The organism is Pluralibacter gergoviae ATCC 33028 = NBRC 105706 (assembly GCF_001598855.1).
Taxonomy (GTDB): domain Bacteria; phylum Pseudomonadota; class Gammaproteobacteria; order Enterobacterales; family Enterobacteriaceae; genus Pluralibacter; species Pluralibacter gergoviae.
On the sequence record NZ_BCZS01000004.1, the window covers coordinates 55,526 to 111,303 of the forward strand.

At 61.4% G+C, this 55,778-nt stretch carries 52 protein-coding genes and 3 pseudogenes (1 of these 55 cut by a window edge); 18 read left to right on the plus strand and 37 right to left on the minus strand.

The genetic code is table 11. The features are described 5' to 3' along the window. The 3 genes in view from ENGE1_RS05975 to yobA are tightly spaced (at most 15 nt apart) and all read right to left on the minus strand, a layout consistent with a single transcriptional unit that may run on beyond the window. Nucleotides 1–149: the 5' end (the start) of a YebY family protein gene (locus tag ENGE1_RS05975; RefSeq protein WP_043083367.1), read on the minus strand. Its footprint begins 190 nt before the window's first position; the window shows 149 of its 339 coding nt (coding positions 1–149); its start codon is at nt 147–149; the stop codon falls past the left edge of the window. A gap of 15 nt (nt 150–164) precedes the next feature. Continuing rightward, complete coding sequence (copD, locus tag ENGE1_RS05980) at nt 165–1,034, minus strand: copper homeostasis membrane protein CopD (protein ID WP_048252908.1); 870 nt, start codon at nt 1,032–1,034, stop codon at nt 165–167. Nucleotides 1,035–1,037: 3 nt separating this feature from the next. Next, on the minus strand, nt 1,038–1,412 hold the full coding sequence (gene yobA, locus ENGE1_RS05985; RefSeq protein WP_043083365.1) for a CopC domain-containing protein YobA: 375 nt from the start codon (nt 1,410–1,412) through the stop codon (nt 1,038–1,040). A 138-nt stretch (nt 1,413–1,550) separates the two neighbouring features. On the opposite strand from yobA, the gene ENGE1_RS05990 reads away from it, so the two are divergent. From ENGE1_RS05990 to exoX, 3 genes are all read left to right on the plus strand, one after another. Then, a complete protein-coding gene (locus ENGE1_RS05990) occupies nt 1,551–1,781 on the plus strand; it encodes a DNA polymerase III subunit theta (protein WP_045289165.1) in 231 nt (76 codons plus the stop codon). Nucleotides 1,782–1,865: 84 nt separating this feature from the next. Continuing rightward, nucleotides 1,866–2,555 (plus strand): nitrilase-related carbon-nitrogen hydrolase, encoded by a 690-nt coding sequence (locus ENGE1_RS05995; protein ID WP_048252907.1) that lies wholly within the window; start codon nt 1,866–1,868, stop codon nt 2,553–2,555. A 27-nt stretch (nt 2,556–2,582) separates the two neighbouring features. Then, nucleotides 2,583–3,242 (plus strand): exodeoxyribonuclease X, encoded by a 660-nt coding sequence (gene exoX, locus ENGE1_RS06000; RefSeq protein ID WP_048252906.1) that lies wholly within the window; start codon nt 2,583–2,585, stop codon nt 3,240–3,242. Between the two features lie 6 nt (nt 3,243–3,248). Here the strand turns inward: exoX and ENGE1_RS06005 are convergent, their stop codons facing one another. Further along, complete coding sequence (locus ENGE1_RS06005) at nt 3,249–5,300, minus strand: prolyl oligopeptidase family serine peptidase (protein WP_048273091.1); 2,052 nt, start codon at nt 5,298–5,300, stop codon at nt 3,249–3,251. A 71-nt stretch (nt 5,301–5,371) separates the two neighbouring features. Further along, entirely contained in the window at nt 5,372–6,034 is a 663-nt protein-coding gene (locus tag ENGE1_RS06010; RefSeq protein ID WP_048252976.1) for a tellurite resistance TerB family protein, read from the minus strand. A 175-nt stretch (nt 6,035–6,209) separates the two neighbouring features. On the opposite strand from ENGE1_RS06010, the gene purT reads away from it, so the two are divergent. Then, nucleotides 6,210–7,388 carry a formate-dependent phosphoribosylglycinamide formyltransferase gene (gene purT, locus ENGE1_RS06015; protein ID WP_048252904.1) on the plus strand — a complete coding sequence of 393 codons (1,179 nt, stop codon included), beginning with the start codon at nt 6,210–6,212 and terminating at the stop codon, nt 7,386–7,388. A 45-nt stretch (nt 7,389–7,433) separates the two neighbouring features. Here purT and kdgA read toward each other — a convergent pair whose 3' ends face one another. The 3 genes from kdgA to zwf all read right to left on the minus strand — a co-directional run bounded on the left by kdgA (nt 7,434) and on the right by zwf (nt 11,617). After that, nucleotides 7,434–8,075 carry a bifunctional 4-hydroxy-2-oxoglutarate aldolase/2-dehydro-3-deoxy-phosphogluconate aldolase gene (gene kdgA / locus ENGE1_RS06020; RefSeq protein WP_045289169.1) on the minus strand — a complete coding sequence of 214 codons (642 nt, stop codon included), beginning with the start codon at nt 8,073–8,075 and terminating at the stop codon, nt 7,434–7,436. 28 nt (nt 8,076–8,103) lie between these two features. After that, nucleotides 8,104–9,915 carry a phosphogluconate dehydratase gene (gene edd / locus ENGE1_RS06025; protein WP_048252903.1) on the minus strand — a complete coding sequence of 604 codons (1,812 nt, stop codon included), beginning with the start codon at nt 9,913–9,915 and terminating at the stop codon, nt 8,104–8,106. 226 nt (nt 9,916–10,141) lie between these two features. After that, nucleotides 10,142–11,617 (minus strand): glucose-6-phosphate dehydrogenase, encoded by a 1,476-nt coding sequence (zwf, locus tag ENGE1_RS06030; protein WP_043083350.1) that lies wholly within the window; start codon nt 11,615–11,617, stop codon nt 10,142–10,144. Nucleotides 11,618–11,975: 358 nt separating this feature from the next. On the opposite strand from zwf, the gene ENGE1_RS06035 reads away from it, so the two are divergent. Both ENGE1_RS06035 and pyk read left to right on the plus strand, forming a co-directional pair. Continuing rightward, nucleotides 11,976–12,845 (plus strand): MurR/RpiR family transcriptional regulator, encoded by an 870-nt coding sequence (locus tag ENGE1_RS06035; protein ID WP_045289172.1) that lies wholly within the window; start codon nt 11,976–11,978, stop codon nt 12,843–12,845. Nucleotides 12,846–12,969: 124 nt separating this feature from the next. Further along, nucleotides 12,970–14,412 (plus strand): pyruvate kinase, encoded by a 1,443-nt coding sequence (gene pyk / locus ENGE1_RS06040; protein ID WP_043083347.1) that lies wholly within the window; start codon nt 12,970–12,972, stop codon nt 14,410–14,412. 38 nt (nt 14,413–14,450) lie between these two features. Here the strand turns inward: pyk and lpxM are convergent, their stop codons facing one another. The 3 genes from lpxM to znuA form a co-directional block, all read right to left on the minus strand. Then, on the minus strand, nt 14,451–15,419 hold the full coding sequence (lpxM, locus tag ENGE1_RS06045; protein WP_045289173.1) for a lauroyl-Kdo(2)-lipid IV(A) myristoyltransferase: 969 nt from the start codon (nt 15,417–15,419) through the stop codon (nt 14,451–14,453). A gap of 112 nt (nt 15,420–15,531) precedes the next feature. After that, nucleotides 15,532–16,851, minus strand: coding sequence for a murein DD-endopeptidase MepM (mepM, locus tag ENGE1_RS06050; protein WP_043083343.1), 1,320 nt, complete (start codon nt 16,849–16,851; stop codon nt 15,532–15,534). A 15-nt stretch (nt 16,852–16,866) separates the two neighbouring features. Further along, a complete protein-coding gene (gene znuA / locus ENGE1_RS06055; protein ID WP_048252901.1) occupies nt 16,867–17,811 on the minus strand; it encodes a zinc ABC transporter substrate-binding protein ZnuA in 945 nt (314 codons plus the stop codon). 76 nt (nt 17,812–17,887) lie between these two features. Between znuA and znuC the strand changes: the two genes are divergently transcribed. Together znuC and znuB are read left to right on the plus strand one after the other, a co-directional pair. Continuing rightward, a complete protein-coding gene (gene znuC, locus ENGE1_RS06060) occupies nt 17,888–18,640 on the plus strand; it encodes a zinc ABC transporter ATP-binding protein ZnuC (protein ID WP_043083340.1) in 753 nt (250 codons plus the stop codon). Beyond that, entirely contained in the window at nt 18,640–19,425 is a 786-nt protein-coding gene (gene znuB, locus ENGE1_RS06065) for a zinc ABC transporter permease subunit ZnuB (protein ID WP_043083339.1), read from the plus strand. The genes znuC and znuB overlap by 1 nt, the downstream gene beginning before the upstream one ends. A gap of 39 nt (nt 19,426–19,464) precedes the next feature. Here znuB and ruvB read toward each other — a convergent pair whose 3' ends face one another. From ruvB to aspS, 6 genes are all read right to left on the minus strand, one after another. Further along, nucleotides 19,465–20,475, minus strand: a complete 1,011-nt coding sequence (gene ruvB / locus ENGE1_RS06070; RefSeq protein ID WP_043083338.1) for a Holliday junction branch migration DNA helicase RuvB — start codon at nt 20,473–20,475, stop codon at nt 19,465–19,467. 8 nt (nt 20,476–20,483) lie between these two features. Beyond that, entirely contained in the window at nt 20,484–21,095 is a 612-nt protein-coding gene (ruvA, locus tag ENGE1_RS06075; protein WP_043083337.1) for a Holliday junction branch migration protein RuvA, read from the minus strand. Nucleotides 21,096–21,168: 73 nt separating this feature from the next. After that, nucleotides 21,169–21,690, minus strand: a complete 522-nt coding sequence (gene ruvC / locus ENGE1_RS06080; protein WP_043083336.1) for a crossover junction endodeoxyribonuclease RuvC — start codon at nt 21,688–21,690, stop codon at nt 21,169–21,171. Nucleotides 21,691–21,724: 34 nt separating this feature from the next. Further along, a complete protein-coding gene (locus tag ENGE1_RS06085) occupies nt 21,725–22,465 on the minus strand; it encodes a YebC/PmpR family DNA-binding transcriptional regulator (protein ID WP_043083335.1) in 741 nt (246 codons plus the stop codon). Between the two features lie 26 nt (nt 22,466–22,491). Then, on the minus strand, nt 22,492–22,935 hold the full coding sequence (gene nudB / locus ENGE1_RS06090; protein WP_043083334.1) for a dihydroneopterin triphosphate diphosphatase: 444 nt from the start codon (nt 22,933–22,935) through the stop codon (nt 22,492–22,494). A 5-nt stretch (nt 22,936–22,940) separates the two neighbouring features. Continuing rightward, complete coding sequence (gene aspS, locus ENGE1_RS06095; protein WP_045289177.1) at nt 22,941–24,704, minus strand: aspartate--tRNA ligase; 1,764 nt, start codon at nt 24,702–24,704, stop codon at nt 22,941–22,943. Between the two features lie 244 nt (nt 24,705–24,948). Between aspS and ENGE1_RS06100 the strand changes: the two genes are divergently transcribed. From ENGE1_RS06100 to cmoB, 5 genes are read left to right on the plus strand one after another with little or no spacing between them, the layout of a single operon-like run. After that, the gene (locus tag ENGE1_RS06100; protein WP_048252900.1) at nt 24,949–25,515 is read left to right on the plus strand and encodes a hydrolase; all 567 of its coding nucleotides are present in this window, start codon (nt 24,949–24,951) and stop codon (nt 25,513–25,515) included. Further along, nucleotides 25,512–26,330 (plus strand): DUF72 domain-containing protein, encoded by an 819-nt coding sequence (locus tag ENGE1_RS06105; RefSeq protein WP_043083330.1) that lies wholly within the window; start codon nt 25,512–25,514, stop codon nt 26,328–26,330. Before ENGE1_RS06100 ends, ENGE1_RS06105 begins: the two co-directional genes overlap by 4 nt. 52 nt (nt 26,331–26,382) lie before the next feature. After that, on the plus strand, nt 26,383–26,778 hold the full coding sequence (locus ENGE1_RS06110) for an MAPEG family protein (RefSeq protein ID WP_043083328.1): 396 nt from the start codon (nt 26,383–26,385) through the stop codon (nt 26,776–26,778). Between the two features lie 38 nt (nt 26,779–26,816). Further along, complete coding sequence (gene cmoA / locus ENGE1_RS06115; RefSeq protein WP_045289180.1) at nt 26,817–27,560, plus strand: carboxy-S-adenosyl-L-methionine synthase CmoA; 744 nt, start codon at nt 26,817–26,819, stop codon at nt 27,558–27,560. Then, nucleotides 27,557–28,531, plus strand: a complete 975-nt coding sequence (gene cmoB / locus ENGE1_RS06120; protein WP_048252899.1) for a tRNA 5-methoxyuridine(34)/uridine 5-oxyacetic acid(34) synthase CmoB — start codon at nt 27,557–27,559, stop codon at nt 28,529–28,531. The genes cmoA and cmoB overlap by 4 nt, the downstream gene beginning before the upstream one ends. Nucleotides 28,532–28,776: 245 nt before the next feature. Here the strand turns inward: cmoB and cutC are convergent, their stop codons facing one another. Both cutC and ENGE1_RS06130 read right to left on the minus strand, forming a co-directional pair. Next, nucleotides 28,777–29,520, minus strand: a complete 744-nt coding sequence (cutC, locus tag ENGE1_RS06125; protein WP_048252898.1) for a copper homeostasis protein CutC — start codon at nt 29,518–29,520, stop codon at nt 28,777–28,779. A gap of 67 nt (nt 29,521–29,587) precedes the next feature. Continuing rightward, nucleotides 29,588–30,163: a VOC family protein gene (locus ENGE1_RS06130; protein ID WP_048252897.1), complete on the minus strand. Its 576-nt coding sequence runs from the start codon at nt 30,161–30,163 to the stop codon at nt 29,588–29,590. A gap of 185 nt (nt 30,164–30,348) precedes the next feature. On the opposite strand from ENGE1_RS06130, the gene argS reads away from it, so the two are divergent. Next, complete coding sequence (gene argS / locus ENGE1_RS06135; protein ID WP_043083320.1) at nt 30,349–32,082, plus strand: arginine--tRNA ligase; 1,734 nt, start codon at nt 30,349–30,351, stop codon at nt 32,080–32,082. Nucleotides 32,083–32,139: 57 nt separating this feature from the next. Here argS and ENGE1_RS06140 read toward each other — a convergent pair whose 3' ends face one another. From ENGE1_RS06140 to ENGE1_RS06200, 13 genes and pseudogenes are all read right to left on the minus strand, one after another. Then, entirely contained in the window at nt 32,140–33,171 is a 1,032-nt protein-coding gene (locus ENGE1_RS06140) for a methionine synthase (protein ID WP_048252896.1), read from the minus strand. Nucleotides 33,172–33,201: 30 nt separating this feature from the next. Further along, complete coding sequence (locus ENGE1_RS06145; protein ID WP_043083316.1) at nt 33,202–34,179, minus strand: DUF1852 domain-containing protein; 978 nt, start codon at nt 34,177–34,179, stop codon at nt 33,202–33,204. Between the two features lie 241 nt (nt 34,180–34,420). After that, nucleotides 34,421–35,560: a beta-galactosidase BglB gene (gene bglB, locus ENGE1_RS06150; protein WP_048252895.1), complete on the minus strand. Its 1,140-nt coding sequence runs from the start codon at nt 35,558–35,560 to the stop codon at nt 34,421–34,423. Nucleotides 35,561–35,564: 4 nt separating this feature from the next. Continuing rightward, nucleotides 35,565–37,148 (minus strand): MFS transporter, encoded by a 1,584-nt coding sequence (locus ENGE1_RS06155; RefSeq protein ID WP_048252894.1) that lies wholly within the window; start codon nt 37,146–37,148, stop codon nt 35,565–35,567. Between the two features lie 257 nt (nt 37,149–37,405). Then, the gene (gene flhE, locus ENGE1_RS06160; RefSeq protein ID WP_048252893.1) at nt 37,406–37,801 is read right to left on the minus strand and encodes a flagellar protein FlhE; all 396 of its coding nucleotides are present in this window, start codon (nt 37,799–37,801) and stop codon (nt 37,406–37,408) included. Further along, nucleotides 37,801–39,879, minus strand: a complete 2,079-nt coding sequence (flhA, locus tag ENGE1_RS06165) for a flagellar biosynthesis protein FlhA (RefSeq protein ID WP_048252892.1) — start codon at nt 39,877–39,879, stop codon at nt 37,801–37,803. The genes flhE and flhA overlap by 1 nt, the downstream gene beginning before the upstream one ends. Further along, a complete protein-coding gene (gene flhB / locus ENGE1_RS06170) occupies nt 39,872–41,029 on the minus strand; it encodes a flagellar biosynthesis protein FlhB (RefSeq protein WP_043083306.1) in 1,158 nt (385 codons plus the stop codon). The genes flhA and flhB overlap by 8 nt, the downstream gene beginning before the upstream one ends. A 492-nt stretch (nt 41,030–41,521) precedes the next feature. Beyond that, nucleotides 41,522–42,289, minus strand: a complete 768-nt coding sequence (locus ENGE1_RS06175; protein ID WP_048252891.1) for a 3-hydroxybutyrate dehydrogenase — start codon at nt 42,287–42,289, stop codon at nt 41,522–41,524. Between the two features lie 11 nt (nt 42,290–42,300). Continuing rightward, nucleotides 42,301–43,695 carry a GntP family permease gene (locus ENGE1_RS06180; RefSeq protein WP_197737244.1) on the minus strand — a complete coding sequence of 465 codons (1,395 nt, stop codon included), beginning with the start codon at nt 43,693–43,695 and terminating at the stop codon, nt 42,301–42,303. Between the two features lie 57 nt (nt 43,696–43,752). Beyond that, a pseudogene (locus ENGE1_RS06185) lies at nt 43,753–44,662 on the minus strand (3-hydroxyacyl-CoA dehydrogenase family protein). Further along, entirely contained in the window at nt 44,659–45,852 is a 1,194-nt protein-coding gene (locus ENGE1_RS06190; RefSeq protein ID WP_045289203.1) for an acetyl-CoA C-acetyltransferase, read from the minus strand. Before ENGE1_RS06190 ends, ENGE1_RS06185 begins: the two are co-directional and overlap by 4 nt. Then, nucleotides 45,845–46,519 carry a CoA transferase subunit B gene (locus tag ENGE1_RS06195; protein ID WP_045289204.1) on the minus strand — a complete coding sequence of 225 codons (675 nt, stop codon included), beginning with the start codon at nt 46,517–46,519 and terminating at the stop codon, nt 45,845–45,847. The genes ENGE1_RS06190 and ENGE1_RS06195 overlap by 8 nt, the downstream gene beginning before the upstream one ends. Nucleotides 46,520–46,530: 11 nt before the next feature. Next, nucleotides 46,531–47,232 carry a CoA transferase subunit A gene (locus tag ENGE1_RS06200; protein ID WP_048277940.1) on the minus strand — a complete coding sequence of 234 codons (702 nt, stop codon included), beginning with the start codon at nt 47,230–47,232 and terminating at the stop codon, nt 46,531–46,533. A 140-nt stretch (nt 47,233–47,372) separates the two neighbouring features. Between ENGE1_RS06200 and ENGE1_RS06205 the strand changes: the two genes are divergently transcribed. The 3 genes from ENGE1_RS06205 to ENGE1_RS06215 all read left to right on the plus strand — a co-directional run bounded on the left by ENGE1_RS06205 (nt 47,373) and on the right by ENGE1_RS06215 (nt 50,583). Then, a complete protein-coding gene (locus ENGE1_RS06205; RefSeq protein WP_048252889.1) occupies nt 47,373–48,266 on the plus strand; it encodes a LysR family transcriptional regulator in 894 nt (297 codons plus the stop codon). A gap of 156 nt (nt 48,267–48,422) precedes the next feature. Continuing rightward, a complete protein-coding gene (locus tag ENGE1_RS06210; protein ID WP_043083291.1) occupies nt 48,423–49,835 on the plus strand; it encodes a deoxyguanosinetriphosphate triphosphohydrolase family protein in 1,413 nt (470 codons plus the stop codon). Next, nucleotides 49,792–50,583, plus strand: a complete 792-nt coding sequence (locus ENGE1_RS06215) for a hypothetical protein (protein ID WP_048252888.1) — start codon at nt 49,792–49,794, stop codon at nt 50,581–50,583. The genes ENGE1_RS06210 and ENGE1_RS06215 overlap by 44 nt, the downstream gene beginning before the upstream one ends. A 63-nt stretch (nt 50,584–50,646) precedes the next feature. Here the strand turns inward: ENGE1_RS06215 and cheZ are convergent, their stop codons facing one another. The 5 genes and pseudogenes from cheZ to ENGE1_RS06240 all read right to left on the minus strand — a co-directional run. Then, entirely contained in the window at nt 50,647–51,291 is a 645-nt protein-coding gene (gene cheZ / locus ENGE1_RS06220; protein ID WP_043083290.1) for a protein phosphatase CheZ, read from the minus strand. Nucleotides 51,292–51,301: 10 nt separating this feature from the next. Beyond that, the gene (gene cheY, locus ENGE1_RS06225; RefSeq protein ID WP_043083289.1) at nt 51,302–51,691 is read right to left on the minus strand and encodes a chemotaxis response regulator CheY; all 390 of its coding nucleotides are present in this window, start codon (nt 51,689–51,691) and stop codon (nt 51,302–51,304) included. Nucleotides 51,692–51,705: 14 nt separating this feature from the next. Then, a complete protein-coding gene (locus ENGE1_RS06230) occupies nt 51,706–52,755 on the minus strand; it encodes a protein-glutamate methylesterase/protein-glutamine glutaminase (RefSeq protein ID WP_043083288.1) in 1,050 nt (349 codons plus the stop codon). After that, on the minus strand, nt 52,752–53,618 hold the full coding sequence (gene cheR / locus ENGE1_RS06235; RefSeq protein ID WP_043083287.1) for a protein-glutamate O-methyltransferase CheR: 867 nt from the start codon (nt 53,616–53,618) through the stop codon (nt 52,752–52,754). The genes ENGE1_RS06230 and cheR overlap by 4 nt, the downstream gene beginning before the upstream one ends. Nucleotides 53,619–53,726: 108 nt before the next feature. Next, nucleotides 53,727–55,239, minus strand: a pseudogene (locus ENGE1_RS06240) (methyl-accepting chemotaxis protein); the annotation flags it as partial. A gap of 183 nt (nt 55,240–55,422) precedes the next feature. Between ENGE1_RS06240 and ENGE1_RS06245 the strand changes: the two are divergent. Continuing rightward, a pseudogene (locus ENGE1_RS06245) lies at nt 55,423–55,759 on the plus strand (type II toxin-antitoxin system RelE/ParE family toxin). Nucleotides 55,760–55,778: the final 19 nt, after the last annotated feature.

Sequence of the window (55,778 nt, forward strand, 5' to 3'; positions counted from 1 at the left end):
CCGGGGCGGCAGGTCAACATCACCTCTTCGCGGTTGAAGGCCCATTTATCCTTGCCAATTTCAAACCGGCTGACGGTGATGATCTGCGGTGCCGCCAGCGCCGCGCCGGACGAGGCCAGCAGCAGCAGTGTCAAAACGATTTTTTTCATGTATTAACCAGTTAGTCAGAACGGCTCCCAGGTGGCGAACAGACTTACCGCTGCCAGCACCAGAGCGCCTAAAACAATTTCCGCCTGGGTGGTACGGACCAACAGCCGCTCAGCGCGCCGCCCGTTCGTCGCCAACCCCGGCACCAGAAGATACCTGTTTGCCAGCGCAATAACCACCATCAGCGCCACCAGAGCACTTTTCAGCAACAGCGCCCTCCCCCAGTCCGAATCCGACAGCAGCCGCCCCTGGATCAGCAGCGTATTAACCGCACCGCTGGCGATGACCCCGGCCACGGCGAGGTGGCCGTAGCGGGAGAAGCGCATCATGGCCGCCAGCGCCGCCTGCCGCCAGCGGCCGTGCGCCAGGCGCAGGCAGTAAAGAAACGGCAGCAGCCCGCCCAGCCAGGCGGCGCCGCACAGCAGGTGAAGCGTATGATTAATTCGCTGAAGCACGCCCGCCGTGCCGCCGTGCATCGCGGCGTGGCCAACGCTCGCCTGCAGCATAAACTGCCCGATGCACAGCACGAGCAGCAGCGCCGCCGCGCGGCGCGGGCGCAGAAGCACCGCCGCCAGCGTCAGCCAGGCAAGGACAATTTGCCACAGCCAGACGCTGCCGAAGCGGGTATCCGCCACCGCCTGCCAGATCGGCGGGCTGAGGACATCCGCCCAGCCGCTGCCCATCAGGCCGCCCTGGACAATCAATATCAGCGTTGCGCTGAGAGCATTGAGCCACAGCGCGCAGGCAAGGGTTGAACCGTAGCGGCGGCGCAGCAGCCGACGCAGGGGGTACGGCGCCCACCAGGCCGCATAAAGGGCGTAGCCAAAGGCGGCCATCAGCGCGGCAAAGTGCAGCAGCCTCAGAGCGATATACAGCGCGTCCAGCATCCGCTACTTCACGCGAAAGCGGTACTGGCCCTGGGTTTTGTGCCCGTCAACTGATACAACGTGCCATGACACGGTATAAGTGCCGGGCTCAAGCGCCTGCCTGACCGGCACCACCAGGCGAGCGGCGTCGTCGGGGCTGCGCGCGGCGGGTCCGGTAGCCGCAGGCGCATCGCCGGGTCCGGTCAGGGTTACGCCGCTAAACTTCTCCTCCACGCCCTCGGAGAAGGTCAGGGTCAGTTCGCCAGGGGAGACGGCGACTTCCGTATCCGCAGCAGGCTGCTGGGCCTTGAGGTGCGCATGGGCCCACGCCCCGGCGGCGCCGGTGAGGGAGATGAAGAGTATGCCTGCGCGCAGGGCGCGGGAAGCAGATGACGTCATGCAATCTATTCCTTGTCGTTATTTAACTGGAGTAGAGAATAACGCTGTATAATGGCTGCGTCGAGATTCGTTGCCGCCGGTCTTGCCATTCGCCGCGGCGATGGGTAACGTCTGACGCACAAGCATGAGGAGTAGAGAATGGAAATTAATCTGGCCCGCCTTCCCCAGCAGGAGATGGACAAGATCAATGTCGATCTCGCCGCGGCGGGCGTGGCGTTCAAAGAGCGTTACAACATGCCGATAGTTGCGGAAGTGGTTGAGCGCGAGCAGCCTGCGCACCTGCGGGACTGGTTTCGCGAACGTCTTATCGCCCACCGCCTGGCGTCCGTTAATCTGTCGCGCCTGCCCTATGAGCCGAAACAGAAATAAATCTTACTGACCGATACACTTCCTTACGCGCGGCCTGCTACTATCCAAGAATAGTCCGAAGTTACTAAGTGAAAGGAAGCCACTATGTCAGAATGGACCATTGCTGCGGCGCAGTACGACGACCGCAGCCACGATATTGCGCAAAATATCGCCATCCACCTGCGTTTTATTGCCGCTGCAGCCCGCCAGCGCTGCAGCCTGCTGCTATTCCCCGAACTCTCTTTAACGGGCGCGGCAAATGTTATACTCCCGCTCCGCGCCGATTCCGCTCTGCTTCAGCCGCTGTCGCAGGCGGCCGCCCGCTATCAGATGACCGTTATTGCCGGCGTGCCGCTGGCCGCAGACGGCGTTTCGCGCGCCGGCGTGGCCGTTTTCTCCCCCGATGCCGCCGCGCCGGTAACCTTTTATCAGGGCTGCGGTACCTGCCTCAGCCCGCACCCGCGCGGCACCATGCACTTCCCGGCCGCTGCCGAAGGGAGCGAACTCGACCCGCAGGCCTCCCTGCTGGCGACTGGCACCTGCACCTGCGGCTGCCAGCAGCAGCAGTCGGTCCAGCGCCTGCAGCGCCTGGCGCATAAGTATGCGATCACCGTCCTCAAGGCGAACTACGCCGGGGGCAGCGCGCTGTGGGACGACAACGGCCAGCTGATCGTCAGGGCCGATGCCGGAGAGCTGCTGCTGGTCGGCCGCCGCCGCGCGGCGTGCTGGGAAGGCGATATTATTCCGCTGCGCGAATGCCTGTCGCCCATTGACGAAATCGCCTGCGGCGCCTAACCTGCCCTTTTCTGCCGGGAGGGCGCTATGCTGCGCGTAATAGATACCGAAACCTGCGGTCTTCAGGGAGGCGTGGTGGAAATCGCCTCCGTGGATATCGTCGACGGCGAGATCGTCAATCCAATGAGTCACCTGGTGCGCCCCGACAGGCCTATCTCGCCTCAGGCGATGGCGATCCACCGCATTACCGAAGAGATGGTGGCCGACAAGCCGTGGATTGAAGAGATCGTGCCCCACTATCAGGGCAGCCGCTGGTATGTGGCGCACAATGCCAGCTTCGACAGGCGCGTCCTGCCGGAAATGCACGGCGAGTGGATCTGCACCATGAAGCTGGCCCGCCGCCTGTGGCCGGGCATTAAGTACAGCAACATGGCGCTGTATAAATCGCGCAAGCTCAGCGTGGCGACGCCGCCGGGGCTGCACCACCACCGGGCGCTGTACGACTGCTACATCACCGCCGCCCTGCTGCTGGATATCATCAAAACGACAGGCTGGACGCCGGAGCAGATGCTGGACGTAACCGGCCGTCCGGGGCTGATTACCACCTTCAGCTTCGGCAAATATCGCGGCAAGCCGGTCGCCGAGGTGGCGCAGAACGATCCCGGCTACCTGCGCTGGCTCAATAACAACCTCACTAATATGAGCCCCGAGCTGCGCCTCACCCTGAAGCACTGGCTCGGGGAGTAAACCGCGCTAGCGGACCGGCAGCGCGCCGCTGGCAAGCGCTATCAGGAAGCTATACTCCAGCGCCACACCCTCGTAGCTCTTAAAACGCCCCGACTTGCCGCCGTGCCCGGCGTCCATGTCGGTGCTGAGCAGCAGCAGGTTATCGTCGGTCTTCAGCTCGCGCAGCTTCGCCACCCACTTGGCCGGCTCCCAGTACTGTACCTGCGAGTCGTGCAGCCCGGTGGTGACCAGCAGGTGCGGGTAGGCCCGGGCAGCCACGTTGTCATACGGGCTGTAGCTTTTCATGTAGCGGTAATACTCCGGGTCCTGCGGATTGCCCCACTCTTCAAACTCGCCGGTGGTCAGCGGAATGGATTCGTCAAGCATGGTCGTCAGGACGTCTACAAACGGTACCTGCGCCACCGCGCCGTGAAACAGTTCGGGGCGCTGGTTGACGGCGACGCCCATCAGCATCCCGCCGGCGCTGCCGCCCATACCGTAGCATCGCGCCCGACTGCCGTAGCCCTGGTCCAGCAGCGCGTCGCAGACGTCGAGATAGTCGTGAAAGGTGTTCATCTTTTTGAGGAACTTGCCGTCCTCATACCACTGCTGGCCCAGCTCGCTGCCGCCGCGGACGTGGGCGATGGCGTAGACGAAGCCGCGATCGAGCAGACTCAGGCGGCTGCTGCTGAAGCTGGCGTCCATGCTGGAGCCGTAGGAGCCGTAGCCGTAAACCAGCAGCGGATTGTCGCCGCGCCGGAAGCCGTCGCGCCGGTAAACCAGAGACACCGGCACCTCCGCGCCGTCGCGGGCGGTCACCCACAGGCGCTCGCTCTGGTAGCGCGCCGGATCGAAGCCCTTCACCTCCTGCTGCTTCAGCGTCAGGCGCTCGCCGGTATCCATATCCAGTTCGTAAAGCGTCGTTGGCGTGGTCATTGACGAGTAGCCGTAGCGCAGCCGGGAGGTTTCCGGCTCCGGGTTCCAGGCAATCCAGCTGACGTAGGCCGGGTCGTCAAAGGTGATATCGGCGGATGCGCCGGTATGGCGATTGATCTGGCGCAGCAGCGTCTGGCCGCGCTGGCGCTCTTCCACCACCACCCAGTCGGTAAACAGCGTAAAATCCTCCAGCAACACCGCTTCGCGGGCGGGGATCAGGGTCTCCCACTGCGACTCCGCCGCCGACGCGCTGCGGTAGAGGCCGAAGTTTTTGCCTTCGCGGTTGGAGCGCAGATAGAAATGGTCCTGGAAATGGTCGAGGCTGTACTCGTGATCCTTTCTGCGCGGCAGGAAGGTGCGGGGCCGCGCGTCGGACGCGTCCGCGTCCAGCAGCAGCATTTCGCTGGCGGTGGCGCTGTCGACGTGGATCACAATGTAGCGCCGGGAGCTGGTCTTGCTCAGGCTGACGTAGAAAGTATCGTCCGCCTCCTCGTAGATAAGCTCATCCTCCGCCGGCGGCGTACCGACGCGGTGGCGCCACACCTGATAAGGGAGCAGCGTCTCGTCGTGCTTACGCACGTAGTAGAGCGCCGACGAATCGTTGACCCAGGCGCTGCCCGGCGAGACGTTCTCCAGCGCCTCGGGATACCAGCTGCCGTCGGTCAGATTTTTCAGCCGCAGCGTATACTGGCGGCGGGAAAGGACGTCCTCGGAAATCGCCATGATGGCGTTATCCGGAGAGATATTCAGCCCGCCGAGCGTGTAAAACGGATGCTCCGCCGCCCGCGCGTTGCCGTCGATCAGCAGCTCCCACGGATCCGCTTCGCCGCTCTGCGCCGGCTGGCGCTGATGCAGAGCGTACTCACAGCCCGGCTCGTAAACCTGACGGTAGCGGTAGCCGTTTTGCGTATACGGCGCGGAGGCGTCGCGCTGGGGAATGCGGTCGACAAGCTCCTGCAGCACCTGCTGGCGAAGCGCCTCCTGCGGGGCCATCACCGACTCAGCGTAGTCGTTCTCCTGGCGCAGGTAGTCCAGCACCTCCGGCCGCGCGCGGTCATCGTCGCGCAGCCAGTAGTAGTTATCAATGCGGGTATCGCCGTGGAGCGTCATGCTGTGGGGACGACGTTGAGCTTTTGGTGGCATAGCCTGGGCCTTCTGAAAAATAGAAGACCCTAGGGTGGCAAATGCGCAGGATCTTGCAACAAAAATCTGCGTCAGGTAGCCTGCAGCGCCTGTTTTTGCGCCGCCAGGTCACGCTCAATATCCTCGCGCACCTCCGGCGGGATCTTCAGCGCATCGCCCAGCGCGCTGAGGTAGCTGCGCTCCATAAAATGGTCGATATCAATGGCCGCGCAGCTCAGGAAATAGAGCTCCAGCGCCTCTTCCTCGCTGCTGACGTCCCGCGCCAGCAGCTCAGGTTCGAGCGGTTGGGCAATGGCCTTGTCTATCAGCGCCCGCCCCTGCGCCTCAATGCCCGCCTCGCGCAGCTGGCCGTCGATAGCCGCCCGCTCCTTGTCGTCAATATGACCGTCGCTTTTGGCGGCGAAGACGAGGGCGAGGATCAGCCGCTCGGTCCGGCGGTCCACCTCGAGCTCCCCGTCAGCCGGCCGGGGTGCCTCCTGCGGCGCGCCCTGCATTTTGCCCTTGTACTTATTCCACAGTACGGTTCCCGCCACCGCGCCGCCGCCGACCAGCAGCGCGCCGGTGCCGTATTTCGCCAGCAGTTTGCGCGAAGACTTGCTGGAGACCAGCAGGCCCGCCAGCCCGCCGAGGGCACCGGGTATCAGAAGATTGCTGAGCCCCTGCTGAGCGCCGGGCCGTGCGTCGCGGGTTCCCTGCCCCAGCAGAGACTGAAGTTGATTAAGCCAGTTCGACATCATTTTCCTCTCATTAATTAATCGCGCAGATCGCTCTAGCCTATGCGACCCGGCGTCAGGAAGTGTGTGCCAGACCTAAAGATGCGCAAATTCCGGCCCCGGCAGGGACATCGTCCGCAAGACAGACGCAAACGTTTTCGTATATACTGCGGCCAATTTTTTTAAGGAGTCTGATATGACCGTTCTGGGTACTGCGCTGCGTCCGGCAGCAACGAAGGTGATGCTGCTGGGCGCCGGCGAGCTGGGAAAAGAGGTGGCCATTGAGTGCCAGCGTCTGGGAATTGAAGTTATCGCCGTCGACCGCTATGCGGATGCGCCCGCGATGCACGTCGCCCACCGCGCCCACGTTATCAATATGCTCGACGGCCGGGCGCTGAAGGCGCTGGTTAATGAAGAGAAGCCGGACTACATCGTGCCGGAGATCGAGGCCATCGCCACCGACATGCTGGTCGCTCTTGAGCAGGACGGACAGCGGGTCGTGCCCTGCGCGCGGGCCACGCAGTTGACCATGAACCGGGAGGGCATTCGCCGCCTCGCCGCCGAGGAGCTTGCTCTGCCGACCTCCCGCTACCGCTTTGCCAACAGCGAGGAGAGCTTCCGGGCGGCGGTTGACGAGATTGGCCTGCCCTGCATCGTGAAACCGGTCATGAGCTCCTCCGGCAAAGGCCAGAGCTTTATCCGCAGCCGGGAGCAGCTGGATGCCGCCTGGCAATACGCCCAGCAGGGCGGCCGCGCCGGCGCCGGTCGGGTGATTGTTGAGGGCGTGGTCGACTTCGATTTTGAGATAACCCTGCTGACCGTCAGCGCCGCCGACGGCGTCCACTTCTGCGCCCCCATCGGCCACCGCCAGGAGGACGGCGACTACCGGGAGTCCTGGCAGCCGCAGCAGATGAGCGCCGCGGCCCGGCAGCGCGCGGAGCAGATTGCCCGCGAAGTAGTGCTGGCGCTCGGCGGCCACGGCCTGTTCGGCGTCGAGCTGTTTGTCTGCGGCGATGAGGTCATCTTCAGCGAAGTGTCGCCCCGCCCGCACGACACCGGCATGGTGACCCTGATTTCTCAGGATCTCTCCGAGTTCGCCCTGCACGTGCGCGCCTTTCTCGGCCTGCCGGTCGGCGGCATTCGCCAGTACGGCCCCTCGGCGTCGGCGGTCATTCTGCCGCAGCTTCACAGCACTGACGTGGTATTTGGCAACGTAGACGCCGCGCTCGGGGCAGGTATCCAATTGCGCCTGTTTGGCAAGCCGGAAATCGCGGGCAGCCGTCGGCTGGGGGTGGCGTTAGCCACGGCGGAAGATGTTGAGACGGCCGTAGATCGGGCCAAAGCGGCGGCCGCAGCCGTGGAGGTCAGGGGATAAAAGAGGAGATGCGCAGCGCCGGGCGGCGCTGCGCGTGGCGAAAAGTTACTTCGCGCCTTCCACCGCTTCGCGAGCGATTTTGGTAATGCGGTCGTAGTCGCCTGCTTCCAGCGCGTCCGCCGGCACCAGCCAGGAGCCGCCGATGCACAGCACGCTCTTCAGCGCCAGATAGTCGCGGTAGTTAGCCGGGGAGATACCGCCGGTCGGGCAGAAGCGGATGTGGGCGAACGGACCGGCAATCGCCTGCAGCGCCTTCACGCCGCCGTTGGCTTCAGCCGGGAAGAATTTGAACTCTTTCAGGCCGTAGTCCATACCCAGCATCAGTTCAGACACGGTGCTGATGCCCGGGATCAGCGGGATAGTGCCTTCGGTCGCGGCTTTCAGCAGCGGCTCGGTCAGGCCGGGGCTGATGGCGAACTGCGCGCCCGCTTCGGTCACTTCTTTGAGCTGCTGAACGTTAGTCACGGTACCCGCGCCGACGATAGCTTCCGGCACTTCTTTCGCGATAGCGCGGATGGCATCCATCGCACACTCGGTGCGCAGCGTCACTTCCAGTACGCGCACGCCGCCGGCGACCAGCGCTTTCGCCATCGGCACGGCATGTTCCAGTTTCTTAACCACAATCACCGGGACGACCGGGCCAGTGGTCAGGATAGCTTCTGCGGTTGTTTTCCAGTTGTTTTTCATCAAAGTGTTCTCTCGCCAAAACGGTACATTAAAATTTGATGCAGGTTGCGCCCTGCTCTGCGCCGGAGAAATTCTCGCGCAGCGCGCCAAACAGTTCGCGACCCGTCCCGACGCGGGATGCGCGCAGATCGGGAATGTGCGGCTTGCGCGCCGCCAGAACGGCGTCGTCAACCAGCAGCGTCAGCTCGCCGGTCTGGCCGTTAACGCGAATGATGTCGCCATCGTGCACTTTCGCCAGCAGTCCGCCGTCGAAGGCTTCCGGGGTCACGTGGATCGCGGAAGGCACTTTACCGGACGCGCCGGAGAGGCGGCCATCGGTGACCAGCGCAATTTTGAAACGGCGGTCCAATAATACACCTAACGGCGGCATAAGTTTATGTAATTCTGGCATGCCGTTGGCTTTTGGTCCCTGATGGCGGACGACAATCACGCAATCTTTATCCAGCAGCCCGGCTTCAAAGGCAGGCACCACGTCGTGCTGACTCTCAAAGACCACCGCCGGCGCTTCAATAATCTGATTTTCTACCGGCACGGCGGAGGTTTTCATCACCGCGCGGCCCAGGTTGCCGCTCAGCACCTTGGTGCCGCCGTGGTGGGAGAACGGTTTATCGAAGGAGGCAATCACCGCCTCATCCAGCGACGCCGTCGCGCCTTCGCGCCAGTCCAGTTCGCCATTATTAAGCCACGGCTCCATGGTGTAGCGGGAGAGCCCGTGGCCCGCAACGGTTTCTACGTCCTCATGCAGCAGACCGCCCTTCAGCAGCTCGCGCATCAGCACCGGCACGCCGCCTGCGGCGTTAAAGTGGTTAATGTCCGCCGGGCCGTTCGGATAGAGGCGCGCCATCAGCGGCACCACGTCGGAGATGTCGGAGAAGTCGTCCCAGTTGATAATAATGCCCGCCGCGCGCGCCATCGCCACCAGGTGCATGGTGTGGTTGGTCGAACCGCCGGTCGCCAGCAGGGCAACGATGCCGTTAACCACCACTTTTTCATCGAACATTTTGCCCAGCGGCATCCACTCATTGCCGTTGCCGGTCATGCGGGTGACCTGACGGGCCGCGGCTTCCGTCATCGCCTGGCGCAGCGGCGCATCCGGGTGAATGAACGAGGAGCCCGGCAGCTGCATGCCCATAAACTCGATAACCATCTGGTTGGTATTGGCGGTGCCGTAGAAGGTGCAGGTACCCGGCGCGTGATAGGAGGCGGCTTCCGACTCCAGCAGCGCCATGCGGTCGAGTTTCCCTTCGGCGTAAAGCTGGCGAATGCGCACCTTCTCTTTGTTCGGCAGGCCGCTGGCCATCGGGCCGGACGGAATAAAGATCGACGGCAGATGGCCGAAGGAGAGCGCCGCCATGGCAAGTCCGGGGACGATTTTGTCGCACACGCCGAGGAAAAGCGCGCCGTCGAACATATTGTGGGAAAGTCCTACCGCTGCGGACATCGCGATCACTTCACGGCTGAGCAGCGAAAGCTCCATGCCGTCCTGGCCCTGGGTTACGCCGTCGCACATGGCCGGCACGCCGCCTGCAACCTGGCCGACCGCATTAACGCTGTGCAGGGCTTTACGGATGATATCCGGATAGTGCTCGTAGGGCTGGTGGGCGGAAAGCATATCGTTATAGGAGGTGATAATCGCAATGTTGTTACGCAACATGCTTTTCAGCGAGGCCTTGTCGTCCGGCTGACATGCAGCAAAGCCGTGGGCCAGGTTACCGCAGGCCAGCGTCGAGCGCTGCACGGTGTTGGACTTCGCCTGATTAATACGCGCCAGGTAGGCATTACGCGTTTCTCGTGAACGCTCGATAATGCGGTTTGTTACGCGTAACAATGTCGGATTCATAGCATCTCCTTAATTCATACTGCCCAGGGGGATGGTAACCACAGCGTGGGTATGGATTGCTCAAGCGCGTGTGATATGGGGCCTGGGGGCAAATTCAACTACAAACAGTGTAGTTAAAAAAGCCCCAAAGGTGAATCCATTGGGGCATTTAAAGTACAAATAACAGAAGAGAAAGTGCGTCAGATCATGTTACCGGTAAAATCGCGTAATGACCGTTTTTGCGCCGCTATTCGAACTCGTTCCAGGAACGGCCGTCGCGGGTGATCATCGCCACCGAGGCGACCGGTCCCCAGCTGCCCGCCTGGTACGGCTTCGGCGCATCCTGATCGGCTGCCCAGGCTTCAGTAATGGAGTCAACCCACTTCCACGCCTCTTCTACCTCATCGCGGCGCACAAACAGCGCCTGAATACCGCGCATGGTCTCCAGCAGCAGGCGCTCATAGGCGTCGGCCAGATGCGTCTGGTTGAAGGTTTCAGACCAGCTCAGATCCAGCTTAGTCGTTTGCAGGTTATGTTTGTGGTCCAGGCCCGGCACTTTATTGAGGATCTGGATATCCACGCCTTCGTCAGGCTGCAGACGGATAGTCAGCTTGTTCTGCGGCAGCTCCTGCCAGGAGTCTTTAAACAGGTTCAGCTTCGGCGTTTTGAAGTAGACCACCACTTCCGAACATTTAGCCGGCAGACGCTTGCCGGTGCGCAGATAGAACGGCACGCCCGCCCAGCGCCAGTTGTCGATGTCGACGCGAATGGCAACAAACGTTTCCGTATTGCTGCTCTTATTCGCGCCCTCTTCCTCCAGGTAGCCCGGCACTTTTTTGCCCTGGGCAAAGCCTGCGGTGTACTGGCCACGCACGGTTTTCTCGCGCACGTTGCTGCGGTCAATGCGGCGCAGAGACTTGAGCACTTTTACCTTGGCATCGCGAATGCTGTCAGCGTTCAGCTCCGACGGCGGCGACATGGCGATCATGCAGAGGATCTGCAGCAGGTGGCTCTGGATCATATCCCGCATCTGGCCGGCTTGGTCAAAATAGCCCCAGCGGCCTTCGATACCCACCTCTTCCGCCACGGTTATCTCAACGTGATCGATGGTACGGGCATCCCAGTTGTTGACGAACAGGGAGTTAGCAAAGCGCAGCGCCAGCAGGTTGAGCACCGTCTCTTTACCGAGATAGTGGTCAATGCGGTAGACCTGACTTTCGTCAAAGAATTCGCCTACCTGATCGTTGATTTCGCGGGAGGTCGCCAGCGAGGTGCCGAGCGGTTTTTCCATCACCACGCGGGCCGGCGCGGCGTTAAGCTTCGCGGCGCCCAGACCTTTACAGATAGCGGCGAAGGTTCCCGGCGGCATGGCGAAATAGTTGATCGTGGCGCGGGCCTTCTGATCGAGCATTTTGCCGAGGCGGGAAAAGCCTTTGGTATCATTGACGTCAAGATTGCAGAAGTCGAGGCGCTTGCTGAGGGCGTCCCACAGGCCTTCATCAATCTTCTCTTTCATGAAGGTTTCCAGCGCTTCGCGCACCACTTTTTGGTAGGCCGCTTTATCCCAGTCGGCGCGTCCGACGCCGATTATCCGGGTCTCCGGATGGATCTGTCCTGCTTTTTCCAGCTGATACAGGGAAGGCAGCAATTTGCGACGCGCCAGGTCGCCCTTCGCGCCGAAAATGACCAGATCGCATGCCTGGGCCGTTTGCGTTACCGCCATGTCATTCTCCTTAGTTAGCCTGGCCGGTAGAGATACCGGCCACTCTTCGTAACTTTATTACAACGCACTGTACTGTGTTTACGCAGCCGCCGAAACCCTGATTGTCTGCTGACCGCAGTTAAAGGCATTTCTGGAAAAAAAAATCGCTTCAGCTGCGGACAACTGCCTAATTTTACACATTTATTACGATCCATGCACCGAATGTAAAAGTCGACACCGATCATGTAATGAAAAAAAACAACATAACCCGCGCGCTTTCTTTCGCTATTCACACGGCGGGAAGGGTATATTCTCTCCAGAATGTACGTTGATTTCATCCATTAATGAAATCACTTTCAACTTTGGGCGCCTGCTATCAATGAACATGCTGGAAAGAATCCAGTCCCGTCTGGACACCCTGAGCAAATCCGAACGCAAAGTTGCCGAGATAATCCTCGCGGCCCCGGCGCAGGCCATTCACTCCAGCATCGCCGCACTGGCCCAGCAGGCGGCGGTCAGCGAGCCGACGGTTAACCGCTTCTGCCGCAGCATGGAGACGCGCGGCTTCCCCGATTTTAAGCTACATCTGGCGCAGAGCCTCGCCAACGGTACGCCCTACGTCAACCGCAACGTTGATGAAGATGATAGCGTAGACGCCTACACCGGCAAGATTTTCGAATCGGCGATGGCAAGTCTTGACCAGGTGCGGCACGCTCTCGATATGGCGGCGGTGAACCGCGCCGTTGACCTGCTGACCCAGGCGAAGCGCGTCGCTTTTTTCGGGCTGGGCTCCTCTGCCGCCGTCGCCCACGACGCGATGAACAAGTTCTTCCGCTTCAACGTCCCGGTGGTCTACTCCGATGACATCGTCGTGCAGCGCATGAGCTGCATGAACTGCAGCGAAAATGACGTGGTCGTTATTATCTCCCACACCGGGCGCACCAAGAGCCTGGTGGAGCTGGCGCAGCTGGCGCGGGAAAATGACGCGATGGTCATCGCCCTCACCTCTGCCGATACGCCGCTGGCGCGGGAAGCCTCGCTGGCTATCACGCTCGACGTACCGGAAGATACCGACATTTATATGCCGATGGTTTCCCGCCTTGCTCAGCTTACGGTCATCGACGTGCTGGCAACCGGCTTTACCCTGCGCCGCGGGGCAAAATTCAGGGATAACTTGAAGCGGGTCAAGGAAGCGCTGAAGGAATCGCGCTTTGATAAAGCGTTGCTCACTGGCAACGATCATCAGTAAATTTTTTATAACAATATTGTAACCCATTAGTACATTCGGTTAAGTTCCTGAATGGATTTATTCGGGTGGACCTGGCAAATTTTTGTTCACACGACACCAAAATGTTTCATCAACGGAGTATTACATGTCCAGAAGGCTTCGCAGAACCAAAATCGTCACCACGTTAGGCCCGGCAACCGACCGCGATAACAACCTTGAAAAGGTGATTGCCGCAGGCGCCAACGTGGTGCGCATGAACTTCTCACACGGTACGGCGGAAGACCATAAGCTCCGCGCCGATAACGTCCGTGAAATCGCGGCCAGACTGGGACGTCACGTAGCGATCCTCGGCGATCTGCAGGGACCGAAAATTCGCGTCTCCACGTTCAAAGAGGGCAAAGTATTCCTCAATGTTGGCGATAAATTCCTGCTGGATGCCAACCTGGAGAAAGGCGAAGGCGACAAGGACAAAGTTGGCATCGACTATAAAGGCCTGCCCGCAGACGTGGTGCCGGGCGATATCCTGCTGCTCGACGATGGACGCGTGCAGCTGAAAGTGCTCGACGTTCAGGGCATGAAGGTGTTCACCGAAGTGACCGTCGGCGGCCCGCTCTCCAACAACAAGGGCATCAACAAGCTCGGCGGTGGCCTCTCTGCCGAAGCGCTGACCGAAAAAGACAAGGCGGACATCAAAACTGCCGCCCTGATCGGCGTGGATTATCTCGCGGTCTCCTTCCCGCGCTGCGGCGAAGATCTGAACTACGCCCGCCGCCTGGCCGAGGAAGCGGGCTGCAATGCCAAAATTGTCGCCAAAGTGGAGCGTGCGGAAGCGGTCTGCAGCCAGGACGCGATGGATGATATTATCCTCGCCTCTGATGTTGTGATGGTGGCCCGCGGCGACCTCGGCGTCGAGATCGGCGATCCGGAACTGGTCGGCATTCAGAAGGCGCTGATCCGCCGCGCCCGCCAGCTCAACCGCGCGGTGATCACCGCCACCCAGATGATGGAGTCGATGATCACCAACCCGATGCCGACCCGCGCAGAAGTCATGGACGTGGCAAACGCCGTGCTGGACGGCACCGATGCGGTGATGCTGTCGGCGGAAACCGCGGCCGGCCAGTATCCGGCGGAAACCGTGGCCGCGATGGCCCGGGTCTGCCTCGGCGCAGAGAAGATCCCGAGCGTTAACGTCTCCAAGCACCGCCTCGACGTGCAGTTTGATAACGTTGAAGAGGCGCTGGCGATGTCGGCGATGTACGCCGCTAACCACCTGAAGGGCATCACGGCGATCATCACCATGACCGAATCCGGCCGCACCGCGCTGATGACGTCGCGCATCAGCTCCGGCCTGCCGATTTTCGCCATGTCCCGCCACGAGAGCACGCTCAATCTGACCGCCCTCTACCGCGGCGTCACGCCGGTGCACGTTGACAGCGCCACCGACGGCGTTGCCGCCGCTAACGACGCGGTAAACCTGCTGCGCGATATGGGCTACCTGATGTCCGGTGACCTGGTTATCGTCACCCAGGGCGACGTGATGGGCACCGTTGGCTCAACCAACACCACGCGTATTTTAACGGTCGAGTAAACCGACTCTGACAAAAAAGCGCCTTCAGGGCGCTTTTTTTACTTCGGATAGAGATCCTTACGCTTATACGGCTGGATTTCACCCGGCCTGCGCGTCTTCAGCAGCTTCAGGATCCAGGTGTACTGCTCCTTATGCGGGTTGACGAAAATCTCCACCTCTTCATTCATGCGCCGCGCGATGGTGGTATCATCCGCCGTCAACAGATCGTCCATCGGCGGACGTATCTCAACCGTCAGGCGGTGAGTTTTGCCGTCATACACCGGAAACAGCGGCACAACCCTGGCCCTGCACACCTTCATTAAGCGGCCGATAGCGGGCAGCGTCGCCTTGTAGGTCGCAAAGAAATCGACAAACTCGCTGTGCTCGCGGCCGTGGTCCTGATCGGGCAGATAGTAGCCCCAGTAGCCCTGGCGCACCGACTGAATAAACGGCTTGATACCGTCATTGCGGGCGTGCATCCGGCCGCCAAAGCGGCGGCGCACGGTGTTCCAGACGTAGTCGAAGACAGGATTGCCCTGATTGTGGAACATCGCCGCCATCTTCTGGCCCTTAGAGGCCATCAGCATCGCCGGAATGTCCACCCCCCAGCCGTGCGGCACGAGGAAAATGACCTTCTCGTTGTTGCGCTGCAGCTCGTCGATAATCTCAATGCCCTGCCAGTCAACGCGCCCGAGGATCTTCTGCGGATCGCGCATCCCCAACTCGGCCATCATCGCCATCGCCTGCGGGGCGGTGGCATACATCTCATCGATGATCGCCTCGCGCTCGGCCTCGCTTTTTTCGGGGAAGCAGTAGAGCAGATTGATCTGCGCGCGGCGACGCGCGCTTCTGGCCCGCCGCCCCACCAGCCGCCCCAGCGCGCCGAGGATCGGATCGCGAAACGCCGGCGGCGTCAGGGCGATACCGGCAAAGGCGTAAACCCCCAGCCACGAGCCCCAGTAGCGAGGGTGGAGAAAGGATTTTTCAAACTGAGGAATAAACTCACTATTATTTTTTTTAGTGTCCATGCAAGTCAGGATCGTACTCAAGAAAATTATCGCATAGTGTAGCGACGCCGCGGGCTTCGCACAAAAGGAAAAGCCGATGCCCGCAGGGGCACCGGCTTTCAGCGGTTACGAATCAGTCAAGACGCAGCTGCGGAGCTACCTCTTTAACCTGGGCCAGGTAGTCGCGGCGATCGGAGCCGGTCAGGCCCTCGGTGCGCGGCAGCTTGGCCGTCAGCGGGTTAACCGCCTGCTGGTTGATCCACACTTCATAGTGCAGGTGCGGCCCGGTGGAGCGGCCGGTGTTTCCGGAGAGCGCAATGCGGTCGCCGCGCTTCACTTTCTGCCCCGGCTTGACCAGAATTTTACGCAGGTGCATATAGCGCGTGGTGTAGGTCCGCCCGTGGCGGATCGCCACGTAGTAACCCGCCGCGCCGCTGCGCTTGGCCATCACCACTTCGCCATCACCGACGGAGAGCACCGGCGTGCCCTGCGGCATGGCAAAATCGACGCCGCGGTGCGGAGCAATGCGCCCGGTCACCGGGTTGAGGCGACGCGGATTAAAGTTCGAGGAGACGCGGAACTGGCGCGAGGTCGGGAAGCGCAGGAAACCCTTCGCCAGCCCGGTGCCGTTCTTGTCATAGAATTTGCCGTCATCGGCGCGGATAGCGTAGTAGTCTTTACCGTCAGAGCGCAGGCGCACCCCGAGCAGCTGGCTCTGCTCGCGCTTGCCGTCGAGCATTTCGCGCGACATCAGCACCGAGAACTGATCGCCTTTTTTCAGCTTGCGGAAGTCCATCTGCCACTGCATCGCCTTAATGACCGCGCCCACTTCGGCGCTGGTCAGCCCGGCGCTGCGCGCGCTGGCCACGAAGCTGCCGCCCACGGTGCCATTCACAATGCTGTTGACCCAGTCGCCCTGCTGCGTTTCGCTGCTCATCTTAAAGCCGTTAGCCGCGCGGTCGTAGGTGCGGGTTTCGCGACGCGACATCTCCCAGGTCAGACGCTGGAGATCGCCGTCTGCGGTCAGGGTCCAGGAGAGCTGCTGGCCAATCTTGAGGTTGCGCAACTCCTTGTCAGAGGCGGCGAGCTTGCTGATCTCGCCCATGTCGATGCCATACTGGTTGAGGATGCTGCTGAGCGTATCGCCGGTGGAGACCACGTATTCGTGGACGCCGGCCTCGTTTTCAGTTTTATCGTCCAGCTCATCCTGGGGGATGGCTTCGTCTTCCTGTGCGGCCTGATCGATAGGTTCACTGGCCTCCGGAAGCAGGGAGCGGATCTCTTTCTTCTCGAGCTCAATCGTCCTGATTACGGGCGCCGAGTCGGGGTGATAGATGTAGGGTCGCCAGACGGCGACCGCGAGCGTTAGAACAGTCAGCGACCCCAGCATTACGCGGTGGGGGCGCGGCAAATTATTAAATGCCAGGGCGACAGAGCGGGCTATCTGTTGCACGTATTCACTTCCTCGTTAATCTCCCTTCAGGCAGCCTGAATATTGGTTTGCCAGCTGGGTGAGAAACTGCATATAGCTCGTTTTCCCCAGCTGGATAGCGGTGCCAAGCGGATCCAGCGTTCCCATTCGAACGGAGGTGCCGCGCGCAACCGCCTCTACCACTGCCGGCCTGAATTGTGGCTCAGCAAAAACGCAGCGCGCTTTTTGCTCAACCAACTGTGTTCTTATTTCATGTAAACGCTGCGCACCAGGCTGTATTTCAGGGTTTACGGTAAAATGACCCAGGGAGGTCAGCCCGTAGTGCTTTTCAAAGTAGCCATAGGCGTCATGAAAAACAAAATACCCTTCACCTTTCAGCGGTGCCAGCTCGTTACCTACCTGCTTATCGGTCGCGGCTAATTGTGCCTCAAAGTCCCGCAGGTTGGCGTCAAGTTTGGCTCGACTTTGCGGCATAAGTTCCACTAATTTATCGTGGATTGCAACCGCCGAAAGCCGCGCTATCTCTGGGGAAAGCCACAGATGCATGTTGTACTCGCCGTGATGGTGATCGCCATCACTTTTTTCATTTGAAACCTGTCCGTGCCCGTGGTCGTGGTCATCATCATCCGCGCCTTTTTGCAGCAGCGGCTGCACGCCGGGCAGCGCCGAGATTGTGACCTTTTTTGCTTCAGGAAACTTGCTCGCCGTCTTGTCCATAAATGCTTCCATCTCAGGACCGATCCATACGACTAAGTCAGCGTTTTGTAAGCGTTTTGCATCGGATGGACGCAGGGAATAGTCATGCTCTGAGGCGCCGTCTGGCAGCAAAACCTGGGTATCCGTCACGCCATCTGCGATAGCTGAAGCGATAAAGCCTACCGGTTTCAGGGAGGCAACAACCGCCGCCTGGGAATGTGTTACACTTGTCGTCCAAAGGGCAGTGGCAATGCCAGCGCAAAGAAGCGTATATTTATGTAACATAATGCGTCAACCTATCGTTATCAACTTAAGTTGCGTGATATTATAACATTTAATTATTAATGTAACCCCTATTGTTATGAGCAACCTTGTAAAGCTTGAAAACGTCGCGGTCACCTTTGGCCGACGCCGCGTCCTGTCCGATATTTCCCTGACGCTCAGCCCCGGAAAAATCCTTACGCTGCTCGGGCCAAACGGTGCCGGCAAGTCCACGCTGGTGCGGGTCGTGCTTGGGCTGGTAGCACCTGATGAAGGGCGCATCCACCGCGAGCCTAAACTGCGCATCGGCTATGTACCGCAAAAGTTACACCTCGATGCGACGCTGCCGCTGACGGTGAACCGCTTTCTGCGCCTGCGCCCCGGCGTTCGCAAAGAGGAGATCCTGCCGGCGCTCAGGCGCGTACATGCGGGCCACCTCGCGGATGCGCCGATGCAGAAGCTCTCCGGCGGCGAAACCCAGCGCGTGCTGCTGGCCAGAGCCCTGCTCAACAGCCCGCAGCTGCTGGTGCTGGACGAACCGACGCAGGGCGTCGACGTCAACGGCCAGGTGGCGCTGTACGACCTTATCGACCAGCTGCGCCGGGAGCTGAACTGCGCGGTGCTGATGGTCTCTCACGACCTGCACCTGGTGATGGCCAAAACCGACGAGGTGCTGTGCCTCAATCACCACATCTGCTGCTCAGGCACCCCGGACGTGGTCTCTCTGCATCCGGAATTTATCTCCATGTTCGGGCCGCGCGGCGCCGAACAGCTCGGCATATACCGCCATCAGCATAACCACCGCCATGATTTACAGGGGCGGATCGTCCTGCGTCGGGGAAATAACCAATAATGATCGAACTACTGCTTCCCGGCTGGCTGGCCGGGATGATGCTTGCCTGCGCCGCCGGCCCGCTGGGCTCTTTTGTCGTCTGGCGCCGGATGTCCTATTTTGGCGATACCCTCGCCCACGCTTCGCTGCTGGGCGTCGCCTTCGGCCTGCTGCTGAACGTGAATCCTTTCTATGCGGTGATCGCCGTGACTCTGCTGCTGGCGGGCGGACTGGTATTTCTGGAGCGCCGTCCGCACCTGGCGGTAGATACGCTGCTGGGGATCATGGCCCACAGCGCGCTGTCTCTGGGGCTGGTGGTGGTCAGCCTGATGTCCAACGTCCGGGTGGATCTGATGGCCTATCTGTTTGGCGATCTGCTGGCGGTAACGCCGGAGGATTTGGTTGCTATCGGACTGGGAACGCTGGTGGTGATTGCCATTCTGCTTTGGCAGTGGCGCAACCTGCTGTCGATGACCATCAGCCCGGATCTGGCCTTTGTCGACGGGGTGAAGCTGCAGCGGGTCAAGCTGCTGCTGATGCTGGTGACGGCGCTCACTATCGGCGTGGCGATGAAGTTTGTCGGCGCGCTGATTATCACCTCGTTACTGATAATTCCGGCGGCCACCGCGCGGCGCTTCGCCCGCACGCCGGAGCAGATGGCGGCTATTGCCGTGGGGATCGGTATGCTGGCGGTCACCGGCGGCCTGACCTTCTCGGCGTTTTACGATACGCCCGCCGGGCCGTCGGTGGTGCTCTGCGCGGCGGTGCTGTTTGTGTTCAGCATGTGTAAGAAACCTGCCGCCTGACGGGCGACAGCGCCGGGCGGCGGCGGTGCCCTGCCCGGCCTACGGCATCTCCGGCGGCTTAATGCCGAAATGGTCCCACGCCCGCACCGTCGCCATGCGCCCGCGCGGCGTGCGCTGCAGGAAGCCCTGCTGGATCAGAAAGGGTTCCAGCACGTCCTCAATCGTTTCCCGCTCTTCGCCGATGGCCGCCGCCAGGTTATCCAACCCCACCGGGCCGCCGAAGAACTTGTCGATCACCGCCAGCAGCAGCTTGCGGTCCATGTAGTCAAAGCCTTCGGCGTCAACGTTAAGCATATCCAGCGCCTGGGCGGCGATCTCGTGCGAGATAGTGCCGTCGTGGCGCACTTCGGCAAAGTCGCGCACCCGGCGCAGCAGGCGGTTGGCGATGCGCGGCGTGCCGCGCGAGCGCTTAGCCACTTCCAGGGCGCCCTCTTCGCTCATCTCCAGCCCCATGTGGCGGGCGCTGCGTGCGACGATATGCTGCAGGTCCGGCACCTGATAAAACTCCAGCCGCTGGACGATGCCAAAGCGGTCGCGCAGCGGCGAGGTCAGCGAACCGGCGCGCGTGGTGGCGCCAATCAGGGTAAACGGCGGCAGATCGATTTTAATTGAGCGCGCCGCCGGCCCTTCGCCGATCATGATATCCAGCTGGTAGTCTTCCATTGCCGGATAGAGCACCTCTTCCACCACCGGCGACAGGCGGTGAATTTCGTCGATGAACAGCACGTCGTGCGGCTCAAGGTTGGTCAGCATCGCCGCCAGATCGCCCGCTTTTTCCAGCACCGGGCCGGAAGTGGTGCGCAGGTTAACGCCCATCTCATTGGCAACGATGTTGGCAAGCGTCGTTTTGCCCAGCCCCGGCGGGCCGAAGATCAGCAGGTGGTCAAGAGCGTCGCCGCGCAGCTTCGCCGCCTGGATGAAGATCTCCATCTGCGAGCGCACCTGCGGCTGGCCGATGTACTCTTCGAGCATTTTCGGGCGGATAGCGCGGTCAACCACGTCCTCCGGCGTGACGCTGGCGGCAGAGACCAGGCGGTCGGCTTCAATCATCCCTTACCTCACATGGCGGCGCGCAGGGCGTCGCGGATTAACGTTTCGCTGCTGGCGTTCGGGGCGGCGATTTTGCTCACCATTCGGCTCGCTTCCTGAGGTTTATAGCCCAGCGCCACCAGCGCGGCAACCGCTTCCTGCTCGGCGTCGTCGGTGGCCTGGCTGGCAGGCGAGGTCAGCACCAGATCGGCGGCCGGGGTAAACAGGTCGCCGTGCAGGCCCTTGAAGCGGTCTTTCATTTCCACCACCAGCCGCTCGGCGGTTTTCTTGCCGATGCCCGGCAGCTTCACCAGCGCGGCGGCATCTTCCCGCTCGACGGAATTGACGAACTGCTGCGCCGACATGCCCGACAGGATGGCCAGCGCCAGCTTTGGCCCGACGCCGTTGGTTTTAATCAGCTCTTTGAACAGCGTCCGCTCCTGCTTATTGTTGAAGCCGAACAGCAGCTGGGCGTCTTCGCGCACCACGAAGTGGGTGAAGACCACCGCCTCCTGTCCCAGCTCCGGCAGTTCGTAGAAGCAGGTCATCGGCATATGCACTTCATAGCCCACGCCGCCCGCCTCCAGCAGTACCAGCGGGGGCTGCTTTTCTAAAATGATGCCTCTGAGTCTGCCGATCACACAATGCTCCTGGATAAAAAGAGAATACCAGCGGGTATCATAAAAAAAGGCTGGATGAATATCCAGCCTTACGTTAACGCAGCCTGCCGCGCGCCAGATTAAGCCTTGATTCGCTCATCTGCATCGCATTCTGGCTGACGTGGCAGTGGGTAATGGCGATAGCCAGCGCATCGGCGGCATCCGCCTGCGGATTGGCCGGGAGCTTAAGCAGGGTGCGCACCATGTGCTGCACCTGGCTCTTCTCCGCGCTGCCGATGCCCACTACCGTCTGCTTCACCTGGCGGGCCGCGTACTCAAACACCGGCAGGTCCTGGTTAACCGCCGCGACAATCGCCACGCCGCGCGCCTGCCCCAGCTTCAGCGCCGAGTCCGCATTTTTCGCCATAAAGACCTGCTCAATGGCGAAGAAATCGGGCTGGAACTGGGTGATGATTTCCGACACGCCGGCGTAAATCAGCTTCAGGCGCGAGGGCAGATCGTCGACTTTGGTGCGAATGCAGCCGCTGCCGAGGTAGCTGAGCTGCCGCCCGACCTGGCGGATCACGCCGTAGCCGGTGATGCGCGACCCCGGGTCAATACCGAGAATAATCGCCATCACGCACCTCCGGGCAGCGAAGTATCGCGCCGCATTACAGGGTTGCCGCCACCTCGTCAGAGATCTCACCGTTATGGTAGACCTCCTGCACGTCGTCGCAGTCTTCCAGCATGTCGATCAGGCGCAGCAGCTTCGGCGCGGTTTCCGCATCCATGTCCGCTTTGGTCGACGGGATCATGGAGACTTCTGCGCTGTCCGGCTTAAGGCCAGCGGCTTCCAGCGCGTCGCGCACGGCGCCCAGCTCTTCCCAGGCGGTAAAGACGTCTACCGCGCCGTCGTCGTAGCCGACCACGTCTTCAGCGCCCGCTTCCAGGGCCGCTTCCATGATGGTGTCTTCGTCGCCCTGTTCGAAAGAGATAACCCCTTTCTTGCTGAACAGATAGGCCACGGAGCCGTCGGTGCCGAGGTTGCCGCCGGTTTTGGTGAAGGCGTGGCGAACTTCGGCGACGGTGCGGTTGCGGTTGTCGGACAGGCACTCAACCATGATGGCGGTACCGCCCGGGCCATAGCCTTCATAGATGATGGTTTCCATGTTGGAATCTTCATCACCGCCCACGCCGCGCGCGATGGCGCGATTCAGGGTATCGCGGGTCATGTTGTTGGACAGCGCTTTATCCACCGCCGCGCGCAGGCGCGGGTTGGAAGCCGGATCACCGCCGCCCAGACGCGCAGCGGTAACCAGCTCGCGAATGATTTTGGTGAAGATTTTACCGCGTTTGGCATCCTGAGCTGCTTTGCGGTGCTTGGTGTTGGCCCATTTACTGTGACCTGCCATAAATTACTCTCCGAAAAGAGCGGCCCTCAGGCCGCTTTAATTACAAACTCTTCAATCGCCTGCCGGTTGCTCCAGGACTTGGTAAGCGCGGCCGCCTCGGCGGCCTCCACCCAGCGCCAGGCCAGGTGCTCGCTTAACGTAACCTCGCGCTCGTGGGGCAGCGCAAGACAGAACCATGATTCCGTATTGCGCACCACGCCCGGCGCATAGCGATGACGTAAATGTGAAAAAATTTCAAACTCCACCGTGCGCTGACAGTCGATCAGGGTCAGTTGTCCGTCGGCGACATCAATGGCGACCTCTTCCTTTACTTCGCGCGCGGCGGCCTGCGGCGCGGTTTCGCCCTCTTCCACGCTGCCGGTAACCGACTGCCAGAATTCAGGGTCATCGCGCCGCTGCAGCATCAGCACCCGCCCCGAATCCTGCGCAAAAATCACCACCAGAATCGATACGGGACGCTTGTATGCCATCTCGCTTAGTCCTTCTTCGTCACCTGAATGCCCAGCTCGCCGAGCGCGGTCGGATTGGCGAAGCTCGGGGCTTCGGTCATCAGACAGGCGGCGGCGGTGGTTTTCGGGAAGGCGATAACGTCGCGAATGTTGTCGGTGCCGGTCAGCAGCATGGTCAGGCGATCCAGACCGAACGCCAGGCCCGCGTGCGGCGGCGTACCGTACTTCAGGGCGTCCAGCAGGAAGCCAAACTTCTCGCGCTGCTCCTGCTCATTGATGCCGAGAATGCCGAACACGGTCTGCTGCATTTCGCCGTTGTGGATACGCACGGAACCGCCGCCCACTTCATAGCCGTTGATGACCATATCGTACGCGTTGGCCACGGCGTCTTCCGCCCCGGCCTTCAGCTCGGCGGCCGTCATGTCTTTCGGCGAGGTGAACGGGTGGTGCATCGCGGTCAGGCCGCCTTCCCCGTCGTCCTCGAACATCGGGAAGTCGATAACCCACAGCGGCGCCCACTGGCTTTCGTCGGTAAGGCTGAGGTCTTTACCCAGGCGCAGGCGCAGCGCGCCCATGGCATCGGCAACGATTTTCTTGTTGTCGGCGCCGAAGAACACCATATCGCCGTCCTGCGCGCCGGTGCGCTCAAGGATCGCTTCAACGATCTCTGCGGTCAGGAACTTGGCGACCGGGCTGGTGATACCTTCCAGACCCTTCGCACGCTCGGTGACTTTAATATAGGCCAGGCCTTTGGCGCCGTAGATCTTCACAAACTCGCCGTACTGGTCGATAAGCTTGCGGGTAAGCGACGCCCCGCCCGGCACGCGCAGCGCGGCAACGCGGCCTTTCGGATCGTTAGCCGGACCGGCGAAGACGGCGAACTCGACGCTTTTCAGCAGATCGGCCACGTCCACCAGCTCCATCGGGTTGCGCAGGTCGGGCTTATCGGAGCCGTAGCGGCGCTCGGCTTCGGCGAAGGTCATCACCGGGAAGTCGCCCAGGTCAACGCCCTTGATCTCCAGCCACAGCTGGCGCACCAGCGCTTCCATCACTTCGCGCACCTGCGGTGCGGTCATGAAGGAGGTTTCAACATCGATCTGGGTGAATTCAGGCTGGCGGTCGGCGCGCAGATCTTCGTCGCGGAAGCATTTGACTATCTGATAGTAGCGGTCGAAGCCGGACATCATCAGCAGCTGCTTGAACAGCTGCGGAGACTGCGGCAGCGCGTAAAATTTGCCCTTGTGCACGCGGGACGGCACCAGGTAGTCGCGCGCGCCCTCCGGCGTCGCCTTGGTCAGCATCGGGGTTTCGATATCGAGGAAACCGTGGTCGTCCATAAAGCGGCGCACGAAGCTGGTGATTTTGGCGCGGGTCTTCAGGCGGGTGGCCATTTCCGGACGGCGCAGGTCGAGGTAGCGGTACTTGAGGCGCGCTTCCTCGGTGTTGACGTGATTGGAGTCAAGCGGCAGCGATTCTGCGCGGTTGATGATGACAAGGTCAGAGGCCAGCACTTCGACAGCGCCGGTCGCCATATCGCTGTTGACGTTTTTCTCGTCGCGGGCGCGCACGGTGCCGGTCACCTGAATGCAGAACTCGTTACGCAGTTCAGAGGCAAGCTTCAGCGCGTCCGCGCGATCCGGATCGAAAAATACCTGAACAATGCCTTCGCGGTCGCGCATGTCGATGAAGATAAGGCTGCCGAGATCGCGACGGCGATTGACCCAACCACAAAGAGTCACCTGCTGCCCGACGTGGGTCTGACGCAGCTGCCCGCAATATTCTGTACGCATGAGAGTTCCCTTAACTTAGCCGCAGGCACTACTGTCGCAGCTTTAGCTGAATGTCACAACTGGATGAAAAAAGGCGGCTATTATACTGGAAATTCTGCCGTTCGATAAGAGTAACGCGCACCGGACGCGCGTTTGCTGTACGCTTAGTGCGCGCACTCACAAAAATTAACAAAATCTGGCGCGCGAACGACGGCCGTCTCAACGTATGGTTACTCTCCTGACCGACTGATTTAATGGGAAAACAATGACAGAACTGAATGCAAAAACCACGGCTCTGGTGATCATCGACCTGCAGGAGGGAATTTTACCCTTCGCCGGCGGCCCGCACTCCGCCGCTGACGTCGTCGACCGCGCCGCAAAGCTTGCCGACAGATGCCGCCAGCAGGGCGCGCCGGTTATCCTGGTCCGCGTCGGCTGGTCCGCCGACTTTGCCGAAGCCCTGAAGCAGCCGGTGGACGCCCAGGCCGCGGCGCAGGCGCTGCCCGACAACTGGTGGCGCTATCCGCAGGCGCTCGGCAAGCAGGCGAGCGATATCGAAGTGACCAAACGCCAGTGGGGCGCCTTTTACGGCACCGACCTGGAGCTGCAGCTGCGCCGCCGCGGTATCGACACCATTATCCTGTGCGGCATCTCGACCAACATCGGCGTTGAGTCCACCGCCCGCAACGCCTGGGAGCTGGGCTTTAGGCTGGTGATTGCCCAAGACGCCTGTTCAGCCGCCAGCGCTGAGCAGCATCAGGGCAGCATGACCCACATCTTCCCGCGCATCGCCCGGGTGCGCAGCACGGACCAGATCCTGCAGGCGCTATGATCTACGTTGGCCTGCCCCAGTGGTCGCACCCGAAGTGGGTGCGGCTCGGCATCACCGGGCTCGACGCGTACGCCCGCCACTTTAACTGCGTGGAGGGCAATACCACCCTCTACGCGCTGCCGAAGCCGGAGATCGTCGCCCGCTGGCGCGAGCAGACCCACGACGACTTCCGCTTCTGCTTTAAATTCCCGGCGACCATCAGCCACCGGGCGGCGCTGCGCAACTGCGGTGAACTGACGGCGGAGTTCTTTACGCGCCTGGCGCCGCTGGCAGACCGCATCGGCCAGTACTGGCTGCAGCTGCCGGCCACGTTTGCGCCCCGCGATCTCCCGGCGCTGTGGGCCTTTCTTGATGCCCTGCCCGCCGGCTTTACCTACGGCGTTGAAGTCCGCCACCCGCAGTTTTTTGCCAAAGGCGACGATGAGCTGCAGCTTAACCAGGGCCTGCACGCCCGCGGCGTGAATCGGGTTATCCTCGACAGCCGGCCCGTTCACAGCGCCCCGGCGCGCAGCGAGGCGATGATCGAGGCGCAGCGCAAGAAGCCGAAGCTGCCGGTGCACGCGGTGGTGACGGCGAACAATCCGCTGGTGCGCTTTATCGGCAGCGACGACATGGCGCAGAACCGCGCGCTGTTTGACGCCTGGCTGACGAAACTCCCCACCTGGGCCGGGCGGACGACGCCCTATCTGTTTCTGCATACGCCGGATATCGCTCAGGCCCCGGAGCTGGTCGATACGCTGTGGCAGGATCTGCAGCGGGCGCTGCCGGAGGTCGGGCCAGCGCCCGCAATTCCACAGCAAACTTCTCTTTTCTGAGTTTCCTTCCTATCATAGGCAGTGCCATCTGCCAGCTTAACAGGGAGTTTGTATGGTCAGCGCGCTGTATGCCGTTTTGGGTGCGTTAATCTTAATCAAGTTTTCATTCGACGTCGTCCGCCTGCGCACCCAGTACCGGGTCGCCTACGGCGACGGCGGCTTTAGCGAGCTGCAGAGCGCGATCCGCATTCACGGCAACGCCGTGGAGTATGTGCCGCTGGGGCTGGTGCTGCTGCTGTTTATGGAGATGAACGGCGCCGAAACCTGGATGGTACACGTCTGCGGCATTTTGCTGATCCTCGGGCGGCTGATGCACTACTACGGCTATCACCACCGCCTGTACCGCTGGCGGCGCTCGGGCATGAGCGCCACCTGGTGCTCGCTGCTGCTGATGGTGCTGGCTAACCTCTGGTATATGCCGTGGGAGTTGGTTTTCTCCCTGCGTTAGCGCACAATACGCCGTTTTTTATTTTCTGGAATACCGCTATGTCCCATCGCGACACGCTCTTCTCTGCGCCTATCGCCCGCCTCGGCGACTGGACCTTTGACGAAAAAGTGGCCGAAGTTTTCCCCGATATGATCCAGCGCTCGGTGCCGGGCTACTCCAACATCATCTCGATGATTGGCATGCTGGCGGAGCGCTTCGTCCAGCCCGACACCCGGGTTTACGATCTCGGCTGCTCGCTGGGCGCCGCCACGCTCTCCATTCGCCGCAACATCGCCGCCGAAGGCTGTAAAATTATCGGCGTCGATAACTCGCCGGCAATGGTCGAGCGCTGCCGCCGCCACATCGACGCCTATAAGGCGCCGACGCCGGTAGACATTATTGAAGGCGATATCCGCGATATTGAGATTGAGAACGCCTCGCTGGTGGTGCTCAACTTCACGCTGCAGTTTATCGAACCGGAAGAGCGTCAGGCCCTGCTGGCGAAGATCTGCGCCGGGCTGAATCCGGGCGGCGCGCTGGTGCTGTCGGAGAAGTTCAGCTTTGAGGATGAGAGAGTCGGCGAGCTGCTGTTTAACATGCACCACGACTTCAAGCGCGCCAACGGCTACAGCGAACTGGAAATCAGCCAGAAGCGCAGCATGCTGGAAAATGTCATGCTGACCGACTCGGTGGAAACGCATAAAGAGCGCCTGCGCGCCGCCGGGTTCGCCCACAGCGAACTGTGGTTCCAGTGCTTTAACTTTGGTTCGCTGGTGGCGCTGAAGGCCGGAGCGGACCAATGATTGAATTTGCCAACTTCTATCAGCTGATCGCCAAAGAGCCGCTGCTGGCCCGCTGGCTGGAAACCTTGCCCGCCCAGGTGGGCGCCTGGCAGCGCGAAAATCTGCACGGGCAGTTCAAACACTGGGCGCGTTCAGTCGAATACCTGCCGGAAATTCAGCCCTGGAAGCTCGACCTGCTGCACAGCGTCACCGCCGAAAGCGAAGCGCCGCTGGGCGACGGCCAGATGAAGGGCATTGCGCAGCTGATGCGCAACCTGATGCCGTGGCGCAAAGGCCCCTTTTCGCTCTACGGCCTGAATATCGACACCGAGTGGCGCTCCGACTGGAAGTGGGACCGGGTACTGCCGCACCTCTCTGAGCTGACGGGGCGCACCATTCTCGACGTCGGCTGCGGCAGCGGCTACCACATGTGGCGGATGATCGGCGCCGGCGCGCGGCTGGCGGTGGGCATCGATCCGACCCAGCTGTTCCTCTGCCAGTTCGAAGCGGTGCGCAAGCTGCTCGGCGGCGACCAGCGCGCGCACCTGCTGCCGCTGGGCATTGAGCAGATGCCGCCGCTCAACGCCTTTGATACCGTCTTCTCGATGGGCGTGCTCTACCACCGCCGCTCGCCGCTGGAGCATCTGCTGCAGCTCAAAGATCAGCTGGTGAGCGAGGGCGAGCTGGTGCTGGAGACGCTGGTGGTGGACGGCGATGAAAACACGGTGCTGGTGCCTGGCGACCGCTACGCGCAGATGCGCAACGTCTACTTTATTCCCTCCGCCCCGGCGCTGAAGCAGTGGCTGGAGAAGTGCGGGTTTGTTGACGTTAAGATCGTGGATATGAACATCACCTCCACCGACGAGCAGCGCCGCACCGAATGGATGACCACCGAATCCCTCGCCGACTTCCTCGATCCCGACGACGCCAGCAAAACCGTTGAAGGCTACCCCGCCCCGCTGCGCGCGGTGCTGATCGCCAAAAAGCCGTAGCGCCCGCTGCCCGATGCCGGGCGGTGGCGAGCCCTCTTTGCACGTTCACCGCAGAGAGTCTGACAGAGAAGCAAAACGCTATGAGTGAACGGAATATTCCACAGACATCAGCAGAATACAGTCAGGGATTGCCTGAATGACCCACGCCTGAAATATAACTAATAATGAAAAAAAGGCCCCTGTTAATGGCAGGGGCCTGGTACAAATAGCATCACATTGGGCGACATGATGCGCGGTAAAAATCGTTAGCGTCCGTAGCCGGAGATAATCGCCTTCATCTCCGCCACTGCATCGCCGTTAACGGCGTAGCGGGCATATTCGTCGGCATCGGGGTCGGTAGACATCGACAGCCCCGGATTGCGGTAGCGCATCAATGAGGGAAGCCACTGCCCGGCAGAGCTGTGAACCTCCTGCACGCCCGCGGCGAGAAACTGCGCCAGATTACCGGCCCTGACTCCCGCACCTGCCATTATTATTGGAGTATCACTTCGCTGAATAAGTTCCCCGATCAGCGAAAGTCCTTTCTCCGCCGTCGGCTGCTGGCCGGAGGTGAGGATGCGCTTTACGCCAAGTTCGGCAAGATTATCAAACGCCTGGCGCGGATCGGCGCACATATCAAAGGCGCGATGAAAAGTAACCGCCAGCGGGCCGGCCGCCGCCATTATCTGCCGCATCCTCGGCATATCTACCTGACCGTCGGCGTTGAGCACGCCGGTCACCACGCCGGGGAAGCCCAGGCCGGCCACGGTGCGGATATCCTCCAGCAGCGCGGCAAACTCATCGTCGCTATAGCAAAAATCGCCGCCGCGGGGGCGCACGATGGGATGCACCGGGATCGCCACCTCGCGGCGCGCCGATTTCAGCACGCCCAGCGACGGCGTCAGTCCTCCCTCCAGCGGCGCGGCGCACAGTTCAATGCGGTCCGCGCCGCGCGCCTGCGCCTCGCGGGCGCAGGCGGTGCTGTAGCAGCATACTTCCAGTAAAGCCATTCCGTTCTCCTTTCACGTCATCGGCGGCTATTGTGCCACTCCCGCCGCCGGCAGACCCCGCGCCAGGTCACAGCCCGGCGCCGTCCGCTTCGCTGGCGACGATCTGTTCGATGCTCCACGGATGAAATTTAATCGTCACCCGCCCGTCGGTCACCGCCAGGGTCGGATTGGGCAACCGCTCGCGCTCGCCCTGCGGCGCGCTGGTCTTAACAACAATCCCCGGCTGGCTCAGCCCGTCATCCGAAAGCAGCGCCAGCGCGCGGGCGTTGAGGCCCTCAGGCTCGCCGGGCAGCACGATTTCGATATGCTCCCAGCCTTCGTGGGGATAGCGCTTCTCGCCGGGCCACGGCAGTTCCACCACGCTGAACCGCCAGTGGGCGACGCACACCGGCTCCGCCAGCCTGAACAGGCAAATCGGCCGCCCGTTAATGATATTCTCCGACAGCAGTTCGCCGCACTGCTCAAGCCCGGCCCGCCAGCGCTCGGCCGTGGCGTTCTGGTGGCAGCGCAGGGAGATGTGATCTGCCGAAAGCGGCGCGACATCCAGGCCTAAACGCTGCGCAAGGCCGCTGAGATCGTCGCTAAAGCGCGGCAGGTCGGCGGCGATGTCCGCCAGCTGCTCAATATGTTGCCAGTTCGCCATACATTCCTCTCTTTTCGATATCGGGCGTTAATCTACCCTGCTTCGCCGCCGTTACCAACCGCGTATTAACCCGCCGCGCCGGTGCTGACGGCCTGCGGCAAATGCAGTATACTCACCGGCTTAATTTGTCCACACCCCGGCGCTGCCCGCACTGCTTCGCAGCCCCATAAAAGTAAGGTACTTCGGTGAACATTCAGGCGCTTCTCTCAGAAAAAGTCAGTCAGGCCATGATTGCGGCAGGCGCACCTGCCGATTGCGAACCCCAGGTTCGTCAGTCAGCAAAGGTACAGTTTGGCGACTATCAGGCCAACGGCATGATGGCAGTTGCTAAAAAACTGGGCATGGCCCCGCGACAGCTCGCAGAGCAGGTCCTGACCCACCTTGACCTCAGCGGCATTGCCGGCAAGGTTGAGATCGCCGGCCCCGGCTTTATCAATATCTTCCTCGATCCGGCGTTTCTGGCCCAGGGCGTTTCCGACGCGCTGGCCTCCGAGCGTCTGGGCGTGACCCGCCCTGAAGCGCAGACCGTGGTCATCGACTACTCCGCGCCGAACGTGGCGAAAGAGATGCACGTCGGCCACCTGCGCTCCACCATCATCGGCGACGCCTCGGTGCGCACCCACGAATTCCTCGGCCACAAAGTGATCCGCGCCAACCACGTCGGCGACTGGGGCACCCAGTTCGGGATGCTGATCGCCTTCCTCGAGCTGAAGCAGCAGGAAAACGCCGGCGATATGGCGCTGGCGGATCTCGAAGGCTTCTACCGTGAAGCGAAAAAGCACTACGACGAAGATGAAGCCTTCGCGGAGAAAGCGCGCGGCTACGTGGTGAAACTGCAGGGCGGCGACGACTACTGCCTGCAGATGTGGCGCAAGCTGGTGGACATCACCATGTCCCAGAACCAACTGACCTACGAGCGTCTGAACGTCACCCTGACCCGCGATGACGTGATGGGCGAAAGCCTCTACAACCCGATGCTGCCGGGCATCGTCGCCGATCTGAAGGCAAAAGGCCTGGCGACCGAGAGCGAAGGCGCCACCGTGGTGTTCCTCGACGAGTACAAAAATAAAGAAGGCGACCCGATGGGCGTCATCGTGCAGAAGAAGGACGGCGGCTACCTCTACACCACCACCGACATCGCCTGCGCGAAATACCGCTATGAAACCCTGCACGCCGATCGCGTGCTCTACTACATCGACTCCCGCCAGCACCAGCACCTGATGCAGGCGTGGACTATCGTGCGCAAGGCCGGCTACGTCCCGGACAGCGTGCCGCTGGAGCACCACATGTTCGGCATGATGCTGGGTAAAGACGGCAAGCCGTTCAAAACCCGCGCCGGCGGCACCGTGAAGCTCTCCGACCTGCTGGACGAAGCGCTGGAGCGCGCCCGCCGCCTGGTGGCGGAGAAGAACCCGGAGATGCCCGCCGACGAGCTGGAAAAACTGGCCAACGCCGTGGGCATTGGCGCAGTGAAGTATGCGGACCTCTCGAAGAACCGCACCACCGACTACGTGTTCGACTGGGACAACATGCTGGCGTTCGAGGGCAACACCGCGCCGTATATGCAGTACGCCTACACCCGCGTACTGTCGGTGTTCCGCAAAGCCGGTCTGGAAGAGAGCGCCATTATCAACGCGCCGGTGACAATTGCCGATGCCCGCGAAGCCCAGCTGGCCGCGCGCCTGCTGCAGTTTGAAGAGACGCTGAACGTGGTGGCCCGCGAGGGAACCCCGCACGTGATGTGTTCCTACCTCTACGATCTGGCGGGCCTGTTCTCCGGCTTCTACGAGCACTGCCCTATCCTCACCGCCGACAGCGAAGCGATCCGCAACAGCCGCCTGAAGCTGGCGCTGCTGACGGCGAAAACGCTGAAGCTGGGCCTGGATACGCTGGGGATTGAAACCGTAGAGCGGATGTAATAAAACGGCCCGGCAGAACGTTCTGCCGGGCCGCATACCTTTTGCCTCGGTGCAGGCTTATTTCGCCAGCAGCTCCCGGCGCACGATCTCCGCCCCCGCGCCCAGCGCGTTCAGCTTGCCCCTCGCCACCCGGCGCGACAGCGGCGCCATGCCGCAGTTGGTGCACGGATAGAGCTTGTCGGCATCGACAAACTGCAGCGCCTTGCGCAGGGTGTCGGCCACCTCTTCCGGCGTTTCAATCGCATTGGTGGCCACGTCAATAGCGCCGACCATCACCTTTTTGCCGCGAATGAGCTCAATCAGATCCATCGGCACCCGCGAGTTCTGACACTCCAGCGAGACGATATCAATGTTCGACTGCTGCAGCTTGGGGAAAATCTCTTCGTACTGGCGCCACTCGTTGCCGAGCGTCTTTTTCCAGTCGGTATTGGCCTTGATGCCGTAGCCGTAGCAGATGTGAACGGCGGTTTCGCACTTCAGCCCCTCAATCGCCCGCTCGAGGGCGGCGATGCCCCAGTCGTTGACCTCGTCGAAGAAGACGTTAAAGGCCGGCTCGTCGAACTGGATGATATCCACCCCCGCCGCTTCGAGGTCTTTCGCCTCCTGGTTGAGGATGCGGGCAAACTCCCAGGCCAGTTTTTCGCGGCTCTTGTAGTGGCCATCGTACAGAGTATCAATCATGGTCATCGGGCCCGGCAGCGCCCACTTGATCGGCGCCGTGGTCTGCTGGCGCAGGAAGCGCGCGTCGTCAACGAAGACCGGCTTTTTGCGCACCACTTCGCCGATCACGCTCGGCACGCTGGCATCGTAGCGGTTGCGGATTTTGACGATTTCGCGCTTCTCAAAATCGACGCCGCTCAGGTGCTCAATAAAGGTGGTGACGAAGTGCTGGCGGGTCTGCTCGCCGTCGCTGACGATGTCGATCCCGGCCTGAAGCTGGTCGTCCAGCGCCAGGCGCAGCGCGTCCTGCTTGCCCTCAACTAAGATGTCGCTATCCAGCTTCCAGGGCGACCACAGCGTTTCCGGCTGCGCGAGCCACGACGGCTTCGGCAGGCTGCCGGCGGTGGACGTCGGTAATAATTTATTCATTGCAGGTGACCTTATGTCTTATTGGATTAATTAACGCGCGCGGCTGGCGGTCCATTGTTCGAGAATCGTTTTATAGGGCTTAATAAAGTGCTCTTCGGTAAATTTGCCCTGCTCTATTGCCAGACGGCTGCGCTCTTCCCGGTCGTAAACGATCTGCGTCACCGAATAGTCCTGATTGTGCAGATCGGGCTGATAGTACTGCCCGGCCGGTGAGTTGGCGTTGTAGATTTCCGGACGGTAAATTTTCTGGAACGTCTCCATGGTGCTGATGGTGGCGATAAGCTCCAGGTCCGTATAGTCGCGGAGCAGGTCGCCCGGGAAATAGAAAGCGAAAGGCGCGGCGCTGTTTGCCGGCATAAAATAGCGCCCGTGCAGGCCCATTTTATTGAAGTAGAAATCGGTCAGCGACGGATCGTCCTGCTGATACTCAATGCCGAGCACCGGATGCTGATTGCCGGTGCGGTAATAGAGATTTTTACTCGACACGCTCAGGCAAATCACCGGCGGCTTATCAAAGCGTTCGCGGTAGGCGTCCGAGTTAATAAAAGCCTTGAACAGCTCGCCGTGCAGATCGCCGTAATTTTCCGGAATGCTGAACTCGGTGCGATCTTTATTATATTCAGGCAGCAGGACGCTGAAGTCATAATCGCGCACGTAAGACGAGAAGTTATTGCCGACAATGCCCGAAATACGCTGCCCGGTTTGTTTATCAACAATCGTCGTTTTCAGTATTTCGATGGCCGGGAAGGTTTTGCCATTGCCTTCAATATCCACCTCAGCGGAAATAATCTCCAGCTCGACGGCGTAGCGATCGCCCTTCGGATTATCCCAGCAGGCCAGCGAATTAAAGCGCTTATCGATCATCACCAGCGCATTGTGCAGGTTCTGCTGGCGCTTCTCGCCGCGGGCCAGGTTAGCAAAGTTGGTGGTGATGCGCGTACTTTCCGAGGGGTTATAGTTCTCGTCGAAACATATGCTCTTAATGGTAAAGGCAAACTCAGTCTTCATTGCGATGGGGTATCCTGATTTTATGCTGTGAAACATGATGTTATGGGTTATTGAGGGATGCCCTTTATATTCTTGGGTTTTATCATGAGCACTGCTTATATTGTCTTGCTAAATTTATGCCAGAGTCGATGGATGAGGAAAAGTGATATAATTTCAGTGAACATGAAGCATCTTCACGTTGGCGGGAAAGCAAAAAAAGCGCCGGCGGAAAGCCCCGCCGGCGCTTTTTTATTTCTGTCTATCAAAAATACTTGCGCAGATATTCCGTCAGGCACAGCAGGGCCATCGCCTGACCGTAGGGCATGGAAGTGAGCGGGATCTGGCGATAGAAATCGAGATCGCTGCCCATGCCGGTGCCGAAGGAGGTCTGCAGCAGTTCGCCTTCCGGCGAGATGTTGGCCACGATGCCGCGCACCGCTTTCTCCGCGACCTCCGCATAGTCTGCCGGTACGTAGCGCTTGCGCACCGCTTTGAGAATACCGTAGGCGAAGCCCGCGGTGGCGGACGCCTCCAGATAGGAGTCCGGATCGTCCAGCAGCGTGTGCCATAAGCCGCTTTCGTGCTGGCACTTCGCCAGCGCCGCAATCTGAGCGTTGAGCACCTGTACCAGGTAGCGGCGCACCGCGCTGCTCTCCGGGAGATCCACCACTTCGAGAAAGTCCGGGATGACGATGGTCAGCCAGCTGTTGCCGCGCGCCCAGCGGGCTTTCGCAAAGTTGTGGTTGCCGTCGTAGCTCCAGCCGTGGAACCACAGCCCGGTCTCGCGGTCCATCAGGTTCTGGACGTGGAGCATAAACTGGTAAATGGCCTCCTCCACGTAGTGCGGGCGGTTGAGCAGCTTGCCAATTTTCGCCAGCGGCAGGACGGTCATCATCAGGGTGTCGTCCCACATCTGCTGGTGGTTCTCTTCCGCCAGGGTGATGTGCTGCATGCCGCCGGCCTCGGTGCGCGGCATGTCGTACATCGCCCACTCCGCCCAGCTGTTGAGCCACGGCAGGAAGGCCGGGTTACCGGTCTCTTCATAGCGATATGCCAGGGTCAGGAACGGCGCCATGGTGTTGACGTTTTTGGTGGTCGCCCCTTCGGCGAAGCGGTCGGCAAACCAGCGGTCAACGATATCGAGCATATCTTCGTCGCCGGTCTGCTGGTAGTACTGGTGAATGCCGTACAGCCCGACGCCGTGGGTCCACTCCCAACCGGCCCAGCCTTTGGTATCAATCACCCGACCGTCATCCAGGCGCAGCAGAAACGCGCCGGTCTCATCCTTAATGTTCACCAGATTATCGGTCAGCTTATGGATAAGCCCCTTCAGCTCATCCCTGGCGATAAAGCGCTCCGGCTGGCGCAGCAGCGGGCTGTGTTTGACGGGCCAGACTTTCATACGGTTAACCTCTGTTTAATGTCGAGTTCAGTTCAATTTTTCGTTCTAAAGCGGGCGCCGGCGGATTAATGCGGTTCAGGTAGCCGACGTTATTGTTGCCCCACAGGGATTCGAACGGCATCCCGGCCAGCATCTCCACGGTGGCGCGCGCCTGCAGGGTGGCGGCATGAGGATCTGCGCGCCCCGCCTCGCGCATCTTCGCCGTCTCTTCGCGCAGCACGCGGTGGGTGGCGAGATTGAGCTTAAAGCGCAGGGAAACCAGGAAACCGCAGGCCAGCACCGCCAGCGTACCGACGCTTAAGATAAGCAGAATGGTGTGGCTCACCTCCGGCGGCTGCACCTTCTGCCCGGAGACGAAGCCGGAGAGCTGCATGATGATCCCCACCAGCATCACCGCCCCGGCCTGAGAGGCCTTGCGGGTCAGGGTCATGATCCCGGCGAAGATGCCCTCCCGGCGCTGGCCGGTGATCACTTCGTCCACATCGGCGATATAGGTGTAGGTGTTCCACGGCACGTAGTTGATCCCGCCGCGGCCGAGACCGGCAATCGCCGACACCAGCAGCATCAGGGACCAGATATCGCTCAGCCCGGCGTAGTACAGCAGCGCGTAAGAGAGCGAGCTGAGGCCGAACAGCACCACCACCATCCGGTACGACGGCGCCGGTCCGAAGCGGATGCACAGCGGGATCATGGCAATCACCGCGATGAACTGGAAAATCGCCATCGTGCCGAGCAGGTTAGAGGCAAACGACGCCTCCTGCATCAGGACGAACACCACGTAGTAGGTAAACACGGCGTTAAACACGTCCTGGGCAATATAGCCTCCGAGGTACATGCCCAGGTGCTGGCGGAAGATCTTGATCCGCAGCGTCGAGGAGAGCTCGATAAACAGGCGGCTCAGGCTCTGGCCGAGGGAGAGGCTTTTCTTCTCCTCTTCGGCGCGCAGGGCCGCCTCGCTCCACGCCTCGCGCGGGCGCTCCCAGGTAAAAATCCAGACAAACGTCAGCATCAGGGCGCACAGCACCGAGAAGACCAGGCTTGCGTAAAAGAAGGAGATGGCGTTGTCCTTGCCGAAGTGCGTTAGCAAAATGCCCGGCAGGAAGGAGGCGAGGATCGCCGACATCTGCGCCATGGAGATGCGCGCCCCGGAGAATTTGGTCTTCTGCTTAAAGTCGTCGGTCATCTCCGGGACCAGGGTTTCATACGGCACCAGGATCATGGTGTAGACGACATCAAACAGCAGATAGGTCAGCAGGTAGTACCAGAACCCCATGTCGCCCACCCACATCAGGGAGTAGCTGAATACGCAGGGAATGCCCAGCAGAATAAAGAACTTGCGGCGGCCAAAGCGCTTGCCGAGCCAGGTAGAGCCGAAGTTGTCGGTCAGGAAGCCCATCAGCGGGCTGACCACGGCGTCAAGCACGCGCGCGGTGGCAAAAATAAAGGTGGCCTCAATAGGCGACAGCCCGCAGAAGGTGGTGTAGAAGTACAAAAGCCATGCGGCAGTCAGCGCGGTAGTACCCGCGCCCAAAAAATCACCCGAGCCGTAGGCCAGGTAGTTTTTCAATCCGATTTTACGTGTTTTCATTGCCGAAAATCCCGTGTTTTTATTCCCGGAGCAGGCCCCGGCAGCGCCGGAGCAAGCCTTACGCAGCTACAGTAAGGCGCCGGCGGAGGGTAAACCTTTCTGGTTTTGCCAGCGGATCTTCGGCGGTGGCAAAAATACAAAGAGTCGGCGTACCGGACACGCGATTTTATAAAACAACGTTTTAAATCAATCAAAAGAAGGGGTCAGTTTTTGCGAACTTACCCACAGATAAAGAAAGGACAGGCAGGATAAACCGCTTAGCGGTAGTTGACGATCAGCTGATTGCTCGCCACGTTCAGCGCCGGGATCAGCCTGCCGCCGCCCGGGACTTCCCAGACAAAGCGCAGCGGCTCGGCGGCGGGCGTGTTCTGCAGCGCCCGGGTGGTGCCGCTCTGCCCGTCAAGCTCGGTGCAGCGGGTCTGCGAACAGAGCCGCACCCGCAGCCCGGCGGGAGTGGGACCGTTGAGGGTATAGCGCCAGGCCACCGTCGTCACCAGGCCGCTGACCGGCTGCGGGGAGGCCAGCGGCGCAGAAGAGGCCGACTGGCCGCGGTAGTGGAGCGTTACGCCCACGGCGCTGGCCTGCCAGGCCCCCTCCCCGGCCGCCGCCGCCGACAGCGGCAGCAGCATTAATCCCGCCAGCAGGGCGCGCACTACTGGCCTCCGATGGTGGCGGTCAGGCGGATCTGGCGGTTGTCCGACAGCTCCAGGTTGGAGAGCACCACCAGCTGCGGCAGCGAGCGGCGCAGAAAGCGCGACAGCAGCGGGCGCAGGGCGTGGTTGACCAGCAGCACCGGCGGCGCGCCGAGCATCTCCTGGCGGGAGAGCGCCTCCTGCGTCTGGGCCAGCAGCCGGTCCGCCAGCCCCGGCTCCAGACCGCCGCCGTTCTGCAGAGCCTGCAGCAGCAGGCGCTCCAGCGGCGTATCGAGGCCAATCACCTGCATCTCGCCGCCGCCGGGGAACCACTGCTGGGTGATGGCCCGCCCCAGCGCCACCCGCACCACGTTGGTCAGTTCATAGGGATCGCTCTGCACCGGCGCGTGCTCGGCCAGCGTTTCGAGGATAGTGCGCATATCGCGGATCGGCACTTTCTCGTCGAGCAGATTCTGCAGCACCTTGTGCAGCGTGGTCAGCGTCACCACGCCGGGCACCAGGTCCTCGGTGAGCTTCGGCATCTCCTGAGTCACCCGCTCCAGCAGCTGCTGCGCCTCCTGGCGGCCGAACAGCTCGGCGGCGTGCATGCCGATCAGATGGTTGAGGTGGGTCGCTACCACGGTACTGGCTTCAACCACCGTGTAGCCCTGGATCTGCGCCTGCTCCTTGAGGCCGCTCTCGATCCAGATCGCCTCCAGCCCGAAGGCCGGATCGACGGTCTGTTCGCCCGGCAGCGTGCCTGCCGCCGTGCCGGGGTTGATCGCCAGCCAGCGGCCCGGATAGGCGTCGCCGCTGCCCATTTCAACGCCTTTAAGCAGAATGCGGTAGCGCGCCGGCGGCAGATCCATATTGTCGCGGATATGCACCACCGGCGGCAGGAAGCCCATCTCCTGGGCAAACTTCTTGCGGATGCTGCGGATGCGCCCGAGCAGCTCGCCGTCCTGCTGGGCGTCCACCATCGGGATCAGTCGGTAGCCCACTTCCATACCCAGGGTGTCCTCAAGCTGCACGTCGCGCCAGCTGGCCTCCTGCGCCTGCGGATTTTCCATCTGCGGCACCGGGGCCTGCGCCGCAGGCGCCTTCTGCTCGCGACCGCGCATCCACCAGGCCAGCCCCAGCAGGGCGGCGGTAAACAGCAGGAAAACGAAGTTGGGCATACCCGGCACCAGCCCCAGCAGGCCGAGCACGCAGGCGCTGAGCAGCATCACCCGCGGATTGCTGAACAGCTGGCCGACCATCTGCTCGCCGACATCCTGATCGGTTGCCACCCGGGTAACAATGACGCCCGCCGCCGTGGAGATCACCAGCGCCGGGATCTGCGCCACCAGCCCGTCGCCGATGGTCAGCAGGGTATAGGACTCCGCCGCCTTCGCCAGCGGCAGGCCGTGCTGCAGGACGCCGACCAGCAGGCCGCCGATGACGTTGATCACCATAATCAAAATCCCGGCGATGGCGTCGCCGCGCACAAACTTGCTGGCCCCGTCCATCGAACCGTAGAAATCGGCCTCCTGCGTCACCTCGGCGCGGCGGCGCTTGGCTTCGTCTTCGCCAATCAGCCCGGCGTTCAGATCGGCGTCAATCGCCATCTGCTTGCCCGGCATCCCGTCGAGCACGAAGCGCGCACCCACTTCGGCGATGCGCCCGGCGCCCTTGGTGATGACCATGAAGTTGATGATCACGAGGATAATAAACACCACGATGCCGATGGCGAAGTTGCCGCCCACCAGGAAGTGGCCGAAGGCTTCCACCACCTTGCCCGCCGCCGCGCCGCCGGTGTGGCCCTCCATCAGAATGATGCGGGTCGAGGCCACGTTGAGCGCCAGGCGCAGCAGCGTGGTGAACAGCAAAATGGTCGGAAAGGCGGCGAACTCCAGCGTGCGCTGGGTGAACATCGCTACCAGCAGCACCATGATCGACAGGGCGATATTGAAAGTGAACAGCAGGTCGAGGACGAAGGCCGGCAGCGGCAGCACCATCATCGACAGGATCAGCAGGATCAGCACCGGCCCGGCAAGCACCTGCCACTGGGTCGATTTAAAGTTTGCGGGCAGGCGCAGCATCGCCACCAGGTTAGCCATCGGGGTTGTTCTCGTCGTTCAAAAAATCCAGCGCCGCGGGCACCGGCAGATTATCGGGTCGCTTCGGCGGTTCACCGCCCGCCAGCCGCCAGCGTTTCAACTGCCAGACCCAGGCCAGCACCTCGGCCACCGCCGCGTACAGCGTGCCGGGGATCTGCTGGCCGATGTCGGCGTGGCGGTACAGCGCGCGGGCGAGCGGCGGCGCCTCCAGCAGAGGAATGCGGTTCTCCTCGCCCAGCTCGCGGATGCGCAGCGCCACCAGCCCCGCGCCTTTCGCCACCACCTTCGGGGCGCTCATTTTGTCTTCCACGTACTGCAGGGCCACCGCGTAGTGGGTCGGGTTGGTGACGATAACGTCCGCCTTCGGCACGTCGGCCATCATTCGCCGCCGGGCGGCCGCCCGCTGCATCTGGCGAATGCGCCCCTTCACGTGCGGGTCGCCTTCGCTCTGCTTAAACTCGTCGCGGATATCCTGGCGGGACATGCGCAGCTTTTTAAGATGGCTGAACAGCTGAAAGAAGACGTCGAAGGCCACCATCGGAATGACGCCCAGGGCCACCAGCAGCGCGCAGAGGCCGACCATATTGAGGGCGTTGCCCATCGCGGTCAGCGGCGACTCGGCGATAAGCCGCATCATCTCCGGCCAGTGCGACCAGACGAAGGCGCCCGCCACGCAGCCCACCAGCACCGACTTGAGGATCGCCTTCACCAGCTCCGCCGCCGTCTGGGCGGAGAACATCCGCTTGATGCCCGGCAGCGGATTGAGCTTGTCAAACTTGAAGGCCAGCGATTTGGTGCTGAACAGCAGCCCGCCGAGCATCATGGGTCCCAGCAGGGCGACAATCACCACGCCGACGATCAGCGGCGTCAGGGCCAGCATCGCCTGCTTGATCAGCAGAATAATCTGCCCGAGGATCAGGTTCGGGTCGCTGACGATGCTGTGATCGAAGCGCAGGCCCGACGCCAGCAGCGCCGCCAGCCTGCGGGCCAGGGATTCGCCGCCGAACCACAGCACGCAGACGCCCACCAGCAGAACCAGCAGCGAGGTCAGCTCGCGGGAGCGCGGGATCTGCCCCTCCTCGCGCGCTTTCTCCAGCCGCTGGGGCGTGGGGGCTTCTGTTTTGTCTTCGCTGTCGCTGCCTTCAGCCACCGGACTCGTCCTGCAGAGGGAATTCTGAGGCTATGATGCCAGCGGCGGGCGCGGCTAATGGCGGGAATAAGCGGGGATTTGGCGGGCTAATTTAGCTTTAGCATGTATCTACCTGAGTTTTTTCTGATACGCAAGGTTGCAGGTGTATTCTGCATATGCTGGTGGAATATTCCGTTCACTAACGACACGCTGCTTCTCTGTCGGGCTATCTGCGGTGAACGTGCCAGGGGTATTCTCCGCCATACCCTTGGCAATCCCGGCTCCCGGCCATGAAAATCGCCGCTTCGCGGAACCTCAGATTCCCGCCTCTGGCTGATCGGGTACGGCTCGACTCGACATCCCTGTCTCGTTTCGCCTCTGCCCGCATCCCTGCGGGCAGCCCCGGCCAGAGGCGGGAATCTGAGGCGATTTTCTGCCGGATATTAACACCCTCAGAACATTCAGGAATTTACGCCATATTTAATAAAGCAGGCTCCTGGCTCGCAGGGATGTTTACTGCGCCACCCAGCCGCCGTCCATGTTCCACGCGGCGCCGCGCACCTGGGCGGCGGCGTCGCTGCACAGAAAGCAGGCCAGCGCCCCAAGCTGCTCCGGCGTGACGAACTCCCCGGAGGGCTGCTTCTCGCCCAGCAGGCCGTCGCGGGCGGCCTCCGGGCTCTGCCCTTTGGCAATGCGGGCGTCGATCTGCTGCTGCACCAGCGGGGTCAGCACCCAGCCGGGGCACAGGGCGTTGCAGGTCACGCCGGTGCGGGCGAGCTCCAGCGCCGTGGTTTTGGTCAGCCCGACCACGCCGTGCTTGGCCGCCACGTAGGCGGACTTCTCCTTCGACGCCACCAGCCCGTGCACCGAGGCTATATTAATAATACGTCCCCAGCCGTTGGCCTTCATCGCCGGGATCGCCAACCGGCTGGTGTGAAACACCGCCGACAGGTTAATGGCGATAATCGCGTTCCACTTCTCCAGCGGAAATTCGTCCACCGGCGCGACGTGCTGGATCCCCGCGTTGTTGACCAGAATATCGACGTCGCCAAACTCCGCCTGCGCGTAGTCGAACATCGCCGCTATCTGCTGCGGATCGCTGAGATCGGCATTGTGGTAGCCGTACTTTACGCCCTGGCGGGCGATCTGCGCCTTCGCCGGGGCCGCATCGCCGAAGCCGTTAAGAATGATGTTAGCGCCCTGCTTCGCCAGCGACGTGGCGATCCCCAGCCCGATGCCGCTGGTAGAGCCGGTGACTAACGCCGTTTTACCCTTAAGCATGTCTCTTCTCCTTAAACAATTCCGGTCATATAGTAGACGGCGATGATGAACAGCACCGCCAGACTTTTAATCAGCGTGACGACAAAAATACCGCCGTAGGACTGGCGGTGGCTGAGGCCGGTTATCGCCAGCAGCGTGATCACCGCGCCGTTGTGCGGCAGCGTATCCATGCCGCCGCTGGCCATCGCCGCCACGCGGTGCAGGACGTCCAGCGGAATGTTTGCCGCGTGGGCGGCGGCGATAAAGGAATCGGACATGGCCGCCAGGGCGATACTCATCCCGCCGGAGGCCGAGCCGGTGATCCCGGCCAGCGCCGTGACGCTAATCGCTTCATTCAGCAGCGGATTGGGAATGGCCGCCAGCCCCTTCGACAGCACCAGAAAACCCGGCAGCGACGCAATCACCGCCCCGAAGCCGTATTCAGAGGCGGTATTCATCGCCGCGAGTATGGCGCCGCCGACGGCGGTGCGGCTCCCTTCCGCCAGCCGCCCGCGTATTGCGCGAAAGCCGCCGATCAGCACCACCGCGATGCCCAGCAGCAGCGCCGCCTCCACCGCCCAGATAGCGGTGATCTTCTTAATGTCAGTTTCAATCGGCGCCGCCAGACCCGGCAGCACCAGCTGGTGGGAGGCGCCGTACCACTCGGGGATCCAGCGGGTAAACAGCAGGTTGAACAGCCCCACGAGGATCAGCGGCGCGATCGCCAGCAGCGGATGCGGCAGACTGATATCGTCCGCCGTTTCCGGCTCATTTTTCAGGTCCGTACCGTAGCCTTCGCCCTTCGCCGCCGCCCTGCGGCGCTGGCGCTCCAGGTAGATCAGGCCAACGGCAATAATAAACAGCGAGCCGATCAGCCCCAGCCACGGCGCCGACCAGGCGTTGGTGCCGAAGAAGCTGGAGGGAATAATGTTCTGGATCTGCGGCGTGCCGGGCAGCGCGTCCATGGTAAACGAGAACGCCCCGAGGGCGATGGTGGCCGGGATCAGCCGCTTGGGGATATCGCTCTGGCGAAACAGCTCGGCGGCGAAGGGATAGACCGCGAACGCTACCACGAACAGCGAGACGCCGCCGTAGGTCAGCAGGGCGCAGACCAGCACGATAACCGGCACCGCGTGGCGGCGGCCCAGCAGGCGGATAGCGGCGGCGACGATCGAACGGGAGAAGCCCGACAGCTCGATCAGCTTGCCGAAGATAGCCCCCAGCAGAAACACCGGAAAGTAGAGCTTCACGAAGCCGACCATCTTCTCCATAAACAGGCCGGTAAAGGCGGGCGCGACGGCGCCTGGCTCCGTCAGAAGTACCGCGCCGAGAGCGGCAAGCGGGGCAAACAGGATCACGCTGTAGCCGCGCCAGGCGGCCAGCATCAGCAGGCCGAGGGCGGCCAGGGCGATAATTACGCTCATCATTCACTCCGGTTTTTTATTGTTATCGCTACGGCGTCTTGTTATGGGTACAGGGTCAGTTCAGGGCTTCAGCGCGTGGCGCAGCTGCCAGGCCCTGCGCCGGCGGATGCGCTCCCTGCGCGCTTCATCCCAGCGGTAAAATCCCTCCCCGCTGCGCTGGCCGGTATTGCCCTGCGCCACCTTCTCTTCGACCAGACGCATCATCTCGCCGCCCGTCGCCAGCGTCGGCAGCAGGTGGCGGCAGATGTCGGCCACCGTCTCCAGACCGGTCATATCGGCGGCCTCCAGCGGGCCGACCATCCCGTAGCGGCGGCCGAGCGAGGCGCGCATCACCTGGTCGACCACCTCCGGGCTGGCGATGCCGCTGTCAACGATGTGCAGCGCCTCGCGCAGAATGGCAAACTGCAGGCGGTTGCCGATAAAGCCCGGCGCGGCGCGGTTGAGGCGTACGGCCTCCAGCCCCATCGCGGTCAGCAGCTGCTGGACGCTTGCCATGTGCCGCTCGTCGGTGGCGCTGCCCGGTACGATCTCGACCAGCGGAATAAAGTGAGTGGGCGATCAGCAGCCGCTCGGGGTGCTGCATATGTTCGGCCAAGCTGTCCGGGGTCAGGCCGCTGGTGTTGCTGGCAATTACCGCGTCAGGCGGCAGGATGGCCTCCAGTTCGCCGTAGAGCGCGTGCTTGAGCGGCAGGCGCTCGGGGATCGCCTCAATCACCAGCCCGCAGGCGGCGATGTCCGCCAGGCGCTGCGTGCCGGCCAGCAGAGCCAGCGCCGCGTCCGTCTTTTCTGCCGGGAACTGGCCGGCCTCGGCCAGCTCGTCGAGGATCTCCCGGGCGGTGCCGGGGATCGCCGCCAGCCGCTGCGGGTCGGTGTCGACCAGCAGGACCGCTTTTCCGGCGCGGGCAAAGCACAGGGCGATACCCACGCCCATCAGGCCCGCGCCAATCACCGCGTAACGCTGCGCCATCATTCACCTCCCGGACGTTCAACCGCCAGCGCCACGCCCTGCCCGCCGCCGACGCACAGCGTCGCCAGCCCTTTCGCCGCGCCCCGGCGCTGCATTTCGTACAGCAGCGACACCAGGATGCGGCAGCCGGAGGCGCCGATTGGGTGGCCGAGGGCAATCGCGCCGCCGTTGACGTTGACGATCCCGGGGTTAAGCTCAAGGGCCTGGAGCACCACCAGCGCCTGGACGGCGAAGGCTTCGTTGCCTTCGACCAGCTCAAGGTCGCTAATGGTCCAGCCCGCTTTATTCAGGCAGGCCAGGGTCGCCGGCACCGGACCAAAGCCCATAATCTCCGGCTCAACGCCCGCCGTCGCGTAGCCGGCAATGGTGGCGAGCACCGGCAGATTGAGTTCGGCCGCCCGGGCTTCGCTCATCAACATCACCGCCGCGGCGCCGTCGTTCAGCGTCGAGGCGTTGCCCGCGGTCACGGTGCCGGTGCCGGGAATAAAGGCCGGGCGCAGGGCCGCCAGCGTTTCGGCGGTGGTATCGGTCCGGGGCTGTTCGTCGGTATCGACGGTGCGGGTTTTGCCGCGGCCTGCGGGCACGCTCAGGGGTGTGATTTCATCGCCAAAGCGCCCCGCCTCCAGCGCGGCGGCGGCCTTCTGCTGGGAGGCCAGCGCGAAGGCGTCCTGCTGCTCGCGGGAAATGTTAAAGCGGCTGGCAAGATTCTCGGCGGTAATGCCCATGTGGTAATCGTTGAACGCGTCCCACAGGCCGTCCTGGATCATGCTGTCCTGCAGCTGCTTGTGGCCCGCGCGCAGTCCGGCGCGGGCGCCGGGCATCAGATAGGGGGCATTGCTCATGCTCTCCTGGCCGCCGGCGATCACCACATCGGCATCGCCGAGCGCCACCGCGCGGGCGCCTTCGATAATCGCCTGCAGGCCGGAGCCGCAGACCAGGTTGAGGGTCACGGCGGGCGTGGTCACCGGCAGCCCCGCCTGAATGGCGCTCTGGCGGGCCGGATTCTGCCCGCAGCCTGCGGTCAGCACCTGGCCCATCAGCACGCTGCTGACCGCCGCCGGATCGATGCCGGTGCGCTCAAGCAGCGCCTTAATCACTGCCGCCCCCAGCGCGGTGGCGGGTAGCGGCGACAGCGCGCCCTGGAAGCTGCCGATAGCCGTACGGGTAGCGGCGACAATCGCGACCTTATTCATCTCTTCCTCCTGCTGAGAACTGCATTTCCGGGACATATTCCGGGACAATCAGCTTCCCGGCGGTTTTACTGACGATCTCTTCGACGCTGACGCCCGGCGCCCGCTCCCTGAGGACAAAAGCGCCGCCCTCAATTTCCAGCCAGGCCAGATCGGTCAGCACCCGGCGAATGCAGCCCGCGCCGGTCAGCGGCAGCGTGCAGCGGGTCAGCAGCTTCGACTCGCCGCCGCGCGCGGCGTGGGTCATCACCACGATGATGTTTTCCGCACCGGCCACCAGATCCATCGCACCGCCCATGCCCTTCACCATCTTGCCGGGGATCATCCACGAAGCGATATTGCCCTCGACGTCCACTTCAAAGGCGCCGAGCACCGTCAGATCAACGTGGCCGCCGCGGATCATGGCGAAAGACTGCGCCGAGTCGAAAATCGCCGCCCCTTTGCGGGCGGTCACGGTCTGCTTGCCGGCGTTGATCATATCGGCATCCAGCTCCGCTTCCGTGGGGAACGGCCCCATGCCCAGCAGGCCGTTTTCCGACTGCAGCATCACGTCCATCCCGTCCGGGACGTAGTTGGCGACCAGCGTCGGGATCCCGATACCGAGATTGACGTAGTAGCCGTCGCGCAGCTCCTGCGCCACGCGCTGCGCCATTTGTTCGCGAGTCAGCATCCTCTCTCTCCTTACGATGCGCGCAGCGTGCGCTGCTCAATGCGTTTTTCGAAACTGCCCTGAATCAGCCGGTTAACGTAGATCCCCGGCGTGTGGACCGCCGCCGGATCCAACTCGCCCGGCGGCACTATCTCTTCGACCTCAACCACGGTGATGCGCGCGGCCATCGCCATCAGCGGGTTAAAGTTCTGCGCGGTGTGGCGATAGATAACGTTGCCGTACCAGTCCGCCTTCCAGCCTTTGATTACCGCAAAGTCGCCGCGCAGGGCGTGCTCCAGAATGCAGGGGCGGCCGTTGAAGTCGCGCACCTCTTTACCTTCGGCGATGGGCGTGCCGTAGCCGGTGGCGGTATAGAAGGCGGGAATACCCGCGCCGCCGGCGCGCAGCTTCTCGGCCAGCGTTCCCTGCGGGGTCAGCTCCACCGCCAGCTCGCCGGAGAGCATCTGCTGTTCGAACAGGATGTTGTCGCCGACGTAGGAGGCCACCATCTTGCTAATCTGGCGGGTCTCCAGCAGCAGGCCGAGGCCGAAGTCCGCCGAACCGCAGTTGTTGGAAACTACCGTCAGGTCCCGCGCGCCGGTGCGGCGGATCTCGGCAATCAGGTTTTCGGGAACGCCGCACAGGCCAAAGCCGCCCGCCAGCACCGTCATGCCGTCCGTCAGCCCGGCCATCGCTTCGCGATAGCTGCCGACGCGTTTATCCAGTCCAGCCATTTCTGCTCTCCTTCTTGTGGTTAACGGCATCATCAGCGCCGGAAACTCATCTGTTAATTTTAAATTTGTGAGCAATTAATCAGCTTTTTAAATCAATAAATTGTTAAATCAATGTTTTCATAAAGTTATGAGAAACCAAAATGAGAATGAGCATCAAACAGTTACGCGCGTTTTTAGCGGTAGCTCACACTCTCAATTTCGCCCAGGCCAGCGAAAAGCTGAATATGTCGCAGCCGGCCCTGAGCCTGGCGATTAACAACCTGGAGGCGGCGCTGGGCGGGCAGCTGTTTACCCGCACCACCCGCCGGGTGGCGCTCACCGCCGAGGGCGACGCTTTCTTTCCGATGGCCCGCCAGCTGCTGGCGGACTGGGACAACAGCGAGGAGGCGATGCGCCAGCGCTTTACTCTGCAGACCGGGAAGGTATCGGTGGCGGCAATGCCGTCGTTTGCCGCTAACGCCCTGCCCCCGGTGCTGAAGGCGTTTCGCGACCGCTACAGCGGGATTAACGTCACCGTTCATGACGTGATTAACGAGCAGGTGATTGAGATGGTGAGCGAAGGTCGGGTAGAGATGGGCGTAGCGTTTGAGCCGCAGGCCTCCGCCAGCCTGCTGTTTACGCCGCTGGGCGTTGACCGCTTCGTGGCGGTGGTCCCGCGTGAAAGCCCGCTGGCGCAGAAGAGCCATCTGACCTGGCGCGAGCTGCTGGCCCACGATTTTATTACCCTCCAGCGCCCCTCCGCCGTGCGCCTGATGCTGGAAGAGCGCCTGCTGGCCCACGGCTATCCGCTAAAGGTGGCCTTTGAAAGCCATCAGTTGGTGACGGTCGGCCACATGGTGGCGAACGGACTGGGCGTCAGCGCCGTACCGGCGCTGTGTGAAAAGCAGATGACGGGGCTTGGCGCAGCGTGCCTGCCCCTGAGCCACCCGGTAATTGAGCGGCAGATTGGGGTGGTGCGCACAACGCACGGACAGCTTTCAACCGCCGCGAGCGCGCTGCTGAAGACGTTTCGCGAGCAGTTTAGCGTGACGTAACGTTTCTTGCGCAGAAGCCTCAGGCATTCGATTTGTTGCAGAGTATTTGCGAATCTCATCGTAAGAGGTGAATAAAGTCATTACATTTCGTGGTTGTAATTTGCACGATTTGGTAACGTCAGCCGGACATCAAAAGACCAGCAGACAAGGATAAGTATGAACTGGAACCAATTACTCAATAGCAGCAGGCGAAAGCCAAAAGAGGGCAAAGAGACCATTAGCGATACAGCTAAAGGGCGACACCAGATAGAGCGTGATTTCGATCGCATTCTTTTTGCAGCACCTACGCGCCGCCTCGCTGACAAGACCCAGGTTTTTCCCTTAGATAAAAATGACAGCGTGCGAACGCGGCTGACTCACTCGTATGAAGTGGCCAATCTGGCCAGAGGCATTGGCATGAGGCTGGCCTTTGAGCTTGAAGAGGATGTTTTTAAAGGCATCTCACCGGATATATGCATCCAGCGGGATGTTCCGGCACTTCTCGCCGCCATTGGCCTGGCCCACGACCTCGGTAATCCCCCTTTTGGACACCAGGGTGAAAAAGCCATGGGTGAATGGTTCACACAAAACCTACCGGCAACGGACAAAAATTACATCGATAAAATTTATAGCGATTTTCGCCATTTTGACGGTAATTCGCAGACGTTTCGCCTGGTCACTAAACTGCAAATTCTCAACGATGAATATGGATTGAATCTGACGTATGCAACGCTTGCCGCGATGATTAAGTATCCCCGCGCCTCATTCGCCGACGCCTCTACGTGGAAAAAGCACGGATTTTTCTTCTCAGAACAGAGCGTTGTTCACGACGTCTGGCAGAAGACCGGCCTTAAAGAAGGGTTACGTCACCCGTTCACCTACCTGATGGAAGCCTGCGATGACATCGCCTACTCGGTGCTCGATGCCGAAGATACAGTGAAAAAGGGTCTGGCTTCATTTCACGATCTCATGGATTTTTTGCAGTCCCATCCACTTTGCAGTAATGATGAGGTAGCGAAAAAAGTTATCGCCAGCAGCAAGAAAGACAATGCCAGTTACACCCAATACGATCTATCTCCTGCCGAGCTCAACGATATGAGTATGCAAAAATTTCGCGTCTATGCTATTGCGGAACTGGTTGATGCGGCAGTCATCGCCTTCAGGGATAATATTGACGCTCTCCTCCATGACAACAGTGTTTCTGCAGATCTTCTCTCACTCAGCAGCGGGCACGGCTTATGTAAAGCCCTCAAGCAGTTTGACAGCTCAAGGGGATATCAGCACCGCGATGTTCTGAAGCTGGAATTAGAAGGCTCTAATTACATTAAAAACCTGATGGACATGCTGTGGCTGGGCATCAAGGGACGGGCTACCGACAACAACAGTTGGAATACACCTTTTGGACGCTACGTATACGGGCGTATCTCGGAGAACTACCGGCGAATTTTCGAACAACAAGATGACCTCCCCGGATACTACAAAGAGGCACAGTTGCTGGCCGATGCAATATCGGGCATGACGGACACTTATCTGATAGCATTACATAATGAACTCGCAGCTCTTCACGAATACGAATGTCGTCAGAGATAGGCAACTCCTTGAGCGTCGGATAAAGTATTTCATTGAGTCCGAACGTGGCGGCAGAGCCCAGGCGACAGCCCTTATTAAAGGGCTGTCTGCGCAGTCACATTTGTATATTTTTGGCGGACTCATCCGGGATATTGGTCTCTATACCGCTCATCGCTTTCGCTCTGATATTGATCTGGTGTTCGCAGGTAGCAGAAATGAGCTTGAGAAGGCGCTGGCACAGTATGGATTCAGGCTAATCAGTGAAAACAAGTTTGGCGGCTTTCGGATCGGCGATGCAGGCATTGAGATAGACGTCTGGAGCCTCGAAGAAACATGGGCATTCAGGCATGGCCTCATCGCGCAGAAAAGTGTAGAAGGCCTTCTGCAGACAACGCTGATGAGCTGGGATTCTGTTCTGTATGATATCCGTAACCATAAGATCATCGCTGAAGACTCATGGCTGGAGGACCTCCATGCCCGCCGCCTGGATTTAGTCCTCGAACAAACGCCCAATATCCACAGTGCGCTCGTGAAGATACTGAGGACGGTTTACGGGAAAAGGGTGTTGCAGATAGGTTCTCGCTTATCAACATTCCTCGCAAGCGCGCTTGGAGATATTTCGGATAGCTCGCTGATAGACTACGAAACTCAGCGCTTTGACACGCACTATCTTAACCGAGCGCGTTTATCCTGTCTGCGTCAGGCGCTGGATGACTTTTCCGGCGAAACCGAAATTCAAGTCACCTGCGCGCTAACGCACGGCCAATAGCCCCACTGAAGTCAGCGTGATACCGGTCTACCTGACAGACGGGTATCACGCAGTTAATGGGGATCAAAACCCCAGACTGTCCAGCAGATCGTCCACCTGGTCCTGGCTTGCCACCACGCCCGCCTTGCTGGCGTCCACCTGCGGGCCGTTGAGCAGGCTGCTGGCCTCCTTCGGCTGGCGCGGCGCGACCTCCGGCATGTTCTCCAGCAGCACCATCAGCAGCTCGCGCTCTATCTCCTGGATAACGTCCATCATGCGCTTAATCACCTGGCCGGTGAGGTCCTGGAAGTCCTGGGCCATCATGATCTCCAGCAGCTGGGCGCTGGTGGCGCCGGTGTGCGCCGGCACGTCGGCCAGATAGCGGCGGGTGTCGGTCACCAGTTCCCGGGCGTCCGCCAGTTCAATCGGATTTTCAAACCAGGCGTCCCAGCGCCCGGAGAGTGATTTCGCGTCCTTCTCCAGCGTCGCCTGGTGCGGCTGGGAGAGCTCAACGCTGTTGAGCGCGCGCTCTGCCGCCTGGGCGGTCATCTGCACGACGTAGTCGAGGCGGTCGCGGGCATCCGGAATGGCCTCGGCCGCTTCGGCAATGGCCTGATCGAGGCCCAGCTCGCGCAGGCTGTCGCGCAGCATGCGGGTCAGGCTGCCGATACGGGCGATAATCTCTGCGGCGGAGTGTTCATCATTGGGCTTTATTGCGGGCTGTATCATCGTCATCCCCTTACATGCCGAGTTTTTCGAAGATTTTATTCAGCTTCTCTTCCAGGGTCGCTGCGGTAAACGGCTTCACCACGTAACCGCTGGCGCCGGCCTGGGCCGCGGCGATGATGTTCTCTTTTTTCGCTTCCGCCGTCACCATCAGCACCGGCAGCGCGGCCATGCCGGCGTCGGCGCGGACGGTTTTCAGCAGTTCCAGACCATCCATGTTCGGCATGTTCCAGTCGGAGATCACGAAGTCAAACTCGCCCGTCTGCAACTTGCTGAGGGCATCAACGCCGTCTTCCGCCTCTTCTACGTTATTAAACCCAAGTTCCTTTAACAGGTTACGCACGATGCGACGCATGGTGGAAAAGTCATCCACAACCAGAAACTTAAGCGCTTTATCCGCCATTTACTTCACTCCTCTTAGATACGTATTGCCTGTCCGGCGCTGATTTTGGCCAGCATCTGCTGGCTGATGTTGCTGAGATCGACGACTTCGCTGACGCCGCCGCCGTTGATGGCTTCGCGCGGCATGCCAAACACCACGCAGCTGGCCTCACTCTGGGCCAGGGTCCAGGCCCCGGCCTGGTGCATGGCGTACATACCCTGCGCGCCGTCGTTGCCCATGCCGGTGAGGATCACGCCGACCGCGTTGCGCCCGGCGTGCAGCGCTACTGAGTTAAAAAGCTCGTCCACCGACGGGCGGTGGCGGTTTACCGGCGGCCCGTCGTGAAGCTGAATCTGGTAGTTCGCGCCGCTGCGGGCAAGCGTCATGTGCCTGTCGCCGGGCGCGATGTAGGCATGGCCGGGGAGCACCCGCTCGCCGTGTTCGGCCTCCTTCACCGTTATCTGACACAGCTTGTTGAGCCGTTCGGCAAAGGATCGGGTGAAGCCCGGCGGCATATGCTGGGTGATCAGGATCGCCGGACTGGTCAGCGGCAGCGGCTCCAGCACATGGCGGATGGCCTCGGTGCCGCCGGTCGACGCGCCGATGGCGATAAGCTTCTCCGAACTGAGCAGCGGTCCGCTTTTCAGGGCAACCGGCGCCGCGGCGGGCCGGTGCGCGCCGACGCGCGCCCGGGAAGCGGCCCGCACCTTATCGGCAATGGCGTCGCTCCAGGCCAGCATGCCCTCGCGAATGCCCAGCTGGGGCTTAGTGACAAAGTCCACCGCCCCAAGCTCAAGCGCCCGCAGGGTGACTTCCGATCCTTTTCCGGTCAGCGAGGAAACCATCACCACCGGCATCGGGCGCAGGCGCATCAGCTTCTCGAGAAAGTCGAGCCCGTCCATGCGCGGCATCTCCACGTCGAGGGTCAGCACGTCGGGATCGAATTTTTTGATGAGATCGCGGGCGACCAGCGGATCCTGCGCGGTGGCCACCATCTCCATATCGTCGTGGTCGTTGACTATCTCAGTCATTATCTGGCGCATCAGCGCCGAGTCGTCCACGGACAGCACTCTGATTTTTTTCATCCTCTATCCTTCTTCAGCACGTAGACCGTCTGGCCCTGTAAAGAGAATTCGGGCACGAGGTGGCTGAAATTTTCTGAGTGTCCGGCAAACAGCAGGCCGCCGGGCTTCAGCAGCGGCACGAAGCGCCGCAGAATGGCCTGCTGGGTCGGCCTGTCGAAGTAAATCATCACGTTGCGGCAAAAAATCGCGTCAAACGGTCCCGGCAGCGCGTACTCCCTGTCCAGCAGATTCAGCACGCTGAAGTCCACGTAGTTCGCCAGCGTCTGGCGCACCCGCACTAGGCCGCTGTGGGGACCGGTTCCGCGCATAAAGTAGCTCGCCAGCTGCTGCTGTGAGAGCGTCTTAAGCTCGCTCTGCCGGTAAATGCCGCTGCGGGCCTTCTCCAGCACGTCGGTATCAATATCGCTGGCGAAAACCCGCCAGCGGCCGGGCGCGGTGCCGAGCGCATCGGCAAGCGCGATGGCGATAGAGTACGGCTCCTCGCCGGTGGAGGCCGCCGCGCTCCAGACCCGGTACTCCCCCCGGCTGCGGCGGGCGTGGTCGACCAGGGTCGGAAAGTGGTGCGCCTCGCGGAAAAAAGCCGTCAGATTGGTGGTGAGCGCGTTGATAAACGCCTGCCACTCCGCGCTGTGCGGCTGCGCCTCCAGCCCGGCCAGATAGCGGCCAAAATCATCCATGCCGAGCTGGCGCAGGCGGCGCACCAGCCGGTTGTAAACCATGTCCCGCTTGTGATCCGCCAGCACAATGCCCGCGCGCTGGTAGATAAGCTGGCAGATGCGCCGGAACTGGTCGTCGGTGAGCGCCAGGCGCTGCGTCATCTGCGCAAGGAGAGAGCTGTGCCCGTCGGGCAGCGTTGAGGTCATAGCGCCTTCTTGAACGTCACTGTTATGAAATCGCGACGGCGAGTTCCGCCGCCGTCGCGTCGTCCTGCTGCGGTCTGTCGTCAAGTTCAAAGCGGGAAACCCGGGCGCGCAGCGCTTCCGCCTGCCCCGCCAGTTGCTCTGCCGCGGCGGCCGCTTCGCTGACCAGAGAAGCGTTCTGCTGAGTCACCCGATCCATCTCGCTGACGGCCTGCGCCACCTGTCCGATGCCGCGCCGCTGCTCGTCGGAAGCCGAGGCTATCTCCCCCATGATGTCGTTGACCTGGCTTACCGCCTGCACGATTTCGCTCATGGTGCTGGCGGTGGTGTCCACCAGAGCCGACCCCTGCTGCACCCGGGAGACCGAGGCTTCGATAAGCACTTTGATCTCTTTCGCCGCCTCTGCGCTGCGGCTGGCCAGGTTACGCACCTCGCCGGCCACCACCGCAAAGCCGCGCCCCTGTTCGCCGGCGCGTGCGGCCTCTACCGCGGCGTTCAGCGCCAGAATGTTAGTCTGGAAAGCGATGCCGTCGATAACGCTGATGATGTCGCTGATTTTTTGCGAGCTGGCGGCAATATCGTGCATCGTGGCCGCCACTTCATAAGCCTGCTCGCCGCCGCGCCGGGCGGTTGCCGCCGCGCTGCCCGCCAGCCCCGAGGCCTGGCGCGCATTATCGGCATTCAGGCTCACGGTGGCGGTCAGCTGCTCCATGCTGGCGGCCGTTTCGGCCAGCGACGCCGCCTGCTGCTCGGTGCGGGCGGAGAGGTCGTTATTGCCTGCGGAAATTTCCGCGATGCCGATATGCATGGCCTGGCTGCTGGCGCGCACTTCGCTCACCGTCTCGCGAAGAGCCGACTGCATCGTCCTCAGACCCGCAAAGATCGCCGATATTTCATTGTTGCCGTACACCGCGATGGGGCGGGCCAGATTGCCCGCCGCGATCGCGGCAAAGTGGTCATTGACGATGGCCAGCGGCTGCACAATCATCCGCCGGCTCCAGAGCAGGCCGCCGGCGGTCATCACTGCCGCGATGGCCAGCGTGGCGAAAAAGATTGCCGCCGAGCGCCGGTAGCTCTGCTGGTTACTGAGGCGCGCGGCGTCAACCGCGCCGCCGGTCACCTTTTGCCAGCGCTGCCAGACCGCGTCGAACTGCGCCTGGGCCTGCTCCACCGGCGAGGTCATAAAGTCTGACAGCTGGTTGTTTTCAAGCCAGGTCACCTGATGATCCAGCGCGGCGCGCCACTCCCCGTAGGTAGCGCGACTGCGGTTTTTCAGGCCCTTCGCCTCATCGCCCGCTGCCGCCATCGCCGTAAATTTGCCGAATGCCCCGTCCGCCTGGCCGAGACTGCGGCGGGCGTTGACCATCAGCGCTTTGATATCTCCGGGCGGATAGCCGAGCGCGGTCAGCGTCCCGGCTTTGTTTAGCGAGGCGCTGGCCTGCAGCAGCAGCGTGCGGGCCTCGGTCAGGTTGCTGAGCTGGCGGTTGCTCTGCTCCAGGCCCGCGAGATTCTGCTGCCCGTCGCGAAAAGCCCAGAACGACAGGCCGTTACTGCCCGCCAGCAGACCGCCGCAGAGCACCAGAAGCAGAATGAGCGTGGTCGAAATGCGTATCCGGTTAAACATGGAGCACCCTGTAGAGAAAGTGATGTCGCTGTTATCGGCAGTACGGATCAGAACTTTAGGGCCGGACTTTGCTTAGCGCGCCGCAGAAGGCGGCCGCCGCGCTGGCATCCCGGAAACGCTGGTCGTATCAACAAAACACGACAAAACCGTGTACGTGGTACACGCAAGCAGGGCGCTAAAACCATGGGTCTTGCGATAACGTTTATCGAAACGCCGACGTTTTCCAGACAGAGAACACAATTCACCGCGGATGATGAGTTAAGAGTACTGCAAGAGACGCTTATCGCCTTCCCTGCCCGGGGCGGGCTGATTGAACAGACCGGCAAATCAGATGGCGACGGGAAATCAGGGGAAAAGCGGCAGCGCGAGAGTCATCGACTTCATTGCCACCGCAGAGATAATCCGGCTGCTGATGGCCTATCCCAAAAGCCGTAAAGAGACCCTGACCGCTGCCGACAAGGCCGCGCTCGGGACATTCACCGCGCCCCTTAAGGCTGAGGTATACCATGGACTTTTTTAACGCGCTGGCGGCGCACTAA

Bases quoted from the DNA above. Each gene is read 5' to 3' on its own strand.
- copD (WP_048252908.1), bottom strand. From the start codon at position 1,034: ATGCTGGACGCGCTGTATATCGCTCTGAGGCTGCTGCACTTTGCCGCG.
- yobA (WP_043083365.1), bottom strand. From the start codon at position 1,412: ATGACGTCATCTGCTTCCCGCGCCCTGCGCGCAGGCATACTCTTCATC.
- ENGE1_RS05990 (WP_045289165.1), top strand. From the start codon at position 1,551: ATGGAAATTAATCTGGCCCGCCTTCCCCAGCAGGAGATGGACAAGATC.
- ENGE1_RS05995 (WP_048252907.1), top strand. From the start codon at position 1,866: ATGTCAGAATGGACCATTGCTGCGGCGCAGTACGACGACCGCAGCCAC.
- exoX (WP_048252906.1), top strand. From the start codon at position 2,583: ATGCTGCGCGTAATAGATACCGAAACCTGCGGTCTTCAGGGAGGCGTG.
- ENGE1_RS06005 (WP_048273091.1), bottom strand. From the start codon at position 5,300: ATGCCACCAAAAGCTCAACGTCGTCCCCACAGCATGACGCTCCACGGC.
- ENGE1_RS06010 (WP_048252976.1), bottom strand. From the start codon at position 6,034: ATGTCGAACTGGCTTAATCAACTTCAGTCTCTGCTGGGGCAGGGAACC.
- purT (WP_048252904.1), top strand. From the start codon at position 6,210: ATGACCGTTCTGGGTACTGCGCTGCGTCCGGCAGCAACGAAGGTGATG.
- kdgA (WP_045289169.1), bottom strand. From the start codon at position 8,075: ATGAAAAACAACTGGAAAACAACCGCAGAAGCTATCCTGACCACTGGC.
- edd (WP_048252903.1), bottom strand. From the start codon at position 9,915: ATGAATCCGACATTGTTACGCGTAACAAACCGCATTATCGAGCGTTCA.
- zwf (WP_043083350.1), bottom strand. From the start codon at position 11,617: ATGGCGGTAACGCAAACGGCCCAGGCATGCGATCTGGTCATTTTCGGC.
- ENGE1_RS06035 (WP_045289172.1), top strand. From the start codon at position 11,976: ATGAACATGCTGGAAAGAATCCAGTCCCGTCTGGACACCCTGAGCAAA.
- pyk (WP_043083347.1), top strand. From the start codon at position 12,970: ATGTCCAGAAGGCTTCGCAGAACCAAAATCGTCACCACGTTAGGCCCG.
- lpxM (WP_045289173.1), bottom strand. From the start codon at position 15,419: ATGGACACTAAAAAAAATAATAGTGAGTTTATTCCTCAGTTTGAAAAA.
- znuA (WP_048252901.1), bottom strand. From the start codon at position 17,811: ATGTTACATAAATATACGCTTCTTTGCGCTGGCATTGCCACTGCCCTT.
- znuC (WP_043083340.1), top strand. From the start codon at position 17,888: ATGAGCAACCTTGTAAAGCTTGAAAACGTCGCGGTCACCTTTGGCCGA.
- znuB (WP_043083339.1), top strand. From the start codon at position 18,640: ATGATCGAACTACTGCTTCCCGGCTGGCTGGCCGGGATGATGCTTGCC.
- ruvB (WP_043083338.1), bottom strand. From the start codon at position 20,475: ATGATTGAAGCCGACCGCCTGGTCTCTGCCGCCAGCGTCACGCCGGAG.
- ruvC (WP_043083336.1), bottom strand. From the start codon at position 21,690: ATGGCGATTATTCTCGGTATTGACCCGGGGTCGCGCATCACCGGCTAC.
- ENGE1_RS06085 (WP_043083335.1), bottom strand. From the start codon at position 22,465: ATGGCAGGTCACAGTAAATGGGCCAACACCAAGCACCGCAAAGCAGCT.
- nudB (WP_043083334.1), bottom strand. From the start codon at position 22,935: ATGGCATACAAGCGTCCCGTATCGATTCTGGTGGTGATTTTTGCGCAG.
- aspS (WP_045289177.1), bottom strand. From the start codon at position 24,704: ATGCGTACAGAATATTGCGGGCAGCTGCGTCAGACCCACGTCGGGCAG.
- ENGE1_RS06100 (WP_048252900.1), top strand. From the start codon at position 24,949: ATGACAGAACTGAATGCAAAAACCACGGCTCTGGTGATCATCGACCTG.
- ENGE1_RS06105 (WP_043083330.1), top strand. From the start codon at position 25,512: ATGATCTACGTTGGCCTGCCCCAGTGGTCGCACCCGAAGTGGGTGCGG.
- ENGE1_RS06110 (WP_043083328.1), top strand. From the start codon at position 26,383: ATGGTCAGCGCGCTGTATGCCGTTTTGGGTGCGTTAATCTTAATCAAG.
- cmoA (WP_045289180.1), top strand. From the start codon at position 26,817: ATGTCCCATCGCGACACGCTCTTCTCTGCGCCTATCGCCCGCCTCGGC.
- cmoB (WP_048252899.1), top strand. From the start codon at position 27,557: ATGATTGAATTTGCCAACTTCTATCAGCTGATCGCCAAAGAGCCGCTG.
- cutC (WP_048252898.1), bottom strand. From the start codon at position 29,520: ATGGCTTTACTGGAAGTATGCTGCTACAGCACCGCCTGCGCCCGCGAG.
- ENGE1_RS06130 (WP_048252897.1), bottom strand. From the start codon at position 30,163: ATGGCGAACTGGCAACATATTGAGCAGCTGGCGGACATCGCCGCCGAC.
- ENGE1_RS06140 (WP_048252896.1), bottom strand. From the start codon at position 33,171: ATGAATAAATTATTACCGACGTCCACCGCCGGCAGCCTGCCGAAGCCG.
- ENGE1_RS06145 (WP_043083316.1), bottom strand. From the start codon at position 34,179: ATGAAGACTGAGTTTGCCTTTACCATTAAGAGCATATGTTTCGACGAG.
- bglB (WP_048252895.1), bottom strand. From the start codon at position 35,560: ATGAAAGTCTGGCCCGTCAAACACAGCCCGCTGCTGCGCCAGCCGGAG.
- ENGE1_RS06155 (WP_048252894.1), bottom strand. From the start codon at position 37,148: ATGAAAACACGTAAAATCGGATTGAAAAACTACCTGGCCTACGGCTCG.
- flhA (WP_048252892.1), bottom strand. From the start codon at position 39,879: ATGGCTAACCTGGTGGCGATGCTGCGCCTGCCCGCAAACTTTAAATCG.
- ENGE1_RS06175 (WP_048252891.1), bottom strand. From the start codon at position 42,289: ATGCTTAAGGGTAAAACGGCGTTAGTCACCGGCTCTACCAGCGGCATC.
- ENGE1_RS06180 (WP_197737244.1), bottom strand. From the start codon at position 43,695: ATGATGAGCGTAATTATCGCCCTGGCCGCCCTCGGCCTGCTGATGCTG.
- ENGE1_RS06190 (WP_045289203.1), bottom strand. From the start codon at position 45,852: ATGAATAAGGTCGCGATTGTCGCCGCTACCCGTACGGCTATCGGCAGC.
- ENGE1_RS06195 (WP_045289204.1), bottom strand. From the start codon at position 46,519: ATGCTGACTCGCGAACAAATGGCGCAGCGCGTGGCGCAGGAGCTGCGC.
- ENGE1_RS06200 (WP_048277940.1), bottom strand. From the start codon at position 47,232: ATGGCTGGACTGGATAAACGCGTCGGCAGCTATCGCGAAGCGATGGCC.
- ENGE1_RS06205 (WP_048252889.1), top strand. From the start codon at position 47,373: ATGAGAATGAGCATCAAACAGTTACGCGCGTTTTTAGCGGTAGCTCAC.
- ENGE1_RS06210 (WP_043083291.1), top strand. From the start codon at position 48,423: ATGAACTGGAACCAATTACTCAATAGCAGCAGGCGAAAGCCAAAAGAG.
- ENGE1_RS06215 (WP_048252888.1), top strand. From the start codon at position 49,792: ATGAACTCGCAGCTCTTCACGAATACGAATGTCGTCAGAGATAGGCAA.
- cheZ (WP_043083290.1), bottom strand. From the start codon at position 51,291: ATGATACAGCCCGCAATAAAGCCCAATGATGAACACTCCGCCGCAGAG.
- cheY (WP_043083289.1), bottom strand. From the start codon at position 51,691: ATGGCGGATAAAGCGCTTAAGTTTCTGGTTGTGGATGACTTTTCCACC.
- ENGE1_RS06230 (WP_043083288.1), bottom strand. From the start codon at position 52,755: ATGAAAAAAATCAGAGTGCTGTCCGTGGACGACTCGGCGCTGATGCGC.
- cheR (WP_043083287.1), bottom strand. From the start codon at position 53,618: ATGACCTCAACGCTGCCCGACGGGCACAGCTCTCTCCTTGCGCAGATG.